The sequence below is a fragment of the Streptomyces sp. NPDC001194 genome (assembly GCF_042896985.1).
In the GTDB taxonomy this organism is placed as follows: Bacteria; Actinomycetota; Actinomycetes; order Streptomycetales; family Streptomycetaceae; genus Streptomyces.
The window spans coordinates 1-57,671 of the sequence record NZ_JBIAXU010000006.1; the positions used below are offsets into that span (position 1 = coordinate 1).

Genomic DNA, 57,671 nt, shown 5'->3' on the forward strand with positions numbered 1-57,671 from the left:
CCCGCGGAGCGGGTACCTGAGCGCTGCGCGCTCAGGAGAGAAAGCCCTCGCTGCGCTCGGCCTGGGCGCCTTCGGCGCCTAGCCCTCCGCTTCCCTTCGGGCAGTGGCCGGCCCTTCGGGCCGGTGTCCTGCGCTTCGCTCCGGCCAGTTCGGGTTCCGCTTCGCTCCACCCCGAACGGCCTGCTCCGCAGGCCTGGGTGACCCCATTTCACGGGGTCTGGGCCTTCGGCCCGTTAGGTGGGTCCGCTCCGCTTCCCCACCGGGCCCTTCCGGCTCCGCCTCCAGGACCAGCCCGCTCCGCGGGCGGCCAGCCACCACAGCGTCCCCCGCTGCGCGCTCAGGAGAGCCCTCCTCGCTGCGCTCGGCAGGCTCGGCTTCGCAAAGCTGTGCCGGCCCTTCGGGCCGGCTTCCTGCGCTTCACTCCGGACTGCTCCGGACCCCCTTCGCTCCCTCGGAACCGACCCCGTTTCACGGAGTCTGATCCTTCGGCCCGTTGGGCGGAGCGCGCTTCGCTCCTCCACCCGAGCCCCCCGGCCCAGCCCGCTACGCGGACGCAGCACCGAGAGCAGGACTCCGCCAGCTTGAGCCGGCCCCGGAGTCTTTGGCTCCCGGGGCCTGAGTTGTGATGATGGCGGGGCCGGGGGGCTCCCGGCAACCGAAGGGGGAAACGTGCACGAGGGACCACTTCACTACCACAGCAGAACGAACAAAACGTCCATCATCCTGTGGGCAGCAGGTATCCCAACCGCCCTCTACCTAATGGAACTCTGGACGGACGACGAGCCCCCTCACTGGCTCCAGACCTCGCTCACGGTCATCCTGACGGCGCTCTTCATCTACATCCTCTACTCGGCCCCACGCACCTTCACCCGCATCGACAACAACGGGATCTCCCTACGATCGAACCTGCGGACCCGCCGCCTCCACTGGGCAGACATCTACGACATTCGCACCGTCACCCCACCCATGCCCTCAGTGGGAGAGAGCGTCATGCCCACAGCGGTCGTCTACGCCTACAAAACCAACGGCCGACGCATACTCCTGCCGAATCTGAACTCCTCCGAACTGGAACCAGAGGCCTTCACACGAGAAACGGCCTCTGTACGACGGCTACTGGAAAACCACCGCCGACCCAACTGGGTGGCAGACCCACACACGGAAGCAGACATCACCCACCACGAAGCCCGATACGCAAAGCGGTACAAGGCCCTCACCAGCAAGATCTCCCTCACCCTGATGACCATCGTCATACTCGCCACCATCATCACCTGCACCACCGTCTTCTGACAGCCAAGAACCAGCGCCACCATCAGGCTCCCGCCCACGACTGGCAACACACCTCAAGCCGTCCGCCGGACGGAACCCGGGCGCCGCGCGCCCGGGAAGAAACCGCCGGCCCTTCAGACGGGGTCCTGCACTTCGCTCCGGACTGGTTCAGAAGCTCCACTGCACTCCACCCCGAACAGCCTGCTCCGCAGGCCTGCATGACCCCGGTTCGCGGGGGGCCGGGGCCTACGGCCCGTTGGGCGGGTCCGCTCCACTCCCCCGCCCTGGGCCCCTCCGGCTCCGGGGCCAGCCCGCTCCGCGGGCGCCAGCAGCATTGTCAGCGGGCACGGTTAGGGTGCCGCTGGCGGGGTCGGCACCGAGGCGTCCAGCACCGGAAACCCAACGGCAGACCTCCCGGAACTGCACGGGGGCGGTCACGACCTAACCGGCGGCCGGGCAACAAGGGCCCAGCTACAGGCCTACCAGGACCAACCCCGCCATCCAGGGTCAGTAGGGTGCCGGCCCGAGCCGCATGGGCGTCCTCTACTGCCTGTGGCCGGGCCGGCATCCGGTCACGGAAGTCAGTCGGAAGACGGCTTGACGATCGTGTGCGTGATGACCTGCCCCTGGATGTGCTTCTTCGCCAGCTTCTGAGTCCCCTCGGGGGCCGGCTTCTTCTCCGCCGGTGCCTCCTCGGCCGTGGCCTCAACCTCTTGCTCGTCCGCCATCACACTCTCCACTCTCTTCCGCAAACCACTCCTACCCGGGCCAATCTCCCCAACCGGACCCCCCGGTAAGCAGCGATTACCCGCCGCCAGAACAGCCACAACCAAGCCAGCACCCCAGGCACATACCAGCCCTCCGGTCACCGGGCAGGCCAACCCCAGCCCCACGAAGCACCCCCGACTGCATCAAAATCACAGCCGGATCGAAACAGGAACCAGGCATGCCTGCCGCCACACGGTTAAGTATCTATATAGATTGAGAGACCGGCTACGGTCAGGCCGGCTCACGGTCTCGTCCCAACTGGCCGGGCAACGCTCTGACCTGCTAGAATCCGGCCCGAACCGCCCTTGCGGCGAGGAATGATGGAGAACATGGGACACACCATGGTCATCGCGGTACCACCCGCCGACCTCGACCGCCTCGACGCCCTCGTGAACGCGCACAAGACCGCCGAAACCCGGTGGCAAGCCACCGCCGAGCAGCAGGCCGGCCTGCTCGACCTCCGGGGCCCAGCCCTGCGCGAGGCACGTGCACGGATCCGCGGCGAGCGGGACCGGCTGCGGGAGGCCGGCACACATCAGGTCACCCGGTGGCGGGCCCTGGCGCCCGCGCTCCGCGCCGAGCTCGACGCACTCGGGCTGCTGCGGGAGTGGGAGCCGGTCCCGGGCGGGGCACAGCAGGCCGGGCAGAACCTCGGCGGAACCGGCCCGCACGGGGGCTCGGGGCTCACCGGGCGGCTGTGCGTCACCCTGCCCGACGCTCTCGGCGTACCCCTCGTGCGCGGCACCTACTGGACGAACCTCCCGCATCTCCAGGCCCTGGAAGCCTGGACCGAGTGCTGGGGAACCGGGACCGCCGCCATACGCGCGGTGCCCGCCGAAGCCCTCGAAGAACGCGCCCGGACCGCCGCTCAGATCACCACGACCGGTGCGGTCCTGCGCCGGGCGCTGCACCGCACCGTCAACCGCACACCCCGCACCTGACAGACCGCCACTGGGCGGCGCGACGCCGCGGTACGGGCGCGGCGGCAGGTACACGCCCCATCGCCGGGCCGCCCCTGACTCCCCGGAGGGGGGACTGTCAGTCCCCCCTCCGGGGCGCTGCGCGGGTGCGCGCAGCAAGGTCACCGGGCGGCGGGCGGGCGCTGGGGCGGGACCGCGCCTGCCGCAGCGGCGCCCGAGGGATCGGCTGCCAAGAGGGCCAGAGCCAAGGCGGTGACCTCGGGTACGGGCCAGGTGGTGACCGCCGCCGTCACGATCCGGGCCGCGAACTCGGCCTGACCGCCCGCGTGCAGGCCCACCACCACCTCAGCGATCTCGCCCGGCGGCCGCGCCAGCGCCGCCCGCACGAACAGGTCCGCCGGCGCCGAAGAGCCCGATGAGGGCGCGGGCTCCAGGCTGGCGGCGGCAGGAACCTCCTGCGAGGGCACAGGGGCCGGAGAAAGGCCGATGGAGGAGGCCTTCGCCACGGCGGCCTCGCGAACGTCGGCCGCGGCCGTCGCCTGTGACCCTGGGGCCGCCCGTTCGCGGAGGCTCAGCGCTCGGCGTGGAGCACCTCTCCGTGGTCTTTCGTCCAGGTGCGCAGGCGGCGTCAGATGGCGTCCGTTTCGGCCCACAAGGTGATGGTCACGCCGCCTCGACAGCACCCCCATCCGCCTCCCGCAGCCACTCGCCACCCTTCTCACCCGACTGGTCGACCAGCAGCCCAGGCAGGGATGGAGCGGCAACACGCCCAGCACCCGGCTCTTTCCCGGCAGCCGGCCGGGCACCCACCGCTCCGCCAGCTCCCTCGCCCGAGCCCTGACCGGACACGGCATCCCCATCCGTGCCTCCCGCGCGACCGCCCTGGTCAGCTCGCCGAGGAGATGCCGCCCGCGGTCCTGGCCCCGCTCCTCGGGCTCCACGTCATCACCGCGCTGCAATGGCGCCGCCGAGCCGCAACCGACTGGACCGCCTACCTCCAGGCACGTCAGCGCGGACTCGGTGACAGATGACCATGGTCCGGGCCGTGATCGTTGCCGGCCTCGGTCCTCCTCCCGGTCTCGCAGGCGGCGTGAGAGGAGAAGCCGCTTCGGCCGGCTCCGGTGCGGGCACAGAGGCAACGCAGCATGTGGCTAGCGCAGGACTGGGCAGTTGGCAGCCTCGTACTCGGCCGCGATGGTGAAGACGCTGGCACACCTCGGGCACTCGGCCTTGCCGAAGAGATGCGCGATTCCCTCAGCGAGTGCGACTTCCCCATCGCGGACAGCAATCCCGTACATCCACCGCCCGACGCCCGTGAGCTCCTCGCCGGGCCTCGGCAGCAGATCACGCCGGTCCACGTCGCCCAGATTCCAGTCCCGGACCGCCGAGTAGCGCCCGTAGCCGCCGATGGCAACGGTCACCTCCACCCCGCAGTGAGGGCACCGCAGGTCGTAGAAGTCATCCGCGAAGTCCCCCAGGACATTGGCCCAGTGGTACTGCTCCTCGACCGCGAGCAGTGCGCGGAAGGTAACCAAGTAGTCGGATGGCCGCGACTGCAGGTGCCGGTCCAGGAGGGCGCCGAACTCGGCAATCACGTCGGCGCTCTCAGCCAGCAGTTCGTCACTGCCATGGTGGCTGGCCGCACGCTCCATGATCTCGCCTGCCAGGTGGCGTGCCTCCCTACTCTCCGATGCAAGGCGCACCAGTCGGGGCAGGGCAGCGATGCTGGCGGGCGACACCAGGTCGTGCTCAAGGATCAGCCGGTATCCCAGCTCCGTCCACGCTTCGGAGTCGTACTCACGCTCCACCCGAGCGAGAAGCTCAGGGACGCGATCTACGTCAAAGCGACAGTCGTACATCTGTGCCCAGTTCACCACCCAGGCATTGAACCGTCCCGGGAGCTTCGAGTCGACTTCGGACCCCAATGGCTTCGTGAGGTGCGTTGCCTGTTCCCCCGGCCGCCAACCTCGTCGCCCAGGGGAGTTGCACCGCCATCGGGGGAATACCGCACGCTTCGAATGACGCACCCCACCAGCTGGAGCCAGTGCATGGACCCCGGCACGCCGTGAGGCCTAAGCCAACGACCTGGGACAGGCCTCCTCGCTCGTCGCGGTCACCGCCCGCTCCAACCGCTCCAAGGCCGACCAGGATCCGGCGACGTGGCATCGCCGTCCGCGGACGCACTGTGCCGCTACGGCGCCGAATGGACCGCCACCAAACTCCGCTGGGGCCTGACCGTCGACGAGGCCGGGAACGACGCACTGCGGGCCATCGCCGACAGGTGCGAGACCACCGAGGTCACGTACACGCCCGCGCCGTAGACACCACCGACGTGCCATCGGGGCCCCGCCCCCGCCGGGGCCCCGACCGCGCTCACCGCCTACGCCACCCCGACCGCCGCCCTCAGCGCTACCCCCATGCCCCCACCGCCGTAAGCGGATCAGCCAGCCCCGGGGTTCGTGTCGGCCCGCGGGGTGCCTCAGGTGGTGGTGCGCCGCCGCTTGCCGGTTCCGGCGACGAGGGCTGCGCCCAGGGCGAGGGCCGCGCCAGATGCGCCGAGGGCCCAGCTGGTGGCGGGGTCGGAGCCGGTGGCCGCGAGCTGGCCACTGCTGCCGCCGTGGCTGGCGATCGGCGTGACGCCGCCGTCGGGCTTGGGCTGGTTGCCGGTGCTGCCGCCGGCGCCGTCGGTGGTCGGGGCGGTGATGGAGGTGTAGGCGAAGGCCATGTTCGATTTGGTCTGCGCGGCGTCGTCTGCCTTGGCGACGATGAAGGCCTTGCCGACGGGGGCGTCCTGCGCGGCCTTGGCTCGCAGCTGGATGTCGAACTTCGCGTCCTTGGCGACGGCACGGTCGAAGAACACGCCTGCGAAATTGCGGTCCTTCTCGGGGGTGGTCCAGCGCTTGCCGTCCCAGACCTCGATGTCCAGGTGCTTGGCCCTGAGGGTGCTCTCGTTGTTCTGGACGGAGACGGCGAAGCCGTACCGGTCGAGGGCCCGCTTACCGGAGTTGTCGACGCTAAGTGTGAACGGCTGCCAGTCGCCGCCGGCCTTGAAACCGGCCTCGGGCAGGCCCTGCAGTGCGATCTTCGGGCCCGCGTGATCGGCCTGCTCATCGGCGGCGGTCACCTTGGACTCGTAGCGGACCCGGTCGGCGGTGCCGCCCTCGGCGGTCGTGGACAGCGAGAATCGGCTGACGGGGGTGTCCTTGGCGAACTTCATCCGCAGCTTGAGGTCGAAGACCTCGTTCTTCTCGATGTCGACGTCGGCCACACCGAAGCTGTAGACCTCCTCCGACCCGTAAGGATCGATGGTGTGCCAACCCCAGGTGCCGGAGGCATCGGGGGCATAGACCTGCGCCTGGATGTCGCTGCTCTTCCAGGCGAACGTGTCGAGGGTCCACAGGACCAGCTCAAGCGAGTAGTCGTCAGCGGCCGGGCGGCCCGAGTTGTCCACGTGGAGGGAGAACTCGCGCCAGTCGCTGCCCGCCTTGAACTCGCCGGGAAGACCGGTGAGTGTCATCGTCGGCCCCTGGGCGACAGCCTGATCCGGCGACGCGGGCCCGGCCTCCGGAGCCTGCCGGCTCCCCGGCTTCGGTATCTCGCCCTTCGCAACCGGGGCTGCCCCCGGCTGAGGCACCTCCCCGACGGTCACGGGCCCGTCGTCCTTGGGCTCCGCATCCGGCATGGCAATGGCCGAGTTCTGAACCTCGTCGGCCATCGCGGGCGTCGCCATCAACACCGTCGGGCCGACCATCGTGGCAGCAGCCACCACAGCCAGGCGCTGAAGCTTGAGCTTCACTGTTGTCCCCTCCTTGGAGCCCCAGGTGCGCTGTGCGCATCCCCCCCAGGGCCAACCTCAATATCCTTTTGAACGCGCTCAGACTAACGGCGGTGCGAAGAGATGAGCCTCGAAGAACGTCAGGCTGGCTGGAACCGGACACCCACCGGGCAAAGTTGCCCGAGGCAGCACCTGCCCGGCCCGGGCACGGCATGACGGCAGCCCGCGGGCCCGCCCGAAATCAGCACCACCAGTGTTGAAGCGACACACAGCGCCCCAAGACTGGACACCCAGCCGAGAATCAGCCCGGACAAACAAGCGAGAACTCCCAGGCAAGTCGCAGGCCGACCCCTCCCGCCGGCTCCGGGGCACCGGTCATCGCTGACACTGCCGCGGGGAGCAGCTCGGCCGGGTAGCCCAGGGCCGTCGCAGCGGCCCGAATCCGCGAGGAGTCCGGGACGGGTGGGTGAACGTCGTGTGTTACTCCCACCGGACGGACCACGGCCGGCGTCCATCGCCCGAACCAGCAGAGTTCTCGAAGAGGTCGCTCGAGCAGCCGCCCCAGTCGCGGTCGGCAACGCTCTGAGGCGCCGTAAGATCGGCGGTCCGCGTTGGACGATGAGACGGGCGGGATCAGGGTGGGTGCGTTCGGTACCGCGATATTCGGTCTTGTGCTCTTCGGGCTGTCCGGCCTGGCCGCGGCGCGGGCGGTACGGACTTTGCGACGCGGCGCTGACCTTCCGCGCTCGGAACACTGGGAGGCTCTGCAGACGCTCGCCATGGCGCTCTGGCTGGGGCTGCTGGTCCCTGCCTTCGCGCTGCTGATGACCGGGCTGGTGCCATCCGTCGTCTCGGTCTGCCTGATGTTCCTTCCGGCGTGCGCCATGGGCATCTGCTGGGTGGCGGGCAAGTGGGTGCGGCATCAGGAGCGAATCGCGGTGGAGCGCGCCCACCGGGATCTGCAGCTGCCCATGGCCCGCCGGATGTGGCAACCCACCACCGTGTGCTGTGTCTGGATCGCTCTCGCCCTGGCCGTCAGCGTCGTGCTGCTCGCCACCGCGACCCTGCGCAACGCTCTCACCGCACACCGCGGCAACGCGTCATCTCCCCGGTTCGACGACGCCTCGATGACCCGTCTCCTCGACGGGCCCGTCACCACCATCACGGTCCTCGCTGTCGTCCTGGGCCTGGCCCACGGCACCTGGCAGGCCATCCGTCTGAACCGGGAGAACAACCGTCTCCTCAACGCTCGCCAAGACGTCATCGGCGGGCAGGACGCCCCCGCCAAAGGACCCGGCGCACCGCCGAGCTGAGGACCAGGAGTGCGGCTGCGGTCCGTGTCAGCGTGTTGGCCTGAGCCTGGCCTGTGCGTCAAGGTCGCGCAGCAGGGCCTTCTTGGTCCGGTGGCCCGAGATGAACCGGCTGTAGCGGTGGGCGAAGACCTCGCCGGCGCCTTCTCGGTCTGCCAGCGCGCCCAGATCTCCCAGGGTTCGCACCACTTCCGGGTAGTGGCGTGTGCCCTTGATCGCGAGCAGGTCCTCCACCCGCCTCCACGCGGCCTCGGGGTCATGCTGCAGTACGGCCAGGCGCCGGTCCTGAGCCGCACGCCTCTCCTGCTCCTCGCGGAGTCTCGCCTCCTGCTCCGCAAGCTCCTCACGGGCGGTCCGCGCGGCTGCCCGGGCGGGAACCAAGGCGCGGAGTTCGGCGACCGTACGGGGCTCGTGAGCCCTGCCCCGGGCCGGCTGGGCGGCGAGGAAGCGGCGGCGCAGGCCGGTGAGGGCCCGGCCGCCTGGCACGTGGAGCAGTTCGGCCAGGATACGGTCCTTGTCTGCGGGGTCGAGGCTGTGAATCCAGGCCTGGCAGTCTGCGATGGACGGCCGGGACGGGGGCGGGGACGAGTGCTCGGCCGCCGCGGCGATGAGGTCCGGGTCGATACGGAGGAAGGTGGCGAGGTCGGCGAGCGGCTCGGGCAGATCGGCCAGGCCGGGCGGCACCGGGGGTTCGAGGTCTGTGTCGTCGAGGTCGCCGTTGTGGAGGCACAGCAGCCAGACCAGGTAGAGCAGGCGCAGATCGCCGTCGGCGACAAGGGGGCGGCCGCGTGCGATCGAGGGCAGCCAGCGTTCGGAACTGTCGGTGTGACCGGTCGGCTGGTCGAAGAGATCGTTGAAGTCCTCGGCGCCGTCCTCCGGATCGGACTCCAAAGCGATCAGCACGGATGTTCCGCTTTCCCAGCTCACTGCGGAGTCCGCCGTGCAGTAGGCCTGCGCGGTGTCCGCGGACAGATCAGTGGCGGGCCAGCGCAGGATGACCCGCCGGGTGTTCCAGTTCGCGAAGTAGAGGTGTCCGTCGTAGTGGCTGGACACCAGCGCTTCGGGATCGCCCTTGAAGTCGCCCCAGCCGTAGGTGTTGACGAAGCTGTGGCGGGTGAGCCGGGCGCGGGTCGTGAGCGCTCGAATCTTGGCGAGCTGCCCGTCACTCAACGGCTCATCGCAGATGAACTGATAGTGCTGGTACTCCGTCACCCCAAGGCCTCCCGCTTCCATCCCCCGTCAGGCTTAGCAGAACTGCCTCCCCGGCGGGACGGAATCGGCATGACCGACAGGCGGACGGGCACCCTGTCAGCTCTGGGAACGCCGCGGCCCTCCGCCTGCCGGCCTCCACCAGCCTGCTTCCAGGTCAGACCCATCTGCGCGCAGCAGCCGGCGACGTCCAGCGCCCCGTGCCTGAGCTCGGTCAGGACAACCCCGCCCTCCCACCCGCCCGTTACCTCCTCAATGCGGCCCGCGCTCCTCTCCCGAGCGTGCATTCCCTGTCCCGAGTTCAAATGCCCGTCACCCGTATGGCCTAGCCCCAGCGGTAATGCAGGCGTGCCCGCTCCCGGGCCGCCTCCGGCAACCTGCCCTGGACGACAAAACCCGGTCGCACCAGCTGGCGTACGGAGCCCAGAGCCCGTCCTGGGCGGCGCGAGAAGCCCACGCACGCTGATCCAGCCCGCCATGGACGGGGAACGGGCCTGGCCGAAGGCACGGCAAGGGGCCTGGACGGCCGTCTGGCGGCCTGGCACCATTGCCGGACTCTCGGCCTACCTGTTCAGTGCAGTTTTTATCTTCTGCTCCCGCCACATCACTGAAACCTGTAGTGTTTTGCGTGCGGAAGCCTCGATAAATAGTGAACGGCAACCAATGTGCGGGGCAGGTTAATAACTCCGAAGGTTGTCGGGCATAAAAAATGCCCGTCACCCCCAGCAGGGAGTGACGGGCCCCGGGTCGGCCGGTCAGAGGTGTGGCTCAAACACCTCTGCCCGGCTTACCGGCCGATGAGGGCTGTTGCCAGGAGAACCACGGCTGTCAGCAGGTCGATCACACAGATCACCCACTTCCACCTGCGGCTATTCTCATTCCTGGCAGGTTCCTCATCGTCTGCAGCGCACATGGGTTGCCCTTTCGTCGTCGGCAGGATCCGCCGGCCGCGGACCCTCGGAGGGGAGCACCAACCACGTGGTACTGCCCCGTGAGGGCACGCGTCAGCACCTGCCGAAAACGGCGTGCGACTACAGAGGAACGGTATCCGTTCCCCGATCTTCCGCGCGGAACTATCGGAGAAATTGACCCTGTTCTCGTGTGACCGGTCCGCATTGCTACAAGCAATCGGGGGATCCGGAACCTGCGGGAGGGTGAACTCCCGCGCGTCTGCGGCCTGCCCGTCCCGGCCGGCGGGCAGCCGAAGAGGGGGCCTCTCACTGGGTCGTCTTCACGAGGGCCGCAAGGTCCGGTGTCTGGTGCGGCGGGGTGGGGCGGTGCTCGCGAGCGGTGGTGGTCGCTCCAGGCCCGGCACAGCTCCTTGAACTCGCGCTGCCGTTCGACCAGAAGGTCGTGGGGCCTTTGCAGGTGGCAGTCCAGGATGTGCACGCCGTCGGCGAAGGGCTCGAAGCCGATGCGCGACCAGGTGCCGGCGAGTTTCGCGGCGGCCTCGCGGTGCTGCGCCCCGGTCAGGTCGCGTCCGTCGGCCGAGCCGGGCTCGCAGGCCACCGCCACGCAGTCCGACGACAGGCGGCGGATGGCCGCGCCCGCCGGGACCGGGCCCAGGCCGAAGCCGCGCCACGCCGGTTCGAGGATGACCCGGTCCATGACCAGAAGGTCCCCCACCGGGTGGGCCAGTGCCTCTTCGAACGCGGTGTCCCTCTGCCCGCTGGCGACGTCGAGCAGCGTCTCCCCGATGCGGCAGACGTCGCCGGTGTAGGAGTCCATCGCGTGGAAGGGATGGTCGGGGCCGAACATGCGCAACCGGACGAAGGACATCCGGCCCACCGTGATGTCCTCGACGGCGTCCAGCGTTTCCTGGTCGACACCCTCGTAGACGGCCATGTCCTCGGCCAGGACGTCCGCGTCGATCCGGACATTCACCCGCCAGACCTCAAGTGTGTCCTCGAACTCGTACGAGTTGATGGGGTGTTCATGGTGGTAGGAGGGCTGAATCAGCGAAGGATCCGCGGGAAGCCGGACGACCTCGGGGAGCGCTGTGGTTATCCGGTCAGCGTAGTGGCCGTCCTCTGCCGCACGCTGGTCTACCGGGGATCCCGGGCCGACGGCCGCGGGGCCGCAGGGAGCGGGCATCCGGTTCGGCGGCGGGCGGTTGCCCACCGTGCGCGGAGGCGGCCGGGGCGGGCGCCGCCGCGCACGGGTGCGACGCGGGAACGGGGCCGGCCCGGCCGCTGGCACGGTGGCGACTGCACCTCAGGGTGAAGGCCCCATCAACCCAGGTCATGCACCGTTGTGGGCAGGGTCCCCGTCTTCAAGTAGGTCTCCACCCTGTGCTGCTTGATCCGCGTGGGCTGCGGCCGGATGGTCGTGCACCCCTCGCGCACGCCGTGTGGTCAGGAGCCTTCCGGTTCGGCCCAGGGCATGACTAGCGAGCCGGTGCCCTGACTGGTCCAGGCGACCCGGCAGGAGCGGTTGTCGGCGTGAGCGCGCCAGCCGTGCATCCCGGCGTCGTAATCGGCGCTGATCAGCGCGGTGCGTACGCGCGCCGGGCGGGCCGGGGTGGTGCTGTGGTCCCATGCCAGGATGTCGATCACCGGCCGGCCGGCCACGACGGCCCAGCCGGTGGCGGCGACCTGTCGCGCCCATGTGCGGGACAGGGACAGCTGGATCAGCGGCTCGGCGCCGTACTCGACCTTGTAGGTGAAGAACATCCCCGGCTCTGCGTCGGTGATCCGGGACTCCACCCGGGCCGCGGGCACGTGGGGGACGCGTGAGGCGTCGTGGCCCGCGCGCTCGCGCCCGGCCTTAAACGCCGGAGGCGGGGCGGGATGCGTCGCGTAGTCCATGTCGTCGTACCAGGCCGTGAAGCCGGCACGGACCGCGTCCGTCACGGCCTGGCCGATCAGTTCCCTTGCCTGCCCCACGCGCATGGTCCCACCCATTCCCTTGGCCGCCGTCCCCGGTTCTCGCCGCCGGGGGCGCACATCCGGTATGCCAGATGGCGGCCGTGGCGCGCCCGGGAAACCGCGCAACACCCGCCCTTCGAGTCGAGGGGCGGTCAGTTTCAGAGGGTTCCGAAAGCTGCCGCGATCAGGTCCAAGGTGTCATCGACCGCGGTCCAGGCTCCCTCGACCTGGTCGCCCGCTCCGGTGCGCACCCACGGACGCACCCTGCGCGGCACGCCGCCGCTGTCCCTGATCTGCTTGTACCCGTGCCCTACCTCGGCCGCGTTGGCGTGCGCCCGGAACCCGGAGTGGCTGCCGAGCGCGTACGGCAGCTGCGTGCTGCCACCAGGCCCCCGCGGGGGGAACAGGTAGGGGATGAGGAGACCGCTGGCTTCGCCGGCGTCAATCTCGAGTCCGGCTGCGGAGATCTCGACGCCGACGGTGCTCTGATTGGAAGCGAGCACCGCGATGAAGTACGGGCCCGTGATGCCCCCTCCGCGGGGGCGAGCGGACGAGATGGGCAAGGTCATCACGGACCCGTTGGCCAGGGTGTAACCGGCCGCGAGCTCCACTGCGACGGCAGGAGCACCTGCCGGCGCTCCGGGCGTCTGAGGACTCCGGGTGACCCAGCCTCTGGCGTTGAGGAGGTTGACCATCTCCTTGTACACGGGAAGGAAGCCGTCCCGGGCCTCGCACGCCTGGCGGTTCAGTTCGTTGCGTTCGGCTGGCGTACCGGGGTGCTCCGCCTGATGGGCGCGCTCGGCCACACGGACTTCAACTTCCACATCCGAGGCGCCTGACGGGGCGCGCGGTGTCGCGCCGCGGCCCGGGCCGGGCCGGGGCGGCGGCCCGGTCAGTAGGCGTCGTACTCGCCGAACCAGTCGACGATGTAGTGGACCTCGCGGCTGCTCTGGTTCCACAGGTCGACGATCTCGTGCGGGCCGGGTTTCGCCTGGACCAGGTTGGAGACGTCCTTGCCCGCCGTCCAGTTCAGCGCGGAGCTGGTGGGGCGGGGCGGCGGCACGGGGCGCCCGTTGCGGTACGCGTCCGTCGAGTACGGGTCGGGGGCGACCGAGAGGTGGCCCGCCCCGGTCGTGCTGGCGACGGTGACGTTCAGGACGTAGGCCTCGATGGGGAGGTCACCGCGGTTCATGGAGTCCATGTTCATGGGGTAGTACCCGCCGGCGAGGCAGGGCCAGCTGCCGGGGTGCATGCTCCGGGAGTCCATCAGCCGCCACGGTGCGCCCTTCCAGATGCCGGGCGTCGTGCTGGTGAAGGCCGCCTTGCTGCCGGCGCCGTAGTAGCCGACGACATCGACGATGACGTCCGTTCCGGCCCAGGCGCCGTTGCGGACGTTGATCTTTCCGTCGGCGCCGACGGGGACGATGACCGAGTTGGCGACCGTCTGCCCGGCGGTGAAGTTCAGACTGGAGGTGGACGGGGCCGTCTGACCGCTCGGGAAGACCGTCAGGTGGCCCGCCTCCCTGGGGTTGGTGACGGTCACGTTGAGCGCCACGGCCGTCGCCCTGGCCGGGATGCCGCTCCTGCCGGTGATCTGGACTCCGAAGGTGCCCTGCCCGGCGACCTGGCCGCGCGCGGTGCCGAGGCCTTCGCGGGTGTCGACGAAGCGGGCCGGGTTCAGCGAGGTGTAGCCGTCGTCGGCCGTACGGTCGAAGTAGCCGGTCACGTCCGCGATCAGGTCCACCCCGTTCCAGCCGCCGTTGTACAGCTCGATGTACCCGTCCTTGCCGACCGGAACGATCACCTGGTTCGGGACGGTCTGGCCGGTGGCGTAGTTCAGGTTCGAGCTCTCGGGCCGTTCCCTGCCCGAGGGGTAGACGCTGACGTGCCCGGCGGCGGTGGTGTTGGTGACCGTGACGTTGAGGACCACCGCGGCGACCCCGGCCGGCACCTTCGCGCTGCCCGCGATCTTCAGCCTGACCGGCGTGTACGCGCCGACTTTGGTCTTCGCCGCGCCGATGCCGGCTCGGGTGTCGAGCAGCCGAGTGGGGGCGTGCGGCACGAAGAAGGAGCCTGCTGTCGAGAACTGGAGCTGGTTGACCGCCTGGACGTGGTTCACGCTGTCCGTTGCCGTCACGGAGATGGTGTAGTCGCCGGGCCTGGCGTAGGTGTGCCTGACATCGCGCAGGATTTCGCCGCCGGTGACGGTGGCCTGGTGCGTCGTGCCGTCGCCCCAGGCGATGGTGACCTCGTGGGGGACGGGCTCGCCGTTGTAGAGGTTGACGCCGAAGGACACGCTGCGTGCGGTCCTGATGTCGGCCCACATGGCCAGTTCGAGGTTCGAGGCACCGGCGGAGGCCTGCGCCGAGGCACCCTTCGTCCCGGCGCCGGGCAGGACCGTAAGGACCGTGCGCTCGCCCGGGCTGCGGAAGGTTCCGGACTCGGCGGCGGCCGCCTCGTCGGGAGTGGCGTCGGGGGGCGGTGCGGAAACCCCGGGCGTCGCAGGTCCGGTGGCCTGAGCCACGCCCTGTATGAGACCCACGCCGACCGCGAGAGCGGCAGCTGAGACAACGAGTCGGCGACTGCGCACCGGCCCCCCAATTCCGTTGTTTGCTGAACGAGTTCGAAAGCCTGTTCAGCGTACCGATCGGCACGGACATGTCATACGCCTGACCGGGTCCGAGCAGGCCACAGTCTGATCACGCCGCGTCCGGACCTCCACTCGGGCCGGGCGGGGCGCCGCGCCGGCTCTTCGCGCGTGCCGTCGGGGCCGAGGCCAGGGCGAGTGCCGCGGAGGCGGTGACCGCGGCGCAGGAGACGGCGAAGGCGGCCCGGTGGCCGTGGGCGGCCGCCAGGGGGCCCGCGACGGCCGCGGCAAGGGCCTGGTCGAGGAGACATCTCCAGCACCTGGGGGCCTTCGTCGGAGATGTCCGTCATGCCGTTGAGCTCGTTGCACAGAGCCGTCAGGCCGGTCATCAGCCTGTCGTGAGCGGCCTGGAGGATCGGGTCGAGGTAGTCGACCGGGTCGTCCTCCAGCTCCTCCAGAGCGTCACACACCGGGTTGCTGACGGACAGCGGGACCTTGAACATTGTCGGCGCCTTGCGCAGCCACTTGAACCAGCTCTCCCCCGGTGGCAGGAGTTTCAGCAGTCTGTCGGCCGTCTCCGCGTCGGGGGGTCGGGGCCGCCTGGTTGTCCGTGGTCGCCCGACGGCTGGGTGTCTATGGCCGTCTTGTGCGGGGGTGTACCCGGGGCGGCGGCGAGGCTTCGTTCGCGGTCTGCTTCGTCGCGCAGGCTCCGCCAGTACGCGATTCCCTGTGGCCGGGTGCCTGACTGCTGCCGGGCTACCGGTTCAAGCCCCTGGATCAGGAGGTCGAAGTCGTAACCCTTCGTGGGCACGCTCTTGCCGTTGAACCACTGGCTCAGCTTGCTTCTGCTCAAGTTCGCGGGTCGTCTCTGCGCCTTGCCGAACGCCTCGATCTTCGTCAGCGACATCCCCGCCTGCTCGTCGCGCTCGACCGCCCGGTGCGCGGGGACCTGCGGTGACCAGCCCAGCCGGTGGAGCAGATACGACACCCCACGTGGCGTGTACCGGTATCCGAACAGCCTGTGGATCAGATCGGCCACGCGTGCGAGGGTCCACCGCTGGTCCTCGCTCCAGCCGTGCCTCGCAGGGCCGGCATCCAGCTCGGCTTGCAGCCGTTTTGCCTGGTCATCGCTGAGCCGACACGGAAGGCCGCCAGGCCCCTTGGAGGACAGGGCCGACTTGCCGCCGTCGCGCCAGGTTGCATGCCAGGCGTATGCCGACTTCCGCGACAGCCTTAACCTGCGGGCCACCTCCGGCGGCCGCAGCCCCTGCCCGAACATCTCCGCGGCCTCAAAGCGCACCACTTCACGCTTCGCCCGCCCCGCGGCGGTCAGCCCGCCGCCATCCGCGTACCTCATGACGAGGATGTAGCACCGCCAACGCCAGCTGTCACCCCACCCTTTCAACCTCAGCGTCACCGTTGCCGTCAAACACCTCAGAAGCCCGTCCGGAACCATCTCCGGACGGGCTTCTGAGTATTTACGTGAGCAGGGTGTTACGCCGATTCCAGTCGTTTGAGCCATCGTCGACATACGTCCACGGTGATCGGCTCGAACAGTTCTGGATTCGACACTTCGAAGAGGAATTGAGAAAGTAGATCAACGTCTACCTCGTCAATCTCAACACGTTCCATCATGTGAACTGAACCAGCCCATCGAGGCAATTCGAGAACGTCCACGTCTCCAGAAATGCATCGCCGCAGAACATCCCTTACGGCTGGACGGTCCAGGTGAACAGAAGGGCCCGCGATCCGATCACACTGGTTGGCTTCACCGATCAAGCCATCCAGCGATGACTCCCAGCGAATCAGGCTGGTCAGGGCCTTACTGGGATCCGATTCCATAGAGCTGCATCCTTACTTGAACTTGATGTGCGCGATGCTGCCATCAGGGAGGAATGTCGTCTTGTAGGCCAATTCTGTTACCCCTTCGGAGTTTACTCGCTTCCTGTACACTGCGAACGATCCTGGCACCCTTCCGGGAACTTTGTAGCTGAACTCGGCACCGCCCTCGGGAAGTCGAATGATCTCCGGAATCTCGGCATCCCCCGGACTCTTCTTCATGAAGCCGGTGAGGTTCTTACGTAGCGCCGGAGAGAGATCATCGACACCCTCAGCCGCAGCAACCTTTTCACCCCGGGTCAGGTTTGGACCACACAGCCCATTCGAGTTGTGGACCAGGACCGGCGTAGCCCCTGCCAGCACATAGTACGTGTGCTACGCGAAGCCTTCGACCTGCTTTTTCGCAGGTCAAGTGCGGTTTGCTGGTCCGGTGACGTGCGTGGGTGTCCGTGGTTGTGCGGGGTTGTTGCCGTCGCTACTGCCGTCAGACGGTTCAGCCCAGGTACGGCTTCTCGCGTTGTTCCAGGAAGTGCTGGAGCCTGAGTCGTTGGGTGTGGTGCATCGGCAACTGCTCGATCTCGTTCGGCGGCACGAACCGGAGCTCGGTGGACTCGTCGGAGATCTCCAGCCGGCCGCCGATGATGCGGGCGGTGAAGCAGACGTTGAACTGGCGGCGGACTTCGCCGTCGGTGTAGGCGATGATGTGTTTCGGGTCGGTGTAGGTGCCGACCAGGCCGGTGATCTCTACGTCGAGGCCGGTCTCTTCCTTGACCTCGCGGACGGCTGTGCCGGGCAGGGAGTCGGTGAGGTCCATGCCTCCGCCGGGCAGCGCCCACAGGTCGTTGTCGCGGCGGCGCTGGAGGAGGATGCGGCCAAGGTCGCCGCCAGCAACCGCGGCCTCCCCGTCCCCTCCGCGCAGGGCAGCGTGGCCGCGTACCTGACGTACTGGCTGGAGAACGTCGCCGTCCACCACCTCCGCGAGAACACCCACACCCGCTACACCGCCTGCGTCGACCGCTACCTCGTCCCCGGCCTGGGCAAGAAGAAGCTCACGAAGCTCTCTGCCAAGGACGTCCGCACCTGGCTCAACCAGCTGCGTGCCACATGCCAGTGCTGCGCGCACGGCCTCGACGCGGGCCGTGATGAGCCCCGCTGCTGCGCCGCCAGCCAGTGCTGCCGCAAGCTGCTCTCTCCGCTGACGCTGACCTACATCCATTCCGTACTCAAGTCCGCCTTGGAGCACGCCGTCCGCGAAGAGGAGATCCCGCGCAACGTCGCCCGCAACGTCCGTACCGGCACCCCACGGCCCCGCCGCTTCGAACCCCTCACCGCCAGCGAAGCCCGCCAGTTCCTTGCCGCCGCGGAAGGTCACCGGTTGCACGCGCTGTTCGAACTCGCCCTCCACACCGGACTCCGCAAGGGCGAACTCCTCGGCCTGCGCTGGGAGGACCTCGACCTCGACGCCGGCACCGCGCCAATCCGCCGAACCCTGCAGCGCACCAGCACAGGCGGCCTCACTACGCTGCCCACCAAGACCCGGGCCTCCGAGCGCCGCATCGCCCTCCCCACCCGCTGCGTCCAGTCGCTGAAGCTCCACCACGAGCAGCAGAAGCGCGAGCGGGAGTCCTCGGGCACCACATGGCAGCACGACGGGCACGCGTTCACCACCGCGCAGGGCCGACCGATCGACCCGACCAACCTCACCCGCGCCTTCACCACGCTCCTCCGCAAGGCCGGCCTCCGCCGCATCCGCTTCCACGACCTCCGCCACTCGACCGCCACCCTGCTCCTGGAACAGGGCGTCGAACTCGTCGTGATCAAGGAACTCCTCGGACACGCCCACATCGGCGTCACCGCCACCGTCTACGCCCACGTCCGACTCCGCCTCCAGCGCGACGCCATCGACCTCCTCGGCCGCACTCTCCATGGCCCTTCCGAGACCGCCAGCCAACCTGACACCGGTGACACCCCGCCGTCATGCGTGCCCCCTGTCCGCTGACGTTGCCGTCAACTACTGCCGTCAAAGACCACTTGGGCCTCTCCGAATTCTCACGGAGGGGCCCAAGCTTGTGCCAGGTGAACACCCATCGTGAATTGACCTGCGTAACCATTCTCCCGCTATTCGAACACCGATCCCATAGCGAGTCTGAACTAAATTCTCATGCATATTCCAGCAGGTCATGACTTCATCGAGATTAATAAATAACAGGCCGCCTTTGGCGCGGCAGCGGTAGCAGTCAACTCCGTCACCTAAGGGTGCGAGTTACGCCACCTTAAGGAGTTCACGATTCATTATCCACGTAGTCGCCGATTGCCACATCGAAAAGAATTGAACGCCAAAACCCTGGATCATCCTGTAGGGCCAACGGATCAATCTCTCCGAGTGACCTCCCCAGTAGATCGGCAAGCTCTTCCAGCGTTTCCGGATCGTCTTCGCCTGCGGATCGAGCTGTTTCAACCTCAAATACGCTCAGACATTCAGACAACTTTTGCGGTGATGAATTCACAAAAAATAGAGACGGATCATCGCTGCCGCGGTAGAGCACCTCTCCGGTTTCGGAGTCAACGCAGTACGCGTCATCACCATCCCCTCCAGATCCCAATTTCAGAAGGTCGCGGCCCTCAACGTTCTCGGCGCCACCACCAGCGGCTTCCGAAGCCGAAAAGAGGACATGCTCGACAGGAAGTCCGATCGAAGAAAGGTACTCGCGCGCAGCGGAGTTCCTCACGCATGCGACATATTCGATTGAATAGTGGTGGTTAGTCATGGGCACCCTCCATTCTCGCAGTTGCGCGGTTGGCCCGTCACCCAGATGGGCGGCGGGCCAACCACAATATTGGAACTACCTTACCAGTTACCCGATAGGGCATCCCTGAACATCGAAGTCACCGCTTTACCCTTGGCGGACCTTGCGGCAGCACCCTCGGCCGAGGTAGTCCAACCCCAAGTCCAAGTCGTTGGTATGCCAGCCTCGGCTAGCCTACTGCGGCACTTATTCGTCCCAGTGCACGGCTGAAATTCCGAATAGGCTTCAGTGATCGAGTCCCCGTACTGTCTGAGCAATTTACGCTCCGCATGGTTGCCCAGACCCTTGGAGGAGACTGCGACCGCAATCTGCGAAACTCCGTCTGCGTCGGTATACCTCACCGCCGCAAAGTTATTAGATTTGTTTCCCGTCTTCAGTCGTTCCTGTATGACGGCCTGACTGAGTTCATTGCCACCGTATTCTACCTGGCCGCCACAATTGTGGACCAGGACCGGAGTGGCCCCCGCCAGCACATAGTACGTGTGGACGTCGTCGATGGTCAGGTCGTGTGTGCGCTGGAGCTTGGTGTAGCGCTTGAGTGCAAGGATCTGCACCTGAACGCCTGCGCTGGTCTGGAGCCAGGCACCCGGATGAAGGTTGCCGGCTTCGACCCATTCCTTCAGTTCCGGGACCCAGAAGGGGTGGGTGTCCGTCGCTACGATGGTGGACGGGCCGTCCTTCGTGGCCACAGTGATGTCGGTGAAGTCTTTGTCGTCTTCGGTTCGGATCGTGTCGAGGACTGTCTTCTCGTAGTTCTCGCCGGTTTCAGGGTCCGTAGCCAGAACGACATCGCCGACCTTGACGTCTTCGATGTTCTTGCTGGTTCCATCCGCCATCAGGGTTTCAGTACCCGGAAGGAAGGAATGACACTTGACCTTGGCGGCAGTTGCCTCACCAGAAGCAGCGCCACCGATCAGGATGCCGAACCCCGCCGCGATCAATTCGCCGTCTTCGTACTCCGGGTCCTCTGTATTAATACCTGCCTTCCCCACCAGCCAGTCATAAGCCTTAACGTTGCCTCCGAAGAGACCAAGCGGAGTGACCGTGTCAAGGGTGGAGACGGAGTTTCGCAGTGCTCCGGCGGCCGTGGTCCAGTTCAGCTTCAGCTGGCGGGGCTTGAGGTAGGTCCATGTGATGCGGTTGAAGTTTTCGAACCTGCGCTTCTTCTCTCGCTTGTCGACGATCCATGAAGACCAGTTCCAGCCGTTGCGACCCGTGTACTGCCACGACTCGTGGTAGTCGACGCTCTCGTTGCTCTTGGAGTCGCTGGGAACGCACCTGCTCGTGTTGCCGCCGCACACCCCGTCAGGCCGAAGACCCGTGGGATCCGAGAAAGTGATCGGGTTGTTGTTGGCGTAGGCGTAGCCGTTGAGAGACTGCGCTTGGTCGAGGCTCAGGATCGGGTCGACGCTGACGAACTGGCCGAGATTACTGTCGTATTCGCGGGCCCCGATGTGGGTGAGGCTGGTGTTGGTGTCCTCCGGCTTGCCCAGGAAGCGCTTGTCGTCCGGCCAGCTCGTGGGGGCCGGGCCGCGTGCGGCCCCGAACGGGGTGGTGTATCGCTTCGACACCGTCTGGGTGTCGTCGGCAGATACCGCAAGCGAGGAGGTGCCGTGGGTGTCGCCGGCCACGAAGGAGAGCTGGGGGGTGCCGGATTCGTTGGTTAGTTCCGCGACCTTGGTGCCGGCGAGCGCGTAGGAGCGGGTTCCCCACTTCTTGGCGTTCTTGAGGTGCACCTCGGTGGCGCCGGTGTACAGGATCGTTTCACCGGCCGCGTCACGGCGGATGAGGAGCTGGCCGTCCGCGTCGTAGATGTAGTCGGTGGAGATCGGCGTGGCTGCAGCGGCTTCGGTGAGCTTGGTGAGCTTGCCCTCCGGTCCCCAGGTCAGGGATTGCGTGGTGGCACTGGCCGGGGTTTCGACGCGCTTGGTGGTGTTTCCACTCGCGTCGTAGGTGTACTGCGGGGTGACCCCGGTGCAGGTGGCTCCGGTGGTGGTGCCCGCCAGGGCGTGCGGGCGGGCCTGGTCGTAGCAGTAGGTCCGGGTCTGCGGGGTGCCGGTGTTGGTCTTCTCCGTGGCCCGCTGGCCGGATGCGGTGTAGGTGTAGCTGTTCCAGTACGGGGCCGCGCCGCCCAGGTTGGCGGTGGTGCGTCCGGCCGTGGAGCAGTCCGCGGTCTTCGGGGTCCAGGCTTCGGTCACACGGCGCTGGCCGTCGTAGGAGAAGCACTGGTTGTCGGCCTGGGTGAAGCCGCTCAGCGGGGCCGCGTCGAAGATCGACAGGACGTTGCCGGCCTGGTCGTACTTGTACGTCAGGTCTTGGAGCATGCCGTTGTGGGTCTGGTCGTTGACCGTGGACCGCAGCAGGCGCCGGGTGCCTTCCTCGTAGGTGTTGCCGATGAACGTCTTGCGGACGCCTGCGGCTCCGGAGCGGGTCAGGGTCAGCTGCTCGACGTCGCCGAGCGGGGAGTAGGACACACCCTCGACGTAGCCAGTCTTGCCCGACAGGGCCTTGGGGAGCCCGAAGTCGGTGTAGTCGACCTGCACGATCTCGGACGGCAGGCCGCCGGCAGCAGGTGCTCCCACCGTGTTCGGGGTCCCGTCGAGCCGGTAGCTCGCCGTCTCATCTGTGGTTGCCGCGATGGCGCCCGAGGTGACGAGGGGGTCGTCGGAGGGGAGGGTGAGTCGGGTGGTGGTGGGGCGACCCAGGGTGTCGTAGGCGGTGACGGACTTCGTGTACGCCTTGCCGGTGAGACCGCCCTCGTAGCGGATGGCGTCGGTCACGGCGCCCTTGCGGACGCTGTCGTACGTCCACGCCGCGAGTTTGTTTGCGTCGGACTTGGGTGACTGCCACAGGCCGGTCTTGCGGCCGAGTTCGTCGTAGCCGTATTCAAGGACCGTGTTGCGTGCGTCCTTGGTGGTCGCGATCTGGTCCAGGACCGTGTAGGTCGTGGTCGTCTTGCCGCTGTCGGGATCCGTGGTGCTGATGGGCCGGCCGAAGAGGTCGTAGCCGTAGCTCCACTTCATCTTGTCGGGGCCGGTGGCCGTGGCCTTCTTGCCGTCCTTCATGTACGTCTGGCTCACGCTGGTGTACGACGTGCCAGGCGCGGTGCCCCCGTACGCGGGATCGTTCGGCGTGGTGCCGCTGTAGGTGCGCGTCTCCGTCGTCCTGCCGAGGGCATCGGCGATCGCGCGGCTCGCCGTGCCGCCCTGGACCGCCGTCGTCGCGACCGAGTCACCGGTGTAGCTGGTGGTGGTCGACTGCTTCTGCACCCCGTAGACGAGGAGCGAAGCGGTGACGGGACGGCCGAGTCCGTCGAAGACCGTCTGGGTCTGGAGGGGAGTGCTGCCGTACTCGGCTCGGGCGTAGGTGCCCTCGGGCGCCTTGTCCTTGTCCCAGATGTCGGTGTACGACTCGTAGGCCAGACCCCGCGAGTCGTAGCGCGTGTCGGTCAGGATCCGGCCGCCGTTCGGCGACGGGGACTGCGTCTGGAGGGGGCGCAGCAGGGCGTCGGCGATCGTGTAGACGGTCCTGTAGGTTCCGTCTGCGGACAGGGTCCCCACCGAGGTCCATGGCTGCTTGCCGCGGGCGAGGAGATAGTCGTACTTGACGTTCGGGGACTGGGACTGGGCCCGGTTGGGGAGCCAGGTCGCCGTGGCGCGGCCGAGGCCGTCGTAGGTGTTGTAGGTCGAGGCCATGTTGGCGTCGATGGAGCGCACGACGGAACCGCGCAGGTCCATGTACGCGTACGACTTGTGCTGCTGGCCGTTGGAGGCGAGCTTCGGTGCGGTCGACACGGTGACCTGCAGAGGGCCCGCTGCGGCCGGCGTGTAGCTGGTCGTCGTGGTGTCGCCGGCCGCGTCGGTCGAGGTCAGCGGCCGGCCGAGCTTGGCCGTCGCCGTGTCGTACGTGATCTTGCCGACGGTCTGCCAGCCTGCGCTGCCCGCCGGGTCCCGGTCCGTTGTGCCGTTGGCCGCCGGGTAGGACTGCGCGCGGCCGGTCCAGGTGGCCAGGCCCAGGGTCGGTGTCTGGTTCGCGGTCCAGGCGGTGGCGTTGTTGTCGTCGTAGACCGTGGCCGTGTCGGCGAGTACGTCGCCGCGGGTCGCCGAGGTGGCGGGCAGGGACAGCTTGTCGTCGGTGACGGAGCAGAGGGCGCCGACGGTGCGGGTGCGCGAGGTCAGGCTGGTGAGGCCTATGCCTTCGTTGCGGGCGTACCAGGTACGTGTGCACGTCTCGTCACCGGTTTTGGCCGTGTCGCCCTCCGACGAGGTCTGCGTCTGCATGCCGTAGTCGTCGTAGGTGCTGTCGGTGCGGGTGGTGCGCCAGGTACCCGGGACGGTGAGGAAGGTGTGGCTGTAGCTGGTCGCCGGGCGGACGTAGTAGGCCTTGGTGTTGGCGTACGACTTCTGCTGGCTGGCGGTCTCCTTGCTCCACGGGTCGGTGACGGAGGCGGAGAGCGCAGTGGCACCGTCATAGGTGATCTGCTGCCGCTGGAAGCCGCTGTACTGGCCGTCGTCGTTGATGGCGGGGATCGTCAGCCCGGCCAGCGGAACCCCCGCGATCGTTGCGGTTCGGGTGGTGCTCGTGCCCTTGCGCTTGTCCCCGTTCATGCCCTGCATGAAGACGCTGACCGTCTTGGAACGGATCTTGCCGCTTGCGCCGGTGTACGAGGTGACCTTGCCGTAGCCCCGCCATTCGGACCAGGTCCGCTGCTTCTCGGGGGTCAGCGGGTCCTCGTTGTAGTGCCAGCCCGGGTTCGCGTACTCGTACGAGTTCTCCACCAGGTCGTTCTGGCCGGCCGGGTCGGCGATGGTGACGGCGGTGACGTTGTACTTGTGGAACCAGTCGAGGGCGGGGTCGCCGCCGTTGATCGGCCAGTACACCGGGTAGCAGGACAGTGCGTTGTCGTCCTCGGCGGCCGGCATCGTGGTGCCTCGCACGCACTGCGGAGCGGAGAGGGTGACTGTGGTGATAGCACCCGTCTCGGAGGTGATGGTGTTGATGCGGGGACGGGTCAGCGGCACGATGTTGTCGCCGTCGGCGTCGACCCGGTTCGGGCGCATGCGGTAGGTGAAGTCGACCGGAGGGACGTCGACCGTGCCCCCGTTGGTGCCGGTGCGCTTGATGGACTTCAGCACCAGGGTCTGGTCGCTCGTGTCACCGAGATCACCCGCGTCCAGGTACTCCTGTGTGAGGTCGAACGTGTCGATGGGAGCGTAATTGTCGGGCTCGAGAGCGGTGGACCACGCGAACGTCTTGATCGCGGTCATGCGCTTGCGGGTGAAGAAGGCAGGCGATGCCGATCGGCAGTCTGCCTCTGTCGCCGAACAGATCCCGTCGAAGGGGACATCGGGCCAGTTGGTCGAGGTCGCCCTGGTCAGGGTGTCGCAGTTCGCCGCGAAGCAGCGTTCCTTGTAGTCGAAGGTGACCTTGTGGGAGGCGTTGGCGGTGAAGAGCGTGTCGGCGCGCTGACCGTAGCGGATCTCGGAGAGGGTCCCGCCGCGCGTGTAGGGAAGGAGCTTGGTCTTGTCCCCGGTCTTGGCGTAGTTGTTCGTCTCGGCCGCGTACCAGTAGCTGACGGCGTTGCCGTGGACGTCCTGGATCAGGTCCAGGTTCCAGCGCCACGCCTGGGTCTCGTACCGGTCGGCGAAGGTGGCGCCCTTGGTGTAGCCGGGCTCGCCGGCGTCGTCCCCGAAGACGGGCGCCGTCCAGGTGGAGTTGGTGCGCTGGGTGTCGGCGCCGGGGAGCTTGTTCAGGCCGAAGGTGTAGGTGGTGCCGTCGCCGGTGACCACCTTCCAGTACTCACCGTTCGCGTCACCGTTGTCAGCGCCGGTGCCCCAGGTGACCTGGGAGGCGTCGTCGTTCTTCAGGCGCCACTTGCCGCTGGTGTCGTCCTTGACGAGTTCGCTGGCCTGCCCGTTGAGGACGAGGGAGGCGTTCTCGTACTTCCAGCAGAGGTCGTACTTCTCCTTCTGCCCGTCGTCCTCACAGGTCCCGTACTTGCGCTCGACGTACGAGGAGGTCAGATCGAAGCCCTCGCCGACCTGCGAGCCCTGGTTGTTCGAGTTGGCGGTCCGGCCGTCGATGCTGCCGGTGTTGTACGAGAAGGAGAGCGAGGGTGCGGGGCCGGCCGCGGGCGGCGGCAAGGGCACCGGGTAGGACCAGGTGAAAGCACCGCTGGAGGAGCCGGATTCCCAGCTGGACGAGGCGGAGAGCGGGGTCGCTTTGAGGTCGCCTCCGCCCTTGGGGGAGCCGGTGTCCGAGGCCATCAGCGCGAAGACGGCCGGGGGCTGGGCTGCCGGCGCCTTGGCCTCCTTGGCTGCTTTGCCCGTGCTCGGCGCACCAGTGGGCAGCGAGGCGATGTCGGCCGTCACGGTGTGGTTCTTGAGACTGTTGGCCGAAGGCAGCGGGGTGGTCTTGCGGCACTCCGCGTTCTCAGGGGTGGTCAGCACACACGAAGGCAGGCTGACCAGGCCAAGGCGGTTCGACCAGCCGCCGCCGACGGCGGAGGCGAAGGAGCCGTAGTCGATGCTGACCTGCGCCGGCCCGCCCGTTTGCGAGGTGGCCGAGAACAGCACGCCGGTGATACCGGCACGCTCCGACGACTTCTGGTCGAGCACCTTTACGGTGGACTTCCCGCCCGATCCGGAATCCGCGGCCACGACCGGCCCGGCGGGAGCGCTCGGGAGCAGAAGACGGCTCTTGGGGCGCGAGGTGGACCGCACGTCGACCAGTGGGCGGTTGCCCGCCCGCGCGCCGGAGGAGTCCTGAACGAGAGTGGCGGCCTTTGGCCAGGCCGCCTTGGCCTCCTTGTGTGCCCGCTCGGCCTGGGCCTTGTTCTCGGCTTGGTTCTTGGCAACCAGTTCGCGGGCGGCCTTGGCGCCCTGGGCGTTGACCGCGTGGACCTTGGCGTCCTTGTGCTTGGCCATCTTCGGGGCGCCGGGTAGGTCGGCGGCGGTAGCCATGGGTGTGAGCGCCCCTGACGCCAAGATGGCGAGCGTCAGGGCGGCTGCCAGCGGCAGCCGGTGGCGGATTCCTCCGCCTGGTGAACGGCCGGACACGGACTGCTCCTCAAGGTGTAGGGGTACGTGAGGGCCGTGGCCGCCCTCAGCGGGGCGGCCACGGCAAAACGGGTGTTCTCTGGCTGTCAGCTGGTGGTGCCGAAGACGGTGTCCGATACCTGCTGCCCGTCCGTCATGGCGCCGGACCACAGGCGCATGCCCTTGATCTCACCGGGAAAGAAGCTGCCCCACGCGCTGTTGGTGAAGCCCTTTCCGACGGCGAGCTCGCCGCTGCCGACGGTGGCCGTGTAAGCCTTGGGCTGGGCCTGACGGGCCTCGCGGATGTAGAGGGTGATCGTGCCGTCCTGGGCGTTGTGGACACCGGTCACCTGCACGCCCGCGTTGAGCGTGGCCAGGCTCTCGCTCTTGACCGAGGTACCGGTGCCGTCGGCTGTGAGACGGCCGAAATTCCAGCTGCCGTCGACGACGGTCTTCTCCTGGCTGGGGTCTTGTTCGGAGGGCTCAGTGTGTGTACCGGCCTTCTCGAACCACAGACCCCAAGATGAACCGGTGGCCGTGCGCTGGCCGATGACCTGCGCCCTGTAGCCGATCGGCTTGTCGATCAGACGGGCGTTGTCGATGTTTACCTCGGCCGTCACGGTGAACGAGCCGGTGTCGTCGACGACCGGACCCGCGGCGGTGGCCGCTTGGCTGGAGCCGTTCAGGATCAGGGCGCCGCCCGTGACGGGCGTACCCGTGGTCACGGTCAGGGCGCGGCCGTTACCGGATGTGTCGGCGTAGGCGGGACCGGCCGTGGTGAGGTTCCAGGCTCCGGCCAGATCGGTGAAGGGCTTGTCGGTTGCCGGGTCGATGAGACTGGAGTCCTGCTTGATCTCTTCGGCGCTCTTCTCGTCCTGCCAGGCCTTGACCTCGTCAATCCGGCCTGGAAGCTGATCTGACCAGGCGGCGGACTGCTTGGCGGCTCCGATGGCCATGACTCCGGTGGAGGCGATGGGGTTGGTGACGGTCATCTGGCCCTGGAGCTGTCCGTTGACGTACAGCTTCGCGAGGTCGGTGGACTCGTTGTACGTGGCGGCGACATGGGTCCACACTCCGGCCTGTGCGGGGTTCAGACCGTTCAGCCGGCTGATCGCACCGTTACCGCCCGCCGTGTCGTTCGTAGCCATCTGCATCGACCACGGCTGGCCGGCGGCGGCAGTGATGGCGACACCGCTGAAGTTCTTGCCGCTCTGGCTCAGCATCGAGAAGGTGCCGTCCGTGCGGTCCAGACGGACCCAGCCGGCCACGGTGAAGGAGCTACGTGTGTCGAAGGCCGGCTTGGCACTGTTCGCGTACTGGCCGTTCGTCAGCTGGAGCGCGCGGTCCTCGTGCGGGGCGGGCGTCTGCACCCAGCCCCGTCGGCCGGCCGCGGGGCGCTGGGCTCCTGCGGCGAGATAGAGGTTGTTCCTGAGCGCCGGGTCGGTGGTCGAGGTGTCGATGGCCTGTCCGGAGGCTTCGTCGAAGGTCCAGTAGCCGATCGGGTTGGGGCCCTCCTTGACCACGAAGTCGACGATCTTCGTCGCGCCCCAGCGGCCCACGGCGTCCTTGGCTTTCACGCTCAGCTTCATTGTCCCGGACAGCGGCGGAGTGATCGAGACGGTCGGGTTCGAGCCGGCGATTTCGGTCCAGGTGGTGTCCGTGGACAGCTTGTACTGGAATGCTGTGACGGTGTCGCCGCTCGCTGGAGCGAAGGTGAACTGACCCGCCTGGCCGGGCTTGCCGGCCGCTGTGCAAGCGGTGCTGGTGCACTGGCTGTACGGAGCTCCGAAGGTGACCGTCGGGGCCTTGGGGGCACTGGAGTCGACCTTGAAGTAGCAGTCCGCACTGGGAGCGCTGGTTCGTTCGTTGCCGTCCGCGTACGACCGGGTCCAGGTCCGGAAGCGGTACTGGGCGCCGTCCGTCAACGTGGCGGGCGGATCACTGGTGACCTTGACGTTGTCTCCCACGAATCCCGGGGATGGCCGACTGATGTAGTCGGCGTCGGCCGCGTTGGCCTTGACCGGGGTCCAGGTGCCGTTGGTCTCCTTCTTCTCGGTTTGCATGAGAATCCGCAGCTGGGCGCCGGGCTCGCCGCCCCACACCGTCTCGGTGATCGCGGTCATCGCCGGCGTCGGGTCGGAGACGATCGATGGCTTGGCTGCGTCGTTCGAGCAGATCTCCCCCGCGCCCGTGACCAGGGCGACGTAGATCGGGGTGTTGGGTTTGCCGATGTAGTCGACGGACAGGACCGCGTCGTTGCGGAAGCGCTTCCATGCGGCCGTGTCCGACTCGTCCTCCGCGCGCAGTTCCAGGTTCAGCCGGTTGTACCGGCCGTTGGCGAAGTCGCGGACGGTGGGGGTGAGGTTCTCGTCCGGCTCGTCAGGAAGGTTGTCCGAGAATTCGACGGGTGCTGCGGGCGAGTTCGGGTCGCACAGTGATCCGCGACCGGCGGAGAGCCAGCGGTCTCCCATAAGGTCTGCGTAGTTGGGTTTGTTGCCCCAGTTCGTCGACGGGCCGATCTCTCCGTCCATGCGGACCAGCCACACGTTGCGCAGGTCGCACTGGAAAGCCCACGGCTCGGTGACTCGGAAGCGGGCGTTCAGGACTTCCTTGCCGACGAGCTTGCTCGGCGAGAACTCGAAGTAGAGGCGCTGCACGTAGCCCGGACCGCAGTAGTAGCCGTTCCAGGATCCGCACTTGCCCATGCCCTTGCCCAGGCCGTCGTCGCCGTTGTCCCAGTTCCAGAGGGACACTCCGTCGTTGCGGAGCGCGGTGTGCTCGGTGCCGTCGTCGAGGGCGACGGAGGGGTCGATGTAGAGCGGGAAGACCGCCGGATCGCTCTGCTTGAGGATGGCCGTGTCCGGTACGACGGCCAGCGAGTCGGCATCGACGTGGACGGCCATCTTCGCGACCTGCGAGCCAAGAGCCGGCCCGTCCGCGGGGTCTCCTGACGGCTCGGCGCCCACGGGCGCCTTCGGCAGGGTGCCGCCTTCGGACTTGGCTGCCGCGACCTTCTCCTTCGGGGACAGCGCGAGTGGGGCGGGCACGCCCTTGGAGTCCCACATCAGGGCCGGGGGCGCTTTGAAGACCCGGTTCCCGTTGGCGTCGGTGGCGGCAAGGCCGCCGTCGTTGCCGGCGTTGAGCTGGACGTCTTTCGACTGGAGGTCGAACTCGACGCGCTGGAGCTTCGGGTTCTTCGCAGCGTCAGGGGCCTTCACCACGAGCACCTCGCGGAAGCCCTTGAGCGTGGCCGTCATCCTCAGATCCACGCCAGGCAGCACCTCCGGGTACACGGCACTGTCCCCGTCCAGAACCGGCTTGGGCAGGGGCCCGCCCTGCCAGCCCCATGACATCGAGCGCCCTCCGCGGTCGATGGTGACCAGACTGCTCTGCCCACCCCCGCCGGAGAAGCTGATGCCGGCGACAGCTGCCTTCGGCCCCACCGATCCATCGGCGCGGAGCTCCAGCGTCGCGTCCGGGGTGACCCAGCCCGACCCGTCCTTTGCCTTGACGCGGACCGGAACGGCTGAGGTATCCAGGCGGAAAGACTTCCCATCCGGGTTCGCGAAGGTGGTCGAAGAATCGGTTCGCTCGCCCACCACCTCAACCGGCTTACCCGACTTCTTCGCCGCAGCGAGCGCCTGCTCGCTCTCCGTCTTGGGTGCAGCATCTGCCGCAGCGGCCGACGGCGCATATGCCGACACGACACCCAAGACCATTGCCATGCCGAGCGAGGTCGCCACGGCATGACGAAGCCCCCGCCCCTTGATCACAAACATAATCCCCCATATTCATTCGACGCGGATAACTCCCCAGTCCCCACGCCAAGCCAAGCCGTCTACTCACCCACGCAATTGGATGCCATTCACATACCAACGGCCATACCAGGCAACAGTCTGCCAAATACATTCAGGGTGAAGACATACTCTTCTAGATGTCACACATGATCAGCTGGGCGCATGACGCCAAGTACAGACCACAACGGTCGACACCCCCAGGCACAACCGCCTCCCGATCGAGGAACGCCCGCCTACCAGTTGTTCACAGGGCGAGATTAGAGCACACGTTCAAGCGAGACGAAGACATTAGTGGCGCATCTCCCACTCAAGGACCCAGTGCGAGCGATATCCATCTCAGAACCCCAAATATGGCGGCATACGATTTTCGTGACATTCTCGCTAGCGGCGACTCTTAGTATCATTCCGGGCATTCCGGCTCCAGAGACCTACCAGCGGTCGGTGCTGCTCCTTCGCATCGGCGTGCGCAGGCTGGTCGGGGGCGGCGCCGGAGGAAGGGTGGAGCGTCCGGACGTCTTCGCACTCCCTAAGCGCGGCTTCGAGGCCGGGGGAAGGGAGCGGGCTCCGTTGTCGGTGGAGGAGGCTCCGGTGGTAGTGGGCGGCATGCTCGGAACCGCTCTGCAGGAAGAAGGCAGGTCAGCCTGGTTCAGGAAATCCACAGGAGCAACGCGTCTCCCTCTCTGGCCGCCACGCGCAGGAACCTCGCGAGGTCCGCCCAGTGCGCTGCGACCCAGTCCGCCTCCTCGCCGCGCTCCCAGATGACCGTCGGGTAGATGTTCGCGACAGCCAGATCTGCCGGGGTGACGCCTTCCGTCAGGGTGTCTGGGGTGTGGTTCTCCAGGGCGTCGGCGGCGGCGCGCACCCGGTCCGCGGTCAGGATCCGGGGCGGACCGTAGCCCCAGTCTTCGCCCTCTGGCCATGGCATGTCCGCCTCTCCGTAGACCACGTCCACCGGGAAGCCACGCCGGTTCAAAAGGAAATCGAGGGCATGCCACGCCTTGTCGGTCTCGTGCACACGCGCGGTGGCGGCCGCGTCATCGCGGTCGTACAGCGCGCGGGCGTGCTCGGCCGCCCAGTGCGGGTTCTGGCAAGCGCGCTCGAATTCGTTCCGGGTGAGGCGGAGGTACCGCCCGATCATGCTCATGACCCACACCCTAGGAACAGACACTGACAGGACAACCGTGGAGAGGGTCAACGGGTCCGGCAAGGCCAGCTGGCAGGGTCGACGCCGCAGGAGGTCGGGCCCCGTACCTCAAAGCCGGGGAGGCTGGCCGGGCGTAAGGTCGGCGAGCTGTCGGACATGTACCGGGCGTGCTTCACCGCCGAGGTCACCCCGGCCCTGCACGCGCTCAAGCGCATGGAGGAGGCCGGGCACATGGTCGGCCCGTTCATCACGAACAACTTCGACGCGCTCGGCGCCCGTGCCGGGTTCGAGGAGCAGTTCATGCGCCGCTACGACCAGCGGATCCCGCCCCTCACCCTCCACCCCGAAGCGAATGCGCTGGTCGTGATCGGGCTCCACGCCGACCGGCGGTGGGTGGCCAAGCGGGCCCGCGCGGCCGGCCTCAAGGTGTTCATCGTCGACCCGGAGGGATTCCCCCGTCCGGACGGAACCTGGTTCGACTACCCGCTGGAGGCCCCGCAGGACGGCGACGTCGTCGTACGGCAGACCGCCGCCAACGCGATCAGCGCTCTGGAGCGGATGCTGAACCCCGCGTGACCAGCGTGTGAAAGAGGGGGTCGGGGAACGGCGCTAGCCTCTGGGCTCGTTCCCCGGCCCCCGCACGGGCCCCTTTCAGGATGAGAGTCAAGGAATGCGCGTTTCAGTAATCGGCTGCGGACACCTCGGCATTCCGCACGCCGCGGCAATGGCAGAGCTGGGCCACGAGGTCGTTGGGGTGGACGTCGACCAGGCCAAGGTCGACCGGCTCAACGCCGGTCAGTGCCCCATCTACGAGACCGGCCTCCCCGAGCTGCTCGCCGCCCACACCGCGAGCGGGCGCCTGCGGTTCAACACCGACATCCGCGAGGCGGCCGACTTCGCCGAGCTGCACTTCATCGGTGTCGGCACGCCGATCGACGCGGACGGCCGCTCCTACGACACCGGGCAGGTCTTCGGAGCGATCCGTCAGCTCGCCCCGCACCTGACCGGTCCGTGCACGATCGTCGGGAAGAGCACGGTCACCGTCGGCACCACCGTCCAGGTCACCGCCCTCGCCCAGCGCCTCGCCCCCGCCGGCACCGCGGTGGAGGTGGTCTGGAACCCGGAGTTCCTCCGTGAGGGACACGCCGTCGAGGACACGCTGCGCCCCGACCGGCTCATCGCCGGCCTCACCACCGTGAAGCGGAGAAGGCGATCCGCGCCGTCTACGCCCCGATCCTGGACGCCGGTGTCCCTCTGTTCGTCACCGACCCGCAGACCGCCGAACTCGCCAAGGGTGCCGCGAACACCTTCCTCGGCCTGAAGATCAGCTACATCAACGCCGTCGCCGACATGTGCGACGCGGCGGGCCGCGATGTCTCCCAGATCGTGGAGATCCTCGGCATCGACCCGCGGATCGGGAGCGGCGGGATGCGGCCGGGCATCGGCTACGGCGGCGGCTGCCTGCCCAAGGACGTCCGCGCGTTCACCGCCTCCGCCCGCCAGCTCGGCGCCGACCGGGCAGCAACCCTCCTGCGCGCCGCCGAGGAGATCAACGAGTCCCGCACCGACGTCGCCATGGACCTCATCCGCGGCGCCCTCGGCGACCGCCCCGTCAGGAACACGAAGATCACCGTGTGGGGGCCGCGTTCAAGCCCGGCACCAACGACGTCCGCGAAAGCCCAGCGCTCGCCCACGCCCACGCCCTCCAGCAGACCGGCGCCACCGTAACCGTTCACGACCCGCAGGCCGTGGCCACCACCATGACCCGCAACCCCGAACTCGACTACACCGACGACCTCGCCGCGTCCGTCGACGGAGCCGACCTCGTCGTTCTTGCCACCGAATGGCCCGAGTACGGCCAGGCAGACTCCCAGGACCTGGCAGGCCGCGCGGCCGTCCCCCTGCTCGTCGACTGCCGCACCACCCTGGACCCCGAGCCCTGGCGCACGGCCGGCTGGACCGTCCACCAGCTCGGACGCCCCCACAAGTAGCGCCGCAGCCCGAGCTACAGCCCTGCACCACCTCACCGTCCCCCTGGATTGCCGGAGGTACCGCACGATGCACAGCAACGACGTTGTCCTCCGCCGCCCAACCCGTACCGACGCCCGCGCCGCGGCCGACGTGTGGCTACGTTCCTTCGCCGCAGCACTGCCGACCGTGCGCTGCGCACACGAAGAAGCCGACGTACGCGACTGGTTCGCCCGCGTGCTCGTGCCGCGGTACGAGACCTGGGTCGCAGTCACCGGCGGCAACGTGGTGGGGCTCATGGTGCTCAACGGACAAGAGCTGAAACAGCTCTACCTCGACCCCACGTGGCGCGGACGGGGTATCGGCGACCGGTTCATGAACCTGGCCAAGGAGCGGCAGCCTGACCGGCTGACGCTGTGGACGTTCCAGGTGAACACTTCGGCGCACCGGTTCTACGAGCGGCACGGCTTCATCGCGGTCGAGCGGACGGACGGGGCGCGCAACGACGAGCGCGAGCCGGATGTCCGCTACATCTGGCAGCCGCCACCGGCACGCTGACGATGAAGGCGGTCACCCGAAGTCCTCGGTGACCGCCTTCATCGCTGTAGGAGCGGTCTACGGTGGCGCGATGACAGTTCTGATCGTCGGCGGCAGCGGTTTCCTCGGGACCGAGCTGGTCCGGCAGGCAAGAGCAGCCGGGCATTCGACCGTCGCGACGTACGCGACGAAGCCCAGCTCCGCCTCCCCCACCGCGTGGCGTCACCTCGACCTGCGGGACGCCGGAAACCTGGACGCCGTCATGTCCGAGGTGCGCCCGCACCTCGTCATCAACGCATCGAGCGGATCGGCCCACTGGCCGACCACGGCAGAGGGCCCCATCCGCCTCGCGATGGCAGCGGCGAAGTACGGAACCCGCATAGTCCACGTCTCCAGCGATGCGATCTTCTCCGGCTCGGACGTCCACTACGACGAATCCAGCCTCCCCGACCCCATCACCCCCTACGGCGCTGCCAAGGCCGCCGCGGAGACCGGCGTCCTCGCCGTGCACCCGAAGGCTGCGGTCGCCCGGACATCACTGATCATCGGCCACGGGCGGTCCGTGCACGAGAAGGTCGTGCACGACCTCGCCGCCGGCACGCGCCACGGCGTCCTGTTCACGGACGACGTCCGCTGCCCCGTCCACGTCAGCGACCTGGCCGCCGCCCTCCTGGAACTGGCCGCCGCCAACGCGACCGGCATCCACCACCTCGCCGGACCCGACGCCGTCAGCCGCCACGAACTCGGCATCCTCATCGCCGAGCGGGACGGACTCGACCCCACACAGCTCCCCACCGGCCTGCGGGCCGACAGCGCGCTCCCCGGCGCCCTCGACGTACGCCTCGACAGCCGGGCCACCCAGCGAGGTCTGCGCACCACGCTGCGCGGGGCGCGGCAGTTCCTGCGGCCTGGGAGCGCCCTCTGACCTGACGGGTCCGTCGGCCCTCGGGGTTGGTTCGGGCTGCGGCGAGCAGCCTCTGTGCCGTACGCGAGCCGACCTGGTAACGCTCGGCGATCTCGGAGGCGGTCACCTGCCCCAGGAGGAGCAGGGCCGCGATCTCCGTGATGTGGGGATCGGGCCGGTGGCGTGAGTTCGGAGTGCCGCTGGTCTCGGAGAAGAGCCCACAGGACGTCAACTCGTCGCCGGGCCAGCGCCAGGACTGCTTGCGAGTGCCTCTTCCCCTCGGCCCGTTTGCGGTCGTAGTACCGGCGTGATTCCGAGCAGCAGGTGACGCTGCTCATGGCTCCAATGAACAGGGCCCGTTGCAGACGTCGGCGATATCGCTTCGGCCGGTGTCGGATACCGCTGACCTTGCCTGTGTCCCTGGGAGCCGGTGCCAGGCTGGCGTACGTCGCCAGGCGATCAGGGCTGCCGAAGAGATCCATGTCGCCGCCGATGGCGGCCAGGATCTCGGCTCCGAGCAGGTTACCGATCCTGGGCATGCTGGCAACGATGGCGGCCTGACTGTGGGCGCGAGAGGAGACCTCGATCTGCCGGTCGATCTCGCTGATCTTCTCATCCGGTACTACAAGAGGAGGTCCCGATGTCGGGCACGGAGAAGACCAAGGCCACCGCCGAACAGGCCAAGGGCAACGCCCGACAGGCCAAGGAAGACATCAAGGACACCTTCCGCCACTGACCCGGGCGCCCGGACACGCAGGCCCCTGCTCGGGCCCCGACCCTCCCCCCGGGTCGGGGCCCGACCCCATGCCGGGCGCCACATGCCCGGGCGCGACCGCCGCTCCTTCGGGCTCGGGCCACCGGTCCGAGGCTGCTTCGGCTGCCGTGCCAGCGCAGGCCGGTCAGGTGCGTGACGCACGGCCCCTGCGGCGTTGTCCCCTGCATGGAATGGGGACTGGATCTACTGGGCACACGCCTGGACGGCGTCACCGAGCCACCCCGAAGCTCATCAGCAAAGACGCACACGGGCGTTGATGGCGCTGGCCACTCTGCTCGATGACGCGGACCAGAGCGAGGCCATTCGCCGGGCCGCGGGCGAGATGCGGTTTCGGATCGGCTCCCGCCTCGCCTGACCCAGCCCTGCAACAGCCGGCCAGGCGCGTACGGCTACGAGCCCGGCGCGTGGACGAGGCTGGCCAGAACGCCTCCTGACCGCACCGGACCGCCAGTACCCCACTGAACCCAAACCTCGAACATCATGGCTTCGTTCACTTCCAGGAACAGCGGTTGTCGATGAGCTTCGCCAGCGGCCCGCGATCTTCTCGCCCCCCGCGTCGATGCCCCGGCTGGCGGCGGGAACGCTAGTCGAGGTCTTGACGCTCTGGGCGTCGATCACACACGCTGAGGGCTCCGCAGCCCCTCCTTCCTTCTCACGGAGAAGTTACGAAGGACTCCTCGAGCAGGTCCCCGACAAGCAGTTCGGTGGGCGGCACCTCCAGCGGGATCAGCCCCGGCGGGATCCGCACCCCGCCTTCCAGCAGTTCCGCGTTCGAGTGGTCGGACCCTCGCAGTGACGCCCCCTGGTCGCGGCACATCGGGCGGTGTGCCGGAGGACGCTCGGCAACAAACACTGGGCCCCAGAACAGCAGGCCGCATACAGGCCTCAGCCGCGCCGGTGATGTTCTGTCGGGGCCGGCAACGAGTGGCGCCTCTTCAGGAAACGCGCACACGGTGGCGGCCTTGCCGCCCACCAGGTTCTGAGCGGCGGCCGAAGGCGGGAGTCCGCCTCCAGCCTGTGCTGACCCACATGCAGTTCGCCGTCAGTGGTGCGGCGAGCGCATCACCTGCCGCATGCGGTCACCGCCGGCCCGGGTCCGGGGGCGGGGGTGTGCGGCGCGGCTCCGGACGCCCGTGAGCGCGGCGGCGAGGCGGGCCATCAGGAAGCTCACGAGGCCTGCTCCTTCTGCGCCGCGGACTTCACCAGGGCACGGAAGCGGTCCCACTGCACCGTCGGCCGAGACAGCCCCCGCCGCTCCAGATAGCGGTCGGTAGAGCGCTTCGTGTGCCGCAGGACGCGGAACGCGTCGGTCGGCCGTCCCGAGCCCATCGGTTCGACCACGACCGACGGGACCAGCAACCAGCCCTCGTCGGTCCGCCTCAGGTCCCCGCGGACGGATGCGTTGTACATGTGGTTCAGCCGTTCGTCGTGCCGGTGCACCAGCAGCGAGGCCGGCCCGCGTTCGACCGCGCAGTCGGACGGCACGTCCACCAAGTAGCCCGCCGGGGTGGGCCGCGGCCGGGTCCGGGCGAGCAGCGGCGCCCCGGTGGCGTCCAGGGCAGCCAGTACGGCCGTGGGGAAGCGACTCAGCTGCGCGGCGCCGGACAGCGCCTCGGTACCGGTGACCGCTGCCGGTGCGCCCGGTTCCGACAGCCCTGCCAGGGGCGGCCGTACGGTCAACTGCTCGGGCTCGACGGTGATGAGGAGCCGTAGGTAGTACCACTGCATCAGTGGCCTCATGGGCGGCGAGAGGTACGAACGGCTGTGCGGCTGCCGCTCGAAAAGCATCCGCCAGTAATCCTCCGCCCCTTCCGGGCCGGTCGCGATCTCGTTCGGGCACTGGGCCCGGCCTCGCACGAAGACCTGCGGGGCGGGATCGAGGCCGCTGCCCGTCGGGTCCGAGAAGAGCAGGGCGACCCTGCCGTCCCGGCGCACGTTCAGCGCCTTCTGCGCGAAGGCCAGGGAGGTGGTCAACAGGAGGGTCCCTTCCGGGCGCCGGGCCACCGCCGTGGGCCAGGCAAGCGGAGTTCCGCTCCTGGCGAGGGTGGCGAACTCGCAGGTCCGGTAAGCATCCAGGGCCGTAGGGGCGGAGTCGAGTACGGTCATCGCCCCGCGCCACCGTCGAGCTCGGAGAGCGGCGCCCTCAGGGCCCGGCAGGACGCCGCGTACTGCCTGCGTCCGACCGCCTTCCACAGCAGGCGCCCGATGAACGGGGCCCTGCCGAGGAAGTAGGCCTGTTCCTGCGGGGTGGCATCCTCGAGCAGGGCACCGAGCGCAATCATGAGCTTCTCTTTGGGTATGCCCTCCATGCCGCGGCGTCCGACCGCGTCCCACTCGGCGACGGTCAGGTGTTGGCCCACCAGGGGCAGGACCAGCCGCTCCTCGTCGTCGAGGTGCTCGAGCAGCGCCGTACGGTGCTCGTCCAATGCCAGCGCGAGCTGCTGCCCCGCCGTACGGTCGGCGGTCCGCTGCCAGTGCAGCGCGCGGTCGGCGACCATCGCTGAGCAGGTGTCGATCCCGGTGTGCTGCTCCTCCATCCGCGCGACCAGTTCCTCATCCGCGGCGCGTTCGCGCAGCAGCGGCCAGATCGTCTCGTCCTCGACGGTGTGGTGGTGGCGCAGCCCCTCCATGTATTCGGCCAGATGCGCACCGACTTGGGCTGCGCGGGCGGTCGCACCGTCAGGGACGGCCCGGACCAGCCGCGGCAGCAGCGCCGACTCACGGCGGAAGACACGGTGGACCACGACCATCTCGTGGGTGTGGGGTCGTTGGGAGGTGGTGCTGGGGGACACGCTCGCTCACTCCATGGATCGCATACGGGGCAATGGACGTACCGAAACTGCCCGTCGCCACTTGGTGTTGGCTTGGCGAACCCATGGGACGTCTCTTACGGACCTTGCCGGAACCACCTCCGACCTGGGTGTTCAGCCTTCGTTGACGACTCGTTCTCGCCACCTCCGGTAGATTCCCGGACGTGTTGCGCATACGAGTGCTGGGCTCATTGGAGGCCGAGTCGAAAGGAACGCCGGTCCCCCTCGGAGCACCGCGGCAGAGGGCCGTGCTCGCCTGCCTCCTCGCGGCCCGCGGGGCGGTGGTGTCCGTCGACCGCCTCGTCGAGGACTTGTGGCGCGGCACCCCACCGGCCAAGGCCACCGTGTCACTGCACGCCTACGTGTCCAACCTGCGCCGCGTGCTCGAACCCGATCGGCCGCCGCGCACGCCCGCTGCGGTCCTGGTCACCTCCGCTCCGGGGTACGCCCTGCTCCTCCCCCAGGAGGCGGTGGACGCCTGGCGGTTCGAGGACCGGCTGGACCGGGCGCAGCGCGCCCCGGCCGCACAGGCGCGCCAACTGCTGGCCGAAGCGCTGGCCTGGTGGCGGGGCCCCGCCTTCCAGGAGTTCTCCGACGAGACGTGGGCCCGGCCCGAAGCGGCCCGGCTGGCCGCGCTGCGGGCGGACGCCCGCGAGCTGGCACTCGCCGCGGACCTGCGCACCGGACACACCCTCAGGGCGGCGTCGGCCGCCGAAGCCCTGGTGGGCGAGCACCCGCTGCGGGAGGAGGGCTGGCGGCTGCTCACGCTCGCCCACTGGGCGTGCGGGCGGCGCGCCGACGCCCTGGCCGCGCTACGCCGAGCCCGGGCGGTGCTGCGCGAGGAGCTGGGCTGCGATCCCTCCCGCGCCCTGGTCGAGCTCGAGCACGCCCTCCTCGACCAGCACCTGGACGTGCTGCACGCGCACGTGCCGGAGCCGCGTACGGAGATCGCCAGGCCCAGCCACGGCAGCGCCCAGAACTCCGGCTCCGGCGCCCTGCCCGCCGGCCGACAGCCCCTCTTCCTCGGCCGGAAGAAGGAACTCGGCGCCGCCGACACCGCGGCACGAGAAGCCCGTACCACCGGCGGACTGCTGCTTGTGACCGGCGAAGCGGGGGCCGGCAAGTCCGCCTTCCTCGACCGCTTCGCGCACCGGCTGCGGCGCGAGGGCTGGACCGTGGTGATCGGCCGCTGCCCCGGGCACGAGGGAGCTCCGCCTGCCTGGGCGTGGGTGGAGGCACTCGGTGCGCTCGCCCGGGAGGTGCCCCCCGCGCACACGGCGGACCTGGCTGTTCTCCTGCACGAGCCGGAAGGGGCGGCTGCCGCCACGCGCGACGAGGCGGCAGCCGACCGCTTCCGTACGCACCGCGCCTTCACGGCGTGGCTCACCACCGCCTCCGCCGGGCGCCCCCTCGCGGTGCTCCTGGACGACCTGCACCGCGCCGACGGGGAAACGCTGGCCCTGCTCGAAGCAGCGGCCGCCGTCACCGGCGTCCCGTTGCTCACCATCGCCTGCTACCGGCCCGCCGAGGTCACGGACCGGCTGGGCAAGACTCTCGCGCAGCTCGCCCCGCGCCTCCCGCACCGGATCGCGCTCGGCGGACTCTCGGCGCGCGACGTCGCGACCGTCGTCGACGCCGTCTGCCGCAAGCCGGTCGACAGGGCCACCGTGGCCACGATCACGGCACGGACCGGCGGCAATCCGTTCTACGTCTGGGAGAGCGCGCGCCTGCTCGACAGCGAAGGGGCGCTGGTGGCCCTCTCCGAGGTCCCCCAAGGCGTCCGGGACGTCCTGCGCAGGCGCCTGGCCCTGCTGCCCGACGCCGCGCTGGCGGCCGTGCGGCTCGCCGCCGCCGTAGGGGTGGAAGCGGACGTCGCACTGCTGGTCGAGGCGTCCGACACGGACGAGGAGACCGTACTCGAAGGACTCGACGCCGCTCTCGCCGCGGACCTGCTGACCGAGGCGGGACCCGGCCGGGTCGGCTTCGTGCACGCGTTGGTCCGCGACACCGTCTACACCGACCTCTCCGGCGTACGGCGATCCCGCCTGCACGACCGCATTGCCCGGACGCTGCACCGGCAGCGGCCCGACGACCTGGCCGCGCTCGCCCACCACTTCGCCAGATCCGGCAGCGCCGTGAACGCGCCGCTGGCCGTCGAGTACGCCCTGGGCGCTGCCGGGCTGGCGGAGCAGCGGTACGCGCACGACGTCGCGGTCGGGCTGATCGCGCAGGCGCTGGACGTGCACAGCGCGGCCACAGCCGACCCGTACGCTGACCCGGACGCCACCCTCGCCCTCCTGATGCGCCTGCTCGGGGCCCAGCTCCGCGCCGGCGCCACGGCCGCGGCCCGCCGCACCCGGCAGCAGGCCGTGGACCTCGCGGTACGGGCCCATCGCGACGACCTGGTGGCGGCGGTGTACGGGGCCTGGACCGAGCCCTCACCCTGGCGCAGCCGACTGGAGGGGTTCTTCGACCGGACCGCGCTTGCCCGTCTCGAACGGCTCGCCCGCGACCGCTCGCTGGACGGGGCGACACGGGCCCGCGTGCTGCAGGTCCTCGCCGACGCCGTGGCCGGCGAGGACGCCGCGCGTGCCCGCGACGCGGCCGACGCACAACTGGCCCTGGCTCGCTCCGTCGGTGGACCGCGGCTGCTCGCCTCGGCCGTGATGACGTCGGCGAAGCTGCTGCCGTACGAGCTGCAGGGCGCCACCCGGCCCCCGCTCGTCGCCGAACTGCGCGCGCTGGCCGCGGAGCACGACCTGCCCGCTCACCGCTGGGTGTGCGAGCACCTCGACGCTGTGGCGGCAGCCGTCCGCAACGAGCCCGCAGCAGTCCACCGACACACGACTGACGGCCTGGACCTCGCGCACCGCTACGGGATGCTCTGGGCGCTCGGCATCAACGTCACGACCCGGGCCATGCTCGCCGCCATCGCGGGTCGGTTCACGGAGGCCGAGGAGCGGTACGCCCAGGCGGACGAGCTTTTCCAGCGGGTCGGGGCACACCACGCGACCGGCCCACGCACGCTCGGCCTGTGGACCATTCGCTTCACTCAGGGGCGGACCGCCGACATCGCGCACAGCGTCCGCGAGGTGCACGAGGCCGTAGGCGCCCCCGTCGCCGTCGCGCACGCTCTCGTACTGGCCCGCCAGGGCCGGCTGGACGAGGCACGCGACGTGCTCTTTCCCCAACACCCGGTGACGGACCACCTCTACGGCGTGGAGCTCGACTACCGTAGCGAACTCGCCGTCCTGCACGCCGACACCGACTCCGCGGCCCTGTTGATCGAGCATCTGCGGCCGGTCCGGGACCAGTTCGCCGGCGCGGCGAACGCTGCCTACGCCACCCGCCCACTCGCCCACCCCTTGGCTGACCTTTACCGCCTCCTAGGCGAAGGCCGGGCCGCGGCCGACGCCTACGCGCTGGCCGAACGTGTCGCCCTGGCCTGGAACGCGCCCCACCACGCCGCCGCCGCACGCCGCGCCGCGGCGGACATGGCCGCAGACCGCGATCGGCGCCGGACCTTCGCCCTGTGAAGCTGCGCAACGGGGCTCACGCCCTCGACGCTCACACCGTCGCCAAACGCAGCCGTCCACCGAGTGCACTGCGCCCGGCGGCAATTCGACGCGGACCGCCCGCACCCCGATCGGGAATCCGGCAGGAGCGGGACGAGTTGATTCCTCCACCTCGTGAGGGCGGGCCCGGCAGCGCAGCGCCCCGTCCGAAGGGCAGATGTGTTGTCCGCCCGTGCCCGAACCGACTGGGCGGCTGTTTGGTCCTCGGCGCGCGGTGTCGATCCGCTGACCGGCCGTACCTGCGGGGATCCCGGTGCAAACGACGACGACGTGGCGGGGGCCGGCATCGGTAGCCGACGCTGCAGAACCCGCCCCAGGACCCTGGTCGGGCAGCGGCTAGCCGGTGATCACGCCGGGCGGGGGCGGAGGAAGCGGCGGCGTGTTCGGGAAGGGCGGGGTTCCACTACCCCGCGAGCCCGCCCCTTGCCCGCCCGAGCTGCTTCCGTAGAACGCGTCCGCGATCGCGGTCAGCGCGGGGGCAACACCTGGAGGCATCTCGTTGACAGTGCCCGTCGCAGGAAACCCGAATGAGATCATCAACTGCTTCAGGGCCACCACCATGGATGGAGGAAGACTGTTCAGCGCGGCGGCGATCTGTTCGCCCGCGGAAATGCTCGCCGAGGACCCGTTACCCGGCCGTACGTCGTCTGTCATCGTGCTTGCCCTCCAAGGGGGTAGGCAACTCGCTGCGTCTCTTCTGCTCACCGGCAGGATGGCCATGCGCAAACACAGCCGGATTTCCCTGAAGGACCTACACGCCGACCCGAACGGACGCCAGATCACCGACCCTGGCCGTCCCCGGCGGTGTCGGGCATCCGGGGGGGGACGGGCACGGCCGGGCCCCGGCCCAGCGCGCACCGGCCCGGCCCGGCCTCGCCGCGCACGCACGAGCGGGGCGGCCGCGCAGTCCTCGATCGCGAGCGGCAGGTCGATCAGGGTCAGGACGATCCGGGCACGGCCCTCCGGCCCGGTCAGACCGAGGCCCGCGCCGACCATGCCGAGGCGGGCGAACACCCGTTCGTTGCCCCGATCCGCGCGTTCCCGGTGCTCCTGGGACCATCCGGCCCGGCAGAACTCCTCGGCGCCGTTAAGGAGCAGCGCCGCCTCCCTCGGGTGGGCCCGGCTCCAAGCGAGAACATGTCGGGATCCGGCGCGGGCGCCCGCGCGCGTGGTCCGGGACGCCGTCGAGGGCGGTGAGACAGCCCTCCGTGAGGCCCTCAAACGGCCGGCGCGAGCGTTCAACCACTCTGGCGCCGTCCGGTTACGGCTGTGCGTCGGGTGGCTGGGACTTCCGGGGGATGCATCAGGCCCGGGCCCGGTGGCCAGCCGGATATGCAAGCGGCCTCCCGCCTCGTAGCGCATCGCGCACACCGGCAGTACCGCCTTCGCCCTTCGTACCGCCGCCTTTGACGGGCGGCAGCCGGCTTATGACCGCGCCGCTGCTGATCCCGGCAGTCTCTGACGGACGGACCTGGCCAGCGTCCGGGACGGTGACCGGTGGAATCCGTTGCCGTTGACCACTACATGATCAAGAAGACTGCACAGACGGCACTCGTCATGGGCGCCGTCCTGCTCTCCGGCGGCCTGGCCCACGCCGATGGCGACGCCTTCGACGAAGCCGGCATCCGGGAGCGGGTCGGCACTCTCACGGCGGACATCGAGCAGCAAAACCCTCACGGTGGACGAATGCCGGCGGTCACCGACACGCCAGGGGCACCCCGGCCGGGACACGACATCCCCGTGGAGGTCGACTTCACCGCGAACGAAGACAGCAAGACGGCCCCATGGATGTGACGGCGGACCACGTCTGAACTGGCATCCGCACGGCGCGAGAGGCGGTCGACCTGCCCGGTCTTCTACGCAAGACCGCGGCCGAGCATCCGCGCGAGGTGGTGCGCACGCTGGTCGGCGCGGTAACCGGCGCGTACGACGGCCGGCCGCCGAGCGACGACGCCACCGCCCTGCGCCTGGACTGGCGCGGACCCCATGACGGCAGTCGCAACGTGAATACCGGATCCCTGATCGGCTACGGGACGGGGTGAGGGAACCGCCGGAGCGCCGCAGGGGCCGCCTCGAACAGCCGGGCAGACGCTCGGTCGAGGTGTTGGCGTGCTGTGGTTACCCCCGGGCGCGAGCCGACCGAATGCGGGCACCTGGGGACCCGGCCTCGACGGGGCCGATGGGCCGGGGGGCACTGTTGCACATTGTGCACCTGGGCCACAGGGGCATGCCCTCCGCAGAGTTCCGCCCCCCACGCGCGCAGACCTGCGACGGATCCGCCGAGTCGCCTGAATGTGCGGCCGAGCGGGCGACAGCTGTACCGGGTGGCGTAGCCGCCTGCTACCCAGGCCGACGCAGCGGGCAGTGATGGCGAAGCCATTCCACCCGCAGGTGAGGAGCTGACCGTCCATGTTGGAGCGCACTCGGAGCAAGAAGCGGACCGAGATCACGTTCGTGTTGCCCGCCGGCCATCCGGCCGGTGAGGTCAGCGTGGTCGGCGACTTCAACGACTGGCGGCCCGGCGCCCATCCCATGGTCGAGCGCCGCGACGGAAGCCGCGCGGTCACGGTCACCTTCCCGGTGGACCAGCACCACGGATTCCGCTACCTCGCCGACGGCGGCCACTGGCTCGACGAAGAAGGGGCGGACGGCCACGACGGCCGTAACTGCCTCCTGCACACCTGACCCTCCACACGACCACGGACTCTGCCCCAGAAGGAGTCACCTGTGACTGACGACATGTGGAGCTACAACCCCGACTCCCACTACACGCCCGGCACCAGCCTGGTCGGCTTCAAGGTCGAAGCCAGCGACGGGAGCATCGGCAAGGTCGACGAGGACACCGACGAAGTCGGCGCCTCCTACATCGTCGTCGACACCGGCCTCTGGATCTTCGGCAAGGAGGTCCTCATCCCCGCCGGCACCGTCGTCCGCGTCGATGTGAAGGAGAAGACGATCAACGTCAACCTCACCAAGGACCAGATCAAGGACTCCCCCGAGTACGACAAGGACAAGCACCGCGGCGACGCCGCCTACCGTGATCAGCTCGGCCAGTACTACAACCGCGACCACAGCTGAGCCCAGCCCGCCGTGCTGCGGCTCCCCACCACGCTCGGGAGCCGCAGCCCCGTAAAGGACCGGCGCGATCGTCGGGCCAGAGCCGAGTCAGGTCCGCGCAGCGGTTGCGCGGACCTGACCGCGTGTGCCTGAGAGCCGGCCGATGTCGCCGGCAAGGTTCGGCGACCTGCTGTTCGGGGCGGGCTGCACGAGGCAGCCCGCACGCGCCGAGCGCTACCCGGAGTCCGCGGTCCGCAGGGGGGTGGGGAAGATCAGGCCGGGTTGATGTTTTCGGCCTGCGGGCCCTTCTGGCCCTGGGGTGACGTCGAACGTCACGGCCTGGCCCTCCTGGAGCTCTCGGAAGCCCGAGGAGTTGATGGCGGAGTGATGGGCGAAGACGTCCGGGCCGCCGCCGTCCTGGGTGATGAAGCCGAAGCCCTTCTCCGCGTTGAACCACTTCACAGTTCCCGCGGCCATGTCTCATGCCTCTCACGACGTGCGGAAGGCGGAGGTGATCGCCCTGGTTCCTGCGGCACAGCACAGCAAAACGATCCTCGATTACCCGCACTGGCGCACCTACCCCTGGACGTGGGCCGCCCGCGTAGCACTGCAACGCGTGGCGGTCTCCGCACCCGGGGGCGTACCGGAGATCCTGAACAAAGTCGTGGACGGCAAGATCATCGCCATCGCTCCCCCGGCCACCGCGGCGCAGGGAGGAAACGGCCGCGCGGCCAGCGGTCAACCCTGACCTGTCCGGCGACGGAGCAGCGGCAGCTCGCACAATGGGAAGCCGCTAGTCCGTTTATTTCAGATCATCTGATCGTTGGTTGATGTGTGTCGTTACTGAGCTTTTCGTCTTGTTGTCGGGTGTCCGGAGGGTAGTGATCTTTCGGTATGCGGCTGAATCTGGTGGCCACCGTGTGACTGTTCCCGACGCCGAGATGCCCGTGGGGTGGATCCAGCTTGAGGCCGATACGAAGACTCAAAAGGGCCGTCCGGTCAGCGGAGGGCGACGGTGGTGCCGAGTTGCTCGAGGTATCGCACGGTACTCTCGAAATAGGTGAGCTCGCCTGCGGCGTCCACGCTCACCGAGGCCAGGGCCTGCCGGGCGATCTCCGAGTCGTGCCAGACAAGGGTGAATGGCCCCGGCAGGTTGTCCCCGCCGCAGGGGCAGCCCTTGAGCATCCCCCAGCACAGGTTGAGGTGCCAGCCGGGGCCTGCGACTGCTTCGCCGAGCGCGCACTTGAGGCCGGCGACGTCCGTGACGAACCGGCCGTCCAGATGACATGTGCTGCCCGCGTCCGCGCCGGGACTGGCCGAGGTGAAGCGCAGCCACTCCTCCCGCCCGCCAGGTGAGAAGCGGGCCCACGTGTTCCGTTCGCCCGGAGCACCCTCGTACCACGCATCCCAGACCGGGCGTGCCGCGAGCCCTGGCGGGTGTTTCAGCCCTTCGCGCAGGGACATGTCGATGAGGGCGCCCCCGAGCACAGACGGGCGGGAGTCGGCGATGTGGAGTGTGAGGCGTTCCTCGGTGCGGATCACCCGGCCGGTACGGTCCACCGCCCGGAGTTCCACCGGGTCGCCGTCCGCCCTCGGCCGGACGAGCCGTTCGAGCAGTTGCCCGGTCGGCTCGCAGCCAATGAGTCGCATCGGCGCCACCTTCGGGGCAGGCCGGTCAGCGTACAGGCCCTCGACTCGGCGGCACTGGCCGATCCGGCTGCCTGTCCCGTTGTTGATCTGTACCTCTGCGTCCTCGGGCTCCCGGACGGGGCCCGGACGGTCGGAGGGCTGACTCGGACCGGCCACCTCGGCCTCGATGAACACATCGAGCAGCAGCGGATCACTCAAGGAGGGACGGCTGCCCACAACGAGGACGTTCTCCAAGTCCCAGTAGTGCACCCAGTACCCGTCCCACGAATCCTTATGGTTGTCCGGGAACTCGACCGTGACGAACAGATCGCCGAGATCGACCGGCTCACGCGCCGACCGCTCGACGGCCTTCAGCAGCCGACCGGTCGGTGCACAGGCAACGAGGGTCAGCGATTCCCGCCTGGTCACGGGGTCCACGAACAGCCCGTCGGCGTTGGAGCACTGCGCCCAAAGCGTCTGCTCGCCGTCCCATTCCTCGCTGACCAGCAGATACCTGAGCGGAATGTTCCGGTTCCACGCCCAGTTGGCCTCTTCGAACTGCACATCGTCCTCTCATAGAGTCACAACCTGGCTCGACGATATGTCGGCCGGGGTGAAGCTGCTGAGAGTTTCAGCGGCGGACCGGCCGGTCGAGGGTCAGGCCCGTGCCAGCGAGACATCCGTCGATGAGGTCGGGCCGGAGTTGGATGTATCGCAGGCCTCGCCGGAGGGCGCTGGTGAGGTGGTCGGGATCCTCGAAGGCGACGTTCGCTGTCGGGCCGCGCCGCAGGACTGACCACACGCTCTCGACGGGGTTGAGGTCCGGCGCATACGGCGGCAGTTGGAACACGGTGAGCCAGTCGTGTTCGGCCGCGTACCGCTTCATGCCGGCAGTGCGGTGGGTGTTCAAGTTGTCCCAGACGACCACGATGGGGCCGCCGAGCTGGATGTGGGCCCGGACCAGCAGATCACGGTAGTCGGTCCAGGCGAAGCTCTTTCGGGCCCCTTTGAACGGCAGGTGAAAGCGGGGCCGGTAGATCAGCCGGCTCTTCTTGCCGGGCTTGTAGCAGCACAGAGTTGCTATGGAGATCCGGCGGCGTGACCTGCCGCGAACCCTCACGACGGGCGTGTGGCCGCGCCTTCCCCACGTGCGGGCGCGGGGCGGCGTCATCGCGAATCCGGCCTCGTCCTCGAAGAGGATCCAGGCCTCTAGCGCCGCCGCGCGACTTTTACCCGCGGCCACACCTCCCTCTTCCACAACTCCACCGCGTGCTCGTCGCGCTCCAGAGCTCTGCGGGCGGGTGCCTGCCACGACCAGCCATGCCGCTTCAGCAGCCGCCACACACTTGCCACCGACAGACTCATCCGGAGCCGGCGGCTGATCACCCTCTGCACTCGGACCAGGGTCCACCGCTGATCCTCGAAACCGTGCGCGGCCGGCCCCTTGGCCAGTTCCTCCGCCAGCACCACGAATTGGGCAGCCGAGATTCTAGGGACGCTCGCTGGCCCCGCCGAGCGCAGGGCCTCCAACCCACCCTCGCGCCAGGCCCGGCGCCAGCGTTCCACCGACCGCACGCTCACCCGCAGGTCCTTCGCGATCACCGCGGTCTTCTCACCCGCCGCGAACCGCCCAGCGGCCGCTAGCCGCACCTGTTCACGAAACGCCCGACGCTCAGCAGTCAGGCCCCCACCCTCGCCATAGCGCATACCACCGGCATACCGCAGGGATCACCCACCGTCACTACCCGAAGCCACGCCGAAAACCTCAGTAACTGATGCCCAGTGGGCACGCATCGAGCCACTGCTGCCGGACCGGACACCTCAGCGGGGTGGGCGGTGGCGGGATCACCGCCAGGTGATCGACGCGATCGCGATCAAGTACCGCACCGGGACACCGTGGATGGACCTGCCCGAGAACTTCGGTTCCTGGAAAGGCGCCCACAACCGGTTGCGGAAGTGGGCCGCGGATGGGACCTGGGAGAAGGTCTTCACCGCGCTACTCGCCCAGTCCGACGCTGAGGGCGACCTCGAGTGGGTCGTCGCCGTCGACTCCACGATCGTCCGTGCCCACCAGCACGCCGCCGGGGCCCGTCAAAAGGGGCCCCGGCCGGCGAGCCGCCCGACCATGCCCTCAGACGCTCCCGCGGCGGACTGACCACCAAAATCCACCTCGCCGCCGACAGCCGCTGCCGGCCGCTCGCGTTCGTTCTTACGCCCGGCCAGGCCGGTGACGCACCCGGATTCGCGCAGGTCACGGCCCGGCTACGGGTGCCTCGGTGGCGCGGCCGCCCCAGAATCACCCCGGATACGGCCTTGGCCGACAAGGCTTACTCGTCCCGGGCGATCCGTCGACATCTGCGGCGCTGCGGAATCCGGGCGGTGATCCCGCAGCCCGCCGGCCTTCGACCGCGAGGCGTACAAGCAACGGAACACCGTCGAACGCTGCATCAACAAGCTCAAACAGTGGCGCGGCCTGGCCACTCGCTATGACAAGACCGCCACCATCTACCTCGCCGGACTCCACCTCGCCGCCACCTTCATCTGGTCAGCCAGGTGATCCGAAGGAAACGCCCTAGCCCTCGGGGATCCGCCTCGGGAGCATGGCCCGCAAGACACTCGGCGCATCAGCAGGGTCGGCCAGCACGAGCGTGATGGCGGCGAGGGCAAGCACGTGCAGGGGCTGCCGAGGCCGTACGTCGTGAGCGGCTAGGCCACTACAGCCCCCGGGATGTACAGAACATCAGTGCCCGGCTTAAGGAGGAGAGCTTCGGCGTCGACGCCGACGAGCTGATCACCAGGCTGTGGAGGCTCGCCGAGGCGGGCAAGCTGGCTCCCCCACTTCGGTGACACGACCCGCTTCGGGGCTCTTTAAGCCGATGTCCTGCGCCCGGGGTGGGGAAGCCCGTAGCCGAGGGCCTGGGCAAGCCGCCTTTCGCGGGTGGTTTGCCCCGGGTCTCCCTGGGCTTGCCCAGGCGCTCAGGCTTGTCCGGCTGCCGGCTCCCACAGCGGCCGGGCACGGCCGGTCTCGTCGCAGTGGAAGCGCTGGCCGCCGCCGGGCGTGCTACGGGCCCCGATGGTGCCGACGGCCTGGCGCAGGAGCTGGGTGAGGCCGTGGATGTGGGCCGGGTGCAGGGCCAGTTCGTGCCGGGTGCCCACCACGATTTCCAACGCCTGCCCGGAAGAGCACGCCTGTCGTCCGGATTCAGGGCGGGCGCCAAATCCGCTACCAGGTCGTGCAGGTCGGCCGTGGTCTCTCCGCCTGCCAGCTCCACCCGCGCCCTACAGAGAAGTTTGATCCTCTGACGGAAGGAATTCAGGGCGCGATCATCTCACCTTCTTGTGCGATGTGAAATATCACATCGCACAAGGCACGTGGATGACCCGTCACGCACCGACGAAATACAAAGGAGAGCACGTCCCCATGAACCGCTTAGCCCTTCTCGCGGTCGGCGTTGCCGGCCTCACCGTTCTGGCCGCCGGCCCGGCCGCCGCTACCCCCGAGGCCGCCGCCGACCAGACCTTGACCACCTGCGGGAACTCGGGCCTCCAGGCAGGCCTGCTCACACGGCTGTGCGCGGACGTCACCGGTAACACGGTGCAGTTCTACGGCAGGGTCAGCCTCGCAGGGCCGCCCTCTCCCGGCAGCCCGACGCAGGCCACAAAGGAGCTGTCCACCACGCTGTCCGCCCAGGTCCTGGGCGCCGGCGCCCCGCCCCTCACGCAGGACAAGCCTGTCGTCTTCACCACCACGACGCTCGAGGTGCGCGGCCCGGCGAGCACCGTCCCCTGTGGCACCACGGTCCGCGGCACGTTCGGCGTGGCCTCCTTCCCCTGGACACCCCAGCCGGTCGTGCACGAGGTCACCCTCACCTGCTGACGCCCCGCCACCCGGCGGCCTCGCCCCAGCGGGCGCCGACGCGGCCTCCACCCGCACTGCCGCCACGCAACCGGCCCCGGGCCCGCTTCACACGGCAACCTGCCCCGCCCGGCTCTCACCTGGGCTGCTCCCTCTCACCGGAGGACAACCCTCGCCGCGAACGGCCTGCCGACGGGGGCGCGCCCCGCTCCCACGACACAAATTGCGAAGGCCGGCCTGGCGCCGCTGCGGGCGAGCCAGGTGAGCACCATGTCGGTCTGTAAACCCGGCCCGCACCTCTCCATGCGCACAGGTGGTTTCGCACTTGGCCCACGTGCACCGAGGGCATGTACAAGGCGCCCGGCCACAGCGATGATTCCTCTCCCCCACGGCACCGCTGTGGCCGCCACCCCAAAGCGGGCCTCAGGCGCCGACCCGTCGGGGCGGCCCCCGGCCCTGCACCCGCCAGGGTGTCAGGGCCGGGGGCCGCAGCATTCCGGTGGGCGCGCAGTCGACGGCCCCCGAGCCGGGCTAGCCGAGCCGACGCCCGCCCCGGCCGCCCACCTCCCGCCAGCAGACTTCACTCCCGGCCTGTGGAGCGGGTAGACGGACACGTCGCGCGGGCCCGCGCTGGATGCCAAATCAGCGTGACGGCCCGGCGCCCGGCACGCGCGGAGCTGTTGTGCCCGCCCTGATTCGTACCCGCATCGGCTGTGAAGGTGCTGCTGCCCATGAGGTCGACCGCAACCGGGCACTCAGACAACGCAGCCAACCGGGGTGAGGTCGTTATCCATGACGGTGCTGCTCCAGGCGCAGGACAGCGGCCACGAGCCTGGCCATCTGGACACTCTGCGCTGGCACCGGCCGCGAGCTGGCCTCGGACAGGCCGGCCGGGGTGTACCCGGGGAAGCCCAGAACGCCCGCACCGAGCAGGTCCAGGATCTCCTCGGTGCACAGGTGGGCATGGTCGTGACCGTCCCCGTCCCGGACCAGCAGGTCGAAGACGTCATGCTCATGCGCGGCCGAACTCTGCCCCTGCGGCCCGGCACAGGCTCGCCTCCATGTTGACCAGCCCGCCACCGACCATCAGGTCAGTGGCTATGACCAGGTACCCGCCCTCCTTCGTCGGCCAGGCCCGCATCCGCACGTGCACGGGGCGGCCGTTCACGTGGGGGAAGCGCCAGGCATGGTCGTCACGCACCGGGGTCAGCTGAGCAAGGGAAAGGAGAACAAGATCAGCAACGATCGGTCCTCTCAACGGGGCACGTGCGTCGCCGATCACGCTTGCCAGCCGGCCACGAGGATCTCAGCGGGTCGGCTTGCAGCACGATGCCTGCGGTCCCGGCCCGCTGGCCCTCTCGGCCGGCTCCCTGTCGGAGAGCCTCCATGAGGCGGTGGACGGCCTGCTCGCTCCCGGGGTCGCCGTCGGTGTGGTGGTGGTCAGTACAGGCCCATTCGGCGGGCAGTGTTCTCTCCGTGCTGCATCCGCTTGTGGGCGCCGTCGCCTAGGGCGGTGAGCACGCCGGCGACGACTGTTTCGATGATGGCCAGGGTAGGGACGAGGCTGTCGTAGGGGGATGGTGCGGCGACCTGGCTCGGCAGTACTACCTGTGCGTGCGCTGCGGCGGGTGAGAGCCATACGTCGGTGAAGAGGATGACCTTGCCACCGTGTTCCTGGACGAGTTCGGCGATGGAGACCTTGTCCGGCTCGTAGCGCCGGTAGTCGAACAGGACGAAGACATCACGTCGGTTCACCGCTGCGAGCTGCGCGGTGCGTTCGACGTCGCGGTCTGGCAGGAACCGGACGTCGTCGCGTACCTGCATGAGGTGCAGGCCGAGGTATTGGGCGAAGAGGTTCGTGAAGCGGCCGCCGGCGAGGGTGATGCGGCGTTTGCCGTCGGAGAGCAGTGTGATCGCGTGTTCGAGATCGTGCGGGGGTAGTTCGGCGAGGGTCTGGGCCACGGCGGAGCTGAAGAGGTTGCTGCCGCGCTGGAGGAGGGAAAGGTCCTCGGCTCCGTCTTGGTTGCGGCCGTAGTCGGTTGCCTCGTAGAGGGAGAGGGGGGAGGCGTTGCGTTCGTCGAGCTCTGCGCGGAGCGCGGTCTGGAAGTCGGGGAAGCCTCGGTAGCCGAGTCGGTTGATGAAGCGCAGGACGGTGGGGGTGCTGACGGCGGCGCGTTCCGCGAGGACGGCCATGGTTTCGAAGCCGGCGGAGGGGTAGCCGGCGAGCAGCACCCGTGCGACTTTACGTTCGGCGGGGCTGGCGTCGCCCAGCTTGAGGCGGATCTCGTCGGCGAGCGTGCCAGGGGCCATGCGCGGGCTCTTCCTTCGTGTGTGTGGGTGCTGGGGCGGGTCAAGGTCGAGCTTAGTGTCGGGCCTCGCGGCTGGGGCCGGCCGGATCCCCCGGATTCCGCCGGCCCTGTCGCCCGGAGTGCGTCAGGGCGGAGTCACTCCGGTGCGACGGCTATCCGCAGGCCAGTGACGGTTTGCGCGGTGGCGCCGTCGCTGGTCCAGGCGGTGAATCCGGGTTGCTTGGTAAAGGTGACGGTGAATCGGGGGCCGCTCTCGAAGGTGCTGGCCGTGGTGGTGCGCTGGGTGCTGGCGGTCAGGGCGCGGGCGGTGTTCAGGAAGGAGTAGGGGACGCCGGCAGGGTTGGCCGGTGAGTAGAAGACGTCCGAGTTGACCGGTACCGGTGAGGCCGACAGCGGGATCAGCGGCCATTTGCCGTCGGCGGGCAGGATCTGCCATCGGTTCGGGTCGTAGCGGTCGCCGCTCGAGAGGTAGTTGTAGCGGGCGCCGGTCAGGGACCATCCGGCCGGCGAATTGCTGGTCCGGACTTGGCGCAGGTCGAGGACGGCGACACCCTGCGGACCCAGAACACGCAGTCGCTCGCGGGGGGTGTTGGGGTCATCGACGATGAGCGCGGTGTTCTCTTCCAGCGCGTACACACGGTCGTGTCCCGTGTCGGCGGCCAGTCGCAGGGCCCTGCCTTCGCGTCCGTTGGTGCCGGTGTGGGTGTCGATCAGTCCTGAGCGCAGGAAGCCGAAGCCGCCTTCGGGGAGGTATCCGAGGCGGGCGGGGTCGTCGAAGTAGCCGGGGCTGCTGCCGTCGCGGAGTGCTTCGTAGGAGTCGCCTCCAGTGACCATGTCGGCTCCCGCTGCGATCTGCGCTCCGGCGCTGGATCCGGATACGACGGCCCCGGCCGCGAGCTTGGCCCGGATGGCGGCGAGAACCTTGGAATCGGTGTGCGCGGAGCCGTGGAGCAGGGTGGTGACATAGCGGTACTGGTCGCCGCCGCCGAAGAAGAAGCCGGTCATCGAGTTGACCTGCCGCACGACCTCGTCGGAGTCGGCGTTGGCGATGTGGTCGAGGTCGACGGGGATCCACTGGGCGTCGGCGGCGCCGTGCTGCTTGAAGAGCCCGGCGTAGTAGGCGCCGTTGCAGGCGGAGTTGCTGCAGTTGGCAGGGTCGTTCGCGTCCGGGTCCTGGCTGGCGGGGATCGAGGCGGCGGTGAGGACACCCATGCGCGCTTTCGATCCACCCGCACGCTTGATGATCTCGCCGTAGATCTGCGTGTTGTCGGCCTTCAGGCCGCCGCCGATCAGGACGAGCGAGCCGCGGCCGCCGGCAGGTGCGGAGCTCTGTGCATGGGCGGAGGGGGCGAGGGCGAGAGCGACGATGACAGCGGTGCTGCCCACCAGTGCGGTACGGCGGGCTCCGGTCGGGACGGGCATGAGGGTTGCCTCCTGTGGGTGGGGTCGGGTGGTGGCCGGGACCGCAGCGGCGGGTGGCTGCTGCGGTCCCGGCGCGGGTCGGCAGCCCGGTGCGTGGTGGGAGGGGCTGCCGGAGTGGGGTCCCGCACCGGGCAATGGCGCGATCAAACCGGTACGGGACGTCTGGGGAAGGTCAGCCGGTGCGGCTGTCGCCGAGGTCGGCGATGAGTGAGGCCAGGAGCGCGACGCGGGCCGGGACGGTGGAGGTGTCCAGCCATTCCTCGGGGGTGTGGTCGGCTCCGCCTACGGGGCCGAGGCCGTCGAGGGTGGGCACGCCGAGGCCCGCGATGAAGTTGGCGTCCCCGACACCTCCGGTCGCAGCTGCTCCCAGGCTGATTCCAAGGCCGGCGGCCAGGTATCTGGCCTGGTCGAACATGCGGCGTGAGGAGGGTGTGTCCTCCATGGACGGGCACAGGTCCAGCTGCTCGGCGGTCGCCGTGGTGCCGGCCACGGCGGGCCGTGCCGCGGCCGACTCGATCGCGGAGCGGGCTGCTGCGAGTCCGGCTGCGGTGGCCGAGCGGACCTCGACGCGCAGCTCGGCTTCCGGGCAGACGATGTTGGTGCGGCTGCCGGCCCGTACGACACCGACGTTGACGGTGACGTCGTCCCAGTGGCCGTTGAGGGACTGCAGGGCCACGACCAGGTGGGCGGCGGCCAGGGCAGCGTTCGCTCCGCGTTCCGGCTCGATGCCGGCGTGCGCGGCCCGGCCGGTGACGCTCACACGGAAGTCGGCCACGCCTTTGCGGGCGATGACCAGGTCGCCGTTCTCCCGGGCGCACTCCAGGGCGAGGGCGAAGTGGACGCCGCGGGCTGCTGCTTCGGTCATCGGGCGGCTCGCCGGAGAGCCGATCTCCTCGTCTGGGGTGGCGAGGAAGACGAGTTCTGCGTACTGGCTTGCCCGCGTCTCCTCCAGGATCTCCAGCGCGGTGATCCCGGCCAGCAGGCCCGCCTTGTCATCGCTGACACCGGGGCCGCGCGCCGTGTGGCCGTCGAGGTGAAAGGGCCTCGCTGCGGCAATACCGTCGTCGAAGACGGTGTCGAGGTGCGCGACGAGCAGGATGCGTCGTCCGCCCTGCTCGACCGGAAGGCTGCCCGCCTTGCGGGCGAGGATCATGTCGCCGACAGGGTGCCCGTGAGAGGAGGCGGGGGTGACGCGCTCGACGTCGAATCCGAGCCGGTGCAGCCGGTTCTGGGTCCAGTCGGCCATCTGGTTGACGCCGACGGGGCTGTAGGAGCCCGAGTCGATGGCCACCAGGGCAGCCAGGTCGGTCAGGTAGCCCTCCAGGCGGGCCTCGGCATGCGGGAGCAGCGGGTTGGTGTGCAGCTGTTCCCGCGAGGGGGCGGTCACAGGACCTTCGAGAGGAACGCGCGGGTGCGTTCCTGGCGGGGTTCGACGAGGACCTGGCGCGGGTCGCCGGATTCGACGACGACGCCGTCGTCCATGAAGACGGCGGTGTCGGCGACCTCGCGGGCAAAGCCGATTTCGTGGGTGACCACGACCATCGTCATGCCGTCGGCGGCGAGCCGGCGCATGACGTCCAGTACGTCTCCGACCAGTTCGGGGTCGAGCGCGGAGGTGGGTTCGTCGAAGAGCATCAGTTTGGGTTTCATCGCCAGGGCGCGGGCGATGGCGACGCGCTGCTGCTGCCCGCCGGAGAGCTGGGCCGGGTAGTGGCCCGCCCTGTCCCCGAGGCCCACCTGTTCCAGCAGATGGTGGGCCTCGTCCCTTGCCTGCGACTTGTCGGTCTTGCAGACGTTGACGGGGGCTTCCATGACGTTGTCCAGGGCGGTCATGTGAGGGAAGAGGTTGAAGCGCTGGAAGACCATGCCGATGTCGCGTCGTCTCTCGGCGACTTCCTTCTCACGCAGTTCGTGCAGCCTGGATCCGTTCTGGCGGTAGCCGACCAGGTCGCCGTCGACCGCCAGCTTGCCGCCGTCGACTCGGTCGAGGTGGTTGATGCAGCGCAGGAACGTCGACTTGCCCGAGCCGGAGGGACCCAGCAGACAGCACACCTGGCCGCGTTCGATGGTCAGGTCGATGCCCTTGAGGACTTCGAGTTTCGCGAAGTGCTTGCGCACGCCGTGGGCGTGGACCATGGGGACGCTCACGCACCCGCCTCCTTGGTGTTCTTCTTCGTGCGGGCAGGCTGGGCCAGTGCACCGGCAAGCATCCGGCGCAGGGGCGAGGTGTGGCCGCCTCGGTCGGTGCCGCGGCCGTAGCGGCGCTCCAGCCATGCCTGCGGGATGCTGAGCAGGGTGACCAGGCCCAGGTACCAGAGGCTGGCGACGACGAGCATGGGGATGACCTGGTAGTTCTGCGCGTACACGTCCTGGATGTTGGACATCAGGTCGTGCGCCGAGATGATCGACACCAGGGCGGTCATCTTCAGCATGTTGATCGTCTCGTTGCCCATCGGTGGGATGATCACCCGCATGGCCTGGGGCAGCACGATCCTGCGCATCGTCTGCGCGGGCCGCATACCCAGGGAGTGCGCGGCTTCGCTCTGGCCGGGGTCCACCGACTGGATGCCGGCCCTGACGATCTCCGAGGCATACGCGGCCTCGTTCAGCCCGAGGGCCAGCAGGGCTGCGATGGCCGGGGTGAGGAGGGAGTTCGTCTCGACCTGGAAGAAGGTGACGCTGGTGAACGGAATGCCGATCTTCACGTACTGGTAGAGGGCGGCGGCGTATCCCCAGAAGATGATCTGGACCAGCAGCGGGGTACCGCGGAAGAACCAGACGAACAGTGAGGACATCCCGTAGAGAACCGGGTTGGACGACAGTCGCATCACCGCGACCAGCGTGCCCAGAATGAGCCCGAGGGCCATCGCGGCCACGGTGAGCCACAGGGTGGTGACGAGTCCGGAGAAGATCAGGTCGGCGAACAGGAAGTGCCCGATGATCTCCCAGTGGAGATTGCTGTTCTTCGCCAGTGATCCGGCCACACCGATGAGTGCAGCAATGGCCGCGACGGCGGCGATCCAGCGGCCGTAGTGGCGCAGCGGCACGACGGTGAGCTGCTGGGGCGCGGGACGGTCGGTGTCCACGGGGACTGTGGTCGTGGTCATGTTTAGTCCACCGCCGCGTTCTTGGTGGCTTCCTTGACGGCGATGGAAGCAACCCCGTACTTGTCGAAGATCTTGGTGACGGTGCCGTCGTCGATCAGCGCCTGCAGGGCCTTCTGGATCGCGTCGCTGAGCTGGGGCAGCTTCTTGGAAACCGCGATCCCGTTCGGCGAAGCCCCGTAGCCGCCCGCGGCGGCCGGGTCGTCGACGACCTGGAAGGCGTTTCCGCCGTCAGCGGTCTTCGCGGTCCAACCCGCGGCGGGCTTGGTCTGCACCTGGGCGACGACCTTGCCCGAGCGCAGGGCGAGCTGCGCGTCGGAGTCCTTGGGGAAGGTCTGGATGTCGATCTCCCCCCTGCCCGCGGCCTTGCACTTGGCCTGGTGGTTCTTGAGGAGGTCG

At 68.8% G+C, this 57,671-nt stretch carries 44 protein-coding genes and 9 pseudogenes (1 of these 53 running past the window's edge); 18 read left to right on the forward strand and 35 right to left on the reverse strand.

Annotation, left to right across the window (positions count from 1 at the left end; translation table 11 throughout):
* The first annotated feature begins 669 nt into the window (after window positions 1-669).
* Window positions 670-1,287, forward strand: a complete 618-nt coding sequence (locus tag ACFY1T_RS15785) for a PH domain-containing protein (RefSeq protein ID WP_390788624.1) — start codon at window positions 670-672, stop codon at window positions 1,285-1,287.
* Window positions 1,288-1,847: 560 nt separating this feature from the next.
* Here ACFY1T_RS15785 and ACFY1T_RS15790 read toward each other — a convergent pair.
* Complete coding sequence (locus ACFY1T_RS15790) at window positions 1,848-1,994, reverse strand: hypothetical protein (RefSeq protein WP_390788625.1); 147 nt, start codon at window positions 1,992-1,994, stop codon at window positions 1,848-1,850.
* A 369-nt stretch (window positions 1,995-2,363) separates the two neighbouring features.
* Between ACFY1T_RS15790 and ACFY1T_RS15795 the strand changes: the two genes are divergently transcribed.
* A complete protein-coding gene (locus ACFY1T_RS15795; protein WP_390788626.1) occupies window positions 2,364-2,975 on the forward strand; it encodes a hypothetical protein in 612 nt (203 codons plus the stop codon).
* Window positions 2,976-3,115: 140 nt separating this feature from the next.
* On the opposite strand, the gene ACFY1T_RS15800 is transcribed toward ACFY1T_RS15795, so the two are convergent.
* Both ACFY1T_RS15800 and ACFY1T_RS15805 read right to left on the reverse strand, forming a co-directional pair.
* Window positions 3,116-3,421, reverse strand: coding sequence for a hypothetical protein (locus ACFY1T_RS15800; protein WP_390788627.1), 306 nt, complete (start codon window positions 3,419-3,421; stop codon window positions 3,116-3,118).
* A gap of 684 nt (window positions 3,422-4,105) precedes the next feature.
* Window positions 4,106-4,831, reverse strand: coding sequence for a hypothetical protein (locus ACFY1T_RS15805; protein WP_390788628.1), 726 nt, complete (start codon window positions 4,829-4,831; stop codon window positions 4,106-4,108).
* Window positions 4,832-4,988: 157 nt separating this feature from the next.
* Between ACFY1T_RS15805 and ACFY1T_RS15810 the strand changes: the two are divergent.
* Window positions 4,989-5,275, forward strand: a pseudogene (locus tag ACFY1T_RS15810) (HNH endonuclease); the annotation flags it as partial.
* A 158-nt stretch (window positions 5,276-5,433) separates the two neighbouring features.
* Here ACFY1T_RS15810 and ACFY1T_RS15815 read toward each other — a convergent pair.
* Window positions 5,434-6,471 carry a hypothetical protein gene (locus tag ACFY1T_RS15815; protein WP_390788629.1) on the reverse strand — a complete coding sequence of 346 codons (1,038 nt, stop codon included), beginning with the start codon at window positions 6,469-6,471 and terminating at the stop codon, window positions 5,434-5,436.
* 1,037 nt (window positions 6,472-7,508) lie between these two features.
* Between ACFY1T_RS15815 and ACFY1T_RS15820 the strand changes: the two genes are divergently transcribed.
* A complete protein-coding gene (locus ACFY1T_RS15820; RefSeq protein ID WP_390788630.1) occupies window positions 7,509-8,042 on the forward strand; it encodes a hypothetical protein in 534 nt (177 codons plus the stop codon).
* Window positions 8,043-8,069: 27 nt separating this feature from the next.
* On the opposite strand, the gene ACFY1T_RS15825 is transcribed toward ACFY1T_RS15820, so the two are convergent.
* The 8 genes and pseudogenes from ACFY1T_RS15825 to ACFY1T_RS15860 form a co-directional block, all read right to left on the reverse strand.
* A complete protein-coding gene (locus ACFY1T_RS15825; protein ID WP_390788631.1) occupies window positions 8,070-9,251 on the reverse strand; it encodes a hypothetical protein in 1,182 nt (393 codons plus the stop codon).
* Between the two features lie 846 nt (window positions 9,252-10,097).
* Entirely contained in the window at window positions 10,098-11,369 is a 1,272-nt protein-coding gene (locus ACFY1T_RS15830; RefSeq protein WP_390788632.1) for a hypothetical protein, read from the reverse strand.
* A gap of 233 nt (window positions 11,370-11,602) precedes the next feature.
* Window positions 11,603-12,139, reverse strand: coding sequence for a hypothetical protein (locus tag ACFY1T_RS15835; protein WP_390788633.1), 537 nt, complete (start codon window positions 12,137-12,139; stop codon window positions 11,603-11,605).
* Between the two features lie 134 nt (window positions 12,140-12,273).
* Window positions 12,274-12,921, reverse strand: a complete 648-nt coding sequence (locus tag ACFY1T_RS15840) for a hypothetical protein (protein ID WP_390788634.1) — start codon at window positions 12,919-12,921, stop codon at window positions 12,274-12,276.
* Between the two features lie 86 nt (window positions 12,922-13,007).
* Window positions 13,008-14,639 (reverse strand): PKD domain-containing protein, encoded by a 1,632-nt coding sequence (locus ACFY1T_RS15845; RefSeq protein ID WP_390788635.1) that lies wholly within the window; start codon window positions 14,637-14,639, stop codon window positions 13,008-13,010.
* Window positions 14,640-15,258: 619 nt separating this feature from the next.
* A complete protein-coding gene (locus ACFY1T_RS15850; RefSeq protein ID WP_390788636.1) occupies window positions 15,259-16,059 on the reverse strand; it encodes a transposase in 801 nt (266 codons plus the stop codon).
* Between the two features lie 497 nt (window positions 16,060-16,556).
* Window positions 16,557-16,904: a hypothetical protein gene (locus tag ACFY1T_RS15855; protein WP_390788637.1), complete on the reverse strand. Its 348-nt coding sequence runs from the start codon at window positions 16,902-16,904 to the stop codon at window positions 16,557-16,559.
* 130 nt (window positions 16,905-17,034) lie between these two features.
* Window positions 17,035-17,439: pseudogene (locus ACFY1T_RS15860) on the reverse strand (NUDIX domain-containing protein); the annotation flags it as partial.
* On the opposite strand from ACFY1T_RS15860, the pseudogene ACFY1T_RS15865 reads away from it, so the two are divergent.
* A pseudogene (locus tag ACFY1T_RS15865) lies at window positions 17,416-18,540 on the forward strand (tyrosine-type recombinase/integrase); the annotation flags it as partial. The pseudogenes ACFY1T_RS15860 and ACFY1T_RS15865 overlap by 24 nt on opposite strands.
* Window positions 18,541-18,823: 283 nt before the next feature.
* Here the strand turns inward: ACFY1T_RS15865 and ACFY1T_RS15870 are convergent.
* The 3 genes from ACFY1T_RS15870 to ACFY1T_RS15880 form a co-directional block, all read right to left on the reverse strand.
* The gene (locus tag ACFY1T_RS15870) at window positions 18,824-19,309 is read right to left on the reverse strand and encodes an SUKH-4 family immunity protein (RefSeq protein ID WP_390788638.1); all 486 of its coding nucleotides are present in this window, start codon (window positions 19,307-19,309) and stop codon (window positions 18,824-18,826) included.
* A gap of 80 nt (window positions 19,310-19,389) precedes the next feature.
* A complete protein-coding gene (locus ACFY1T_RS15875; RefSeq protein ID WP_390788639.1) occupies window positions 19,390-26,310 on the reverse strand; it encodes a nucleic acid/nucleotide deaminase domain-containing protein in 6,921 nt (2,306 codons plus the stop codon).
* A gap of 182 nt (window positions 26,311-26,492) precedes the next feature.
* Entirely contained in the window at window positions 26,493-29,642 is a 3,150-nt protein-coding gene (locus ACFY1T_RS15880; protein WP_390788640.1) for a LamG-like jellyroll fold domain-containing protein, read from the reverse strand.
* Window positions 29,643-29,865: 223 nt separating this feature from the next.
* Here ACFY1T_RS15880 and ACFY1T_RS15885 point away from each other — a divergent pair, with 223 nt between their 5' ends.
* Entirely contained in the window at window positions 29,866-30,135 is a 270-nt protein-coding gene (locus ACFY1T_RS15885; RefSeq protein ID WP_390788641.1) for a hypothetical protein, read from the forward strand.
* A 693-nt stretch (window positions 30,136-30,828) separates the two neighbouring features.
* Here ACFY1T_RS15885 and ACFY1T_RS15890 read toward each other — a convergent pair.
* Entirely contained in the window at window positions 30,829-31,326 is a 498-nt protein-coding gene (locus ACFY1T_RS15890; RefSeq protein WP_390788642.1) for a YfbM family protein, read from the reverse strand.
* A gap of 156 nt (window positions 31,327-31,482) precedes the next feature.
* Between ACFY1T_RS15890 and ACFY1T_RS15895 the strand changes: the two genes are divergently transcribed.
* The 4 genes and pseudogenes from ACFY1T_RS15895 to ACFY1T_RS15910 all read left to right on the forward strand — a co-directional run bounded on the left by ACFY1T_RS15895 (window position 31,483) and on the right by ACFY1T_RS15910 (window position 34,756).
* On the forward strand, window positions 31,483-31,902 hold the full coding sequence (locus ACFY1T_RS15895) for a hypothetical protein (RefSeq protein ID WP_390788643.1): 420 nt from the start codon (window positions 31,483-31,485) through the stop codon (window positions 31,900-31,902).
* Window positions 31,903-31,996: 94 nt separating this feature from the next.
* Window positions 31,997-33,317 (forward strand): annotated as a pseudogene (locus tag ACFY1T_RS15900) (UDP-glucose dehydrogenase family protein).
* A gap of 67 nt (window positions 33,318-33,384) precedes the next feature.
* Entirely contained in the window at window positions 33,385-33,852 is a 468-nt protein-coding gene (locus tag ACFY1T_RS15905; RefSeq protein ID WP_390788644.1) for a GNAT family N-acetyltransferase, read from the forward strand.
* Window positions 33,853-33,922: 70 nt separating this feature from the next.
* Complete coding sequence (locus tag ACFY1T_RS15910; protein WP_390788645.1) at window positions 33,923-34,756, forward strand: SDR family oxidoreductase; 834 nt, start codon at window positions 33,923-33,925, stop codon at window positions 34,754-34,756.
* Window positions 34,757-35,043: 287 nt separating this feature from the next.
* On the opposite strand, the pseudogene ACFY1T_RS15915 reads toward ACFY1T_RS15910, so the two are convergent.
* The 6 genes and pseudogenes from ACFY1T_RS15915 to ACFY1T_RS15940 form a co-directional block, all read right to left on the reverse strand.
* Window positions 35,044-35,343, reverse strand: a pseudogene (locus ACFY1T_RS15915) (transposase); the annotation flags it as partial.
* 686 nt (window positions 35,344-36,029) lie between these two features.
* Window positions 36,030-36,173: pseudogene (locus ACFY1T_RS15920) on the reverse strand (IS5/IS1182 family transposase); the annotation flags it as partial.
* Window positions 36,163-36,327, reverse strand: a complete 165-nt coding sequence (locus ACFY1T_RS15925; protein WP_390788646.1) for a hypothetical protein — start codon at window positions 36,325-36,327, stop codon at window positions 36,163-36,165. The gene ACFY1T_RS15925 and the pseudogene ACFY1T_RS15920, both read right to left, overlap by 11 nt.
* Before the next feature lie 225 nt (window positions 36,328-36,552).
* On the reverse strand, window positions 36,553-36,681 hold the full coding sequence (locus ACFY1T_RS15930; RefSeq protein WP_267501564.1) for a hypothetical protein: 129 nt from the start codon (window positions 36,679-36,681) through the stop codon (window positions 36,553-36,555).
* On the reverse strand, window positions 36,678-37,616 hold the full coding sequence (locus ACFY1T_RS15935) for a pyridoxamine 5'-phosphate oxidase family protein (RefSeq protein ID WP_390788647.1): 939 nt from the start codon (window positions 37,614-37,616) through the stop codon (window positions 36,678-36,680). The genes ACFY1T_RS15930 and ACFY1T_RS15935 overlap by 4 nt, the downstream gene beginning before the upstream one ends.
* On the reverse strand, window positions 37,613-38,302 hold the full coding sequence (locus tag ACFY1T_RS15940) for a hemerythrin domain-containing protein (protein WP_390788648.1): 690 nt from the start codon (window positions 38,300-38,302) through the stop codon (window positions 37,613-37,615). The genes ACFY1T_RS15935 and ACFY1T_RS15940 overlap by 4 nt, the downstream gene beginning before the upstream one ends.
* Before the next feature lie 182 nt (window positions 38,303-38,484).
* Here ACFY1T_RS15940 and ACFY1T_RS15945 point away from each other — a divergent pair, with 182 nt between their 5' ends.
* A complete protein-coding gene (locus ACFY1T_RS15945) occupies window positions 38,485-41,856 on the forward strand; it encodes a BTAD domain-containing putative transcriptional regulator (RefSeq protein ID WP_390788649.1) in 3,372 nt (1,123 codons plus the stop codon).
* A 375-nt stretch (window positions 41,857-42,231) separates the two neighbouring features.
* Here ACFY1T_RS15945 and ACFY1T_RS15950 read toward each other — a convergent pair whose 3' ends face one another.
* Complete coding sequence (locus ACFY1T_RS15950; RefSeq protein ID WP_229344434.1) at window positions 42,232-42,549, reverse strand: hypothetical protein; 318 nt, start codon at window positions 42,547-42,549, stop codon at window positions 42,232-42,234.
* A gap of 843 nt (window positions 42,550-43,392) precedes the next feature.
* Between ACFY1T_RS15950 and ACFY1T_RS15955 the strand changes: the two genes are divergently transcribed.
* The 4 genes and pseudogenes from ACFY1T_RS15955 to ACFY1T_RS15970 all read left to right on the forward strand — a co-directional run bounded on the left by ACFY1T_RS15955 (window position 43,393) and on the right by ACFY1T_RS15970 (window position 44,973).
* Window positions 43,393-43,689: a hypothetical protein gene (locus ACFY1T_RS15955; protein ID WP_390788650.1), complete on the forward strand. Its 297-nt coding sequence runs from the start codon at window positions 43,393-43,395 to the stop codon at window positions 43,687-43,689.
* Window positions 43,690-43,727: 38 nt separating this feature from the next.
* Window positions 43,728-43,937 (forward strand): annotated as a pseudogene (locus ACFY1T_RS15960) (hypothetical protein); the annotation flags it as partial.
* A 367-nt stretch (window positions 43,938-44,304) separates the two neighbouring features.
* Window positions 44,305-44,580: an isoamylase early set domain-containing protein gene (locus ACFY1T_RS15965; RefSeq protein WP_390788651.1), complete on the forward strand. Its 276-nt coding sequence runs from the start codon at window positions 44,305-44,307 to the stop codon at window positions 44,578-44,580.
* A gap of 42 nt (window positions 44,581-44,622) precedes the next feature.
* A complete protein-coding gene (locus ACFY1T_RS15970; RefSeq protein ID WP_390788652.1) occupies window positions 44,623-44,973 on the forward strand; it encodes a PRC-barrel domain-containing protein in 351 nt (116 codons plus the stop codon).
* A gap of 251 nt (window positions 44,974-45,224) precedes the next feature.
* Here ACFY1T_RS15970 and ACFY1T_RS15975 read toward each other — a convergent pair.
* Window positions 45,225-45,429 (reverse strand): annotated as a pseudogene (locus ACFY1T_RS15975) (cold-shock protein).
* On the opposite strand from ACFY1T_RS15975, the gene ACFY1T_RS15980 reads away from it, so the two are divergent.
* Window positions 45,428-45,700, forward strand: a complete 273-nt coding sequence (locus tag ACFY1T_RS15980; RefSeq protein ID WP_390788653.1) for a hypothetical protein — start codon at window positions 45,428-45,430, stop codon at window positions 45,698-45,700. The pseudogene ACFY1T_RS15975 and the gene ACFY1T_RS15980 sit on opposite strands and share 2 nt — an antisense overlap.
* Before the next feature lie 251 nt (window positions 45,701-45,951).
* Here the strand turns inward: ACFY1T_RS15980 and ACFY1T_RS15985 are convergent, their stop codons facing one another.
* The 3 genes from ACFY1T_RS15985 to ACFY1T_RS15995 all read right to left on the reverse strand — a co-directional run bounded on the left by ACFY1T_RS15985 (window position 45,952) and on the right by ACFY1T_RS15995 (window position 48,288).
* On the reverse strand, window positions 45,952-47,145 hold the full coding sequence (locus ACFY1T_RS15985) for a hypothetical protein (RefSeq protein WP_390788654.1): 1,194 nt from the start codon (window positions 47,143-47,145) through the stop codon (window positions 45,952-45,954).
* A gap of 67 nt (window positions 47,146-47,212) precedes the next feature.
* Window positions 47,213-47,752, reverse strand: coding sequence for a transposase (locus ACFY1T_RS15990; protein ID WP_390788880.1), 540 nt, complete (start codon window positions 47,750-47,752; stop codon window positions 47,213-47,215).
* Between the two features lie 38 nt (window positions 47,753-47,790).
* The gene (locus tag ACFY1T_RS15995; protein ID WP_376137103.1) at window positions 47,791-48,288 is read right to left on the reverse strand and encodes a winged helix-turn-helix domain-containing protein; all 498 of its coding nucleotides are present in this window, start codon (window positions 48,286-48,288) and stop codon (window positions 47,791-47,793) included.
* Here ACFY1T_RS15995 and ACFY1T_RS16000 point away from each other — a divergent pair.
* A pseudogene (locus tag ACFY1T_RS16000) lies at window positions 48,287-49,138 on the forward strand (IS5 family transposase). The gene ACFY1T_RS15995 and the pseudogene ACFY1T_RS16000 overlap by 2 nt on opposite strands.
* 419 nt (window positions 49,139-49,557) lie before the next feature.
* Here the strand turns inward: ACFY1T_RS16000 and ACFY1T_RS16005 are convergent.
* A complete protein-coding gene (locus tag ACFY1T_RS16005) occupies window positions 49,558-49,737 on the reverse strand; it encodes a hypothetical protein (protein WP_386051454.1) in 180 nt (59 codons plus the stop codon).
* 265 nt (window positions 49,738-50,002) lie between these two features.
* Here ACFY1T_RS16005 and ACFY1T_RS16010 point away from each other — a divergent pair, with 265 nt between their 5' ends.
* Window positions 50,003-50,458 carry a hypothetical protein gene (locus ACFY1T_RS16010; RefSeq protein WP_385993041.1) on the forward strand — a complete coding sequence of 152 codons (456 nt, stop codon included), beginning with the start codon at window positions 50,003-50,005 and terminating at the stop codon, window positions 50,456-50,458.
* A 991-nt stretch (window positions 50,459-51,449) separates the two neighbouring features.
* Here ACFY1T_RS16010 and ACFY1T_RS16015 read toward each other — a convergent pair.
* From ACFY1T_RS16015 to ACFY1T_RS16045, 7 genes are all read right to left on the reverse strand, one after another.
* The gene (locus ACFY1T_RS16015; protein ID WP_376136951.1) at window positions 51,450-51,638 is read right to left on the reverse strand and encodes a hypothetical protein; all 189 of its coding nucleotides are present in this window, start codon (window positions 51,636-51,638) and stop codon (window positions 51,450-51,452) included.
* A 239-nt stretch (window positions 51,639-51,877) separates the two neighbouring features.
* Complete coding sequence (locus ACFY1T_RS16020; protein WP_390788655.1) at window positions 51,878-52,747, reverse strand: MurR/RpiR family transcriptional regulator; 870 nt, start codon at window positions 52,745-52,747, stop codon at window positions 51,878-51,880.
* Window positions 52,748-52,881: 134 nt separating this feature from the next.
* Entirely contained in the window at window positions 52,882-54,168 is a 1,287-nt protein-coding gene (locus ACFY1T_RS16025) for a cyanophycinase (RefSeq protein ID WP_390788656.1), read from the reverse strand.
* Between the two features lie 172 nt (window positions 54,169-54,340).
* Window positions 54,341-55,555: a M20/M25/M40 family metallo-hydrolase gene (locus tag ACFY1T_RS16030; RefSeq protein ID WP_390788657.1), complete on the reverse strand. Its 1,215-nt coding sequence runs from the start codon at window positions 55,553-55,555 to the stop codon at window positions 54,341-54,343.
* Window positions 55,552-56,304 carry an amino acid ABC transporter ATP-binding protein gene (locus ACFY1T_RS16035; protein WP_376136952.1) on the reverse strand — a complete coding sequence of 251 codons (753 nt, stop codon included), beginning with the start codon at window positions 56,302-56,304 and terminating at the stop codon, window positions 55,552-55,554. The genes ACFY1T_RS16030 and ACFY1T_RS16035 overlap by 4 nt, the downstream gene beginning before the upstream one ends.
* An 8-nt stretch (window positions 56,305-56,312) precedes the next feature.
* The gene (locus tag ACFY1T_RS16040) at window positions 56,313-57,275 is read right to left on the reverse strand and encodes an amino acid ABC transporter permease (RefSeq protein ID WP_229333973.1); all 963 of its coding nucleotides are present in this window, start codon (window positions 57,273-57,275) and stop codon (window positions 56,313-56,315) included.
* Between the two features lie 2 nt (window positions 57,276-57,277).
* Window positions 57,278-57,671, reverse strand: the 3' portion of a protein-coding gene (locus ACFY1T_RS16045) for an ABC transporter substrate-binding protein (protein ID WP_389024377.1). It continues 557 nt past the right edge of the window; the window shows 394 of its 951 coding nt (coding positions 558-951); its start codon lies off the right edge, out of view; it ends in the stop codon at window positions 57,278-57,280.

Excerpts from the sequence above, each read along its gene's own strand:
- ACFY1T_RS15935 (WP_390788647.1), bottom strand. The coding sequence starts at position 37,616 with ATGACCGTACTCGACTCCGCCCCTACGGCCCTGGATGCTTACCGGACC.
- ACFY1T_RS16010 (WP_385993041.1), top strand. The coding sequence starts at position 50,003 with ATGAACCGCTTAGCCCTTCTCGCGGTCGGCGTTGCCGGCCTCACCGTT.
- ACFY1T_RS15910 (WP_390788645.1), top strand. The coding sequence starts at position 33,923 with ATGACAGTTCTGATCGTCGGCGGCAGCGGTTTCCTCGGGACCGAGCTG.
- ACFY1T_RS15980 (WP_390788653.1), top strand. The coding sequence starts at position 45,428 with ATGTCTCATGCCTCTCACGACGTGCGGAAGGCGGAGGTGATCGCCCTG.
- ACFY1T_RS15995 (WP_376137103.1), bottom strand. The coding sequence starts at position 48,288 with ATGCGCTATGGCGAGGGTGGGGGCCTGACTGCTGAGCGTCGGGCGTTT.
- ACFY1T_RS16040 (WP_229333973.1), bottom strand. The coding sequence starts at position 57,275 with ATGACCACGACCACAGTCCCCGTGGACACCGACCGTCCCGCGCCCCAG.
- ACFY1T_RS16020 (WP_390788655.1), bottom strand. The coding sequence starts at position 52,747 with ATGGCCCCTGGCACGCTCGCCGACGAGATCCGCCTCAAGCTGGGCGAC.
- ACFY1T_RS15790 (WP_390788625.1), bottom strand. The coding sequence starts at position 1,994 with ATGGCGGACGAGCAAGAGGTTGAGGCCACGGCCGAGGAGGCACCGGCG.
- ACFY1T_RS15880 (WP_390788640.1), bottom strand. The coding sequence starts at position 29,642 with ATGACGGCCACGCTCAAGGGCTTCCGCGAGGTGCTCGTGGTGAAGGCC.
- ACFY1T_RS15815 (WP_390788629.1), bottom strand. The coding sequence starts at position 6,471 with ATGACACTCACCGGTCTTCCCGGCGAGTTCAAGGCGGGCAGCGACTGG.
- ACFY1T_RS16025 (WP_390788656.1), bottom strand. The coding sequence starts at position 54,168 with ATGCCCGTCCCGACCGGAGCCCGCCGTACCGCACTGGTGGGCAGCACC.
- ACFY1T_RS15890 (WP_390788642.1), bottom strand. The coding sequence starts at position 31,326 with ATGAGCATGATCGGGCGGTACCTCCGCCTCACCCGGAACGAATTCGAG.
- ACFY1T_RS15835 (WP_390788633.1), bottom strand. The coding sequence starts at position 12,139 with ATGCGCGTGGGGCAGGCAAGGGAACTGATCGGCCAGGCCGTGACGGAC.
- ACFY1T_RS15875 (WP_390788639.1), bottom strand. The coding sequence starts at position 26,310 with ATGGCTACCGCCGCCGACCTACCCGGCGCCCCGAAGATGGCCAAGCAC.
- ACFY1T_RS15950 (WP_229344434.1), bottom strand. The coding sequence starts at position 42,549 with ATGACAGACGACGTACGGCCGGGTAACGGGTCCTCGGCGAGCATTTCC.
- ACFY1T_RS16035 (WP_376136952.1), bottom strand. The coding sequence starts at position 56,304 with ATGGTCCACGCCCACGGCGTGCGCAAGCACTTCGCGAAACTCGAAGTC.
- ACFY1T_RS15820 (WP_390788630.1), top strand. The coding sequence starts at position 7,509 with ATGGCGCTCTGGCTGGGGCTGCTGGTCCCTGCCTTCGCGCTGCTGATG.
- ACFY1T_RS15925 (WP_390788646.1), bottom strand. The coding sequence starts at position 36,327 with ATGTGCCGCGACCAGGGGGCGTCACTGCGAGGGTCCGACCACTCGAAC.
- ACFY1T_RS15795 (WP_390788626.1), top strand. The coding sequence starts at position 2,364 with ATGGGACACACCATGGTCATCGCGGTACCACCCGCCGACCTCGACCGC.
- ACFY1T_RS15895 (WP_390788643.1), top strand. The coding sequence starts at position 31,483 with ATGTACCGGGCGTGCTTCACCGCCGAGGTCACCCCGGCCCTGCACGCG.
- ACFY1T_RS15870 (WP_390788638.1), bottom strand. The coding sequence starts at position 19,309 with ATGACTAACCACCACTATTCAATCGAATATGTCGCATGCGTGAGGAAC.
- ACFY1T_RS15990 (WP_390788880.1), bottom strand. The coding sequence starts at position 47,752 with ATGACGCCGCCCCGCGCCCGCACGTGGGGAAGGCGCGGCCACACGCCC.
- ACFY1T_RS15850 (WP_390788636.1), bottom strand. The coding sequence starts at position 16,059 with ATGAGGTACGCGGATGGCGGCGGGCTGACCGCCGCGGGGCGGGCGAAG.
- ACFY1T_RS15905 (WP_390788644.1), top strand. The coding sequence starts at position 33,385 with ATGCACAGCAACGACGTTGTCCTCCGCCGCCCAACCCGTACCGACGCC.
- ACFY1T_RS15965 (WP_390788651.1), top strand. The coding sequence starts at position 44,305 with ATGTTGGAGCGCACTCGGAGCAAGAAGCGGACCGAGATCACGTTCGTG.